Here is a 57,671-nt window from a genome sequence, read left to right as displayed (position 1 = left end):
GCAGAGTTTGGGAAAAATCTAATGAAGACGGAGCATTTAAAATGTACGATAAATATTTAACTATAATCTTGGATATTGTAGTTAACTATGAGTACAAAAAAATGTCCCCTAGACTATTTCAACTAACTGCAGAATCTTTGAATAAAGTTCTCCGATACGTAAATTTAGACAGCTCAGCTGTTCAGTATTACGGACAGAGCTGGTCAGCGACAAAATCATGGCATAAAAGGAAAAATGATATTCCTCAAGACATGATAGATGAATTGTATCACTATTCAAAGCAAAATATTCTTACTAGCTTAAAACATGGGCTAAGAAAACTTGTGACAGAGGATGATAGATAAATCTATTAAAAATTATAGTCTCAATTGTGTACAGTACTATAAACTGTACACAATTGAGATTTTTATCTGTGAGATTATTCCTCAGATTTATTTTGTAATATTATTAAAAATGAAAATAAGTAGCTTTATAAATCCTCATATAATTTACATTTACATATTACATATAACGAAGTTTTTTATATTAAGGAGTTGATTAAAAGCTATGAATCGGATTAGTGAGCTTACAAAACGTGATATTTTTGATTTATTTCAAAATGGAATTACTATATCTGAGTTTTTTGAAACGAAACAAATTGTTTATCCGTATTTTGGACGAATTGAAGAATTAGATTTTTTAAAAAGAATATACGATTTAAAAAGTTTACCAAGTTATGATGCTAGATTTTCAGACGCAGAAGGTGATATATGCCAACATACGATAAATAATGATGATTACCCATACGGATGGGTATTTGAAGATGAACGTTTTCAATTAGAGAACGGGGACGATGAAACGTATTTAAAGTTTATTTGTGAAATATTTCATCCAGTAGTAAGAGATGAAAAAGGATACTGGAAAGAGTTTCTTGACGAAGTAAATAAATTGTTGAAGCATGATGGATACGAACTTTATTGTATAAAAAAAATATCTAATCGTGATGTGTACGGATGGAAATTATACCAACCAAATGAAGCAGTATTTACACCTTTTTCTCAAAGAAATAAACAAAAAATACGACAAAAACAAATGCAAGTAAGTATTAAAAAAGAAGGAAGGTTGCAGATTTATACCTTATTTAAAAAGTATGATTATATCGAAAGTACGGTTAGTGAAACAGGCTGGCGATTTGAACAATGGATAAGTGACAACATTCTTCAAGAGTTAGGGAAATTTTATACCCCTAAATTTTTCAACGATAAAAAACAATATGTAGAAACAAATAATCTTAAAGATTTCATTTTATCTAATTTTCCGTATTACGTGTTAGATGCTATAGAAATTTTTTTGAGATATAGTACTGATAACTTTATAAATGAGATTAATACAATTTTCGATTTAAACAATATTTCTTTAAAGTTGGTTAACGGTAAAGTTGAAAATAGTGTGGAGCATTATATAAAAGGTGTCGAATTAACATCAATCGAAGAAACGGGTTTAAAAGAGTTACTTAAGGAAGCAAATAAGTATTATGAAAAAGAAAATTTTAATATTGCTGTTGAAAAAATTTGGGATGCTTTTGAGAGATTAAAAACGTATTATTCGCCAACTTTGGATAAGAAGAAATCCGTAAGTAAGATTATCGAAGATGTAAGTAGTAACAAAGAGCCATTCAAAGATTTATTTAATAAAGAATTTATTGAGCTTACGACTATTGGAAATAATTTTAGAATTCGTCATCATGAGATTACAAAAATAGATATTGATGATGAAAGACATTACGATTATTTTTATAAGCGGTGTCTTTCTTTAATTACTACTGTTTTAGAATACCTAAATTATGAAAGCAAAAATAATTAAAATTTATTCAAAAAACCTCATTTTAATTTATTGCGGAGAACCGTATCACAAGTAAACGTATAAATATCATTCTGAAGCGTCAAAACACATCCTAAATGTCTTTGATGCTTTTTTTATAAGTCAATATTTCGATTAATAAAAAGGACATGAAAATCATGGAGGCGGAGAATAGATGGGAGCTTGGGGAGTAGGGATATTGTCTGATGACATAGCAGAAGATATTAGCTTTAGATATAAGGATTTATTAGGCGACAACTTTACGAATGAAGAAGCAACGAAAGTTGTTATTGAAGAATACCTAGATGAGATAGACGATGAAGAAATTACAGCTTTTTGGTTATCTTTTGCATTAATACAATGGAAATTAGGAAGACTTCAAGATGAAGTGAAAATTGAGGCATTGCGTATCATTGATAGTGGTGTTGACCTTGATCGTTGGGAAGAAGATCCTAAATTGAAAAAGAAACGGGAAGTCATCCTTTATAAACTGAAGGAGAAACTTAACTCTCCGCAGCCACAAGCTAAAAAAGTACCAAAGAGATTTATAGCTGAAACAAATTTAAAGACCGGTGATGCGATTAGTTATCAATTACCATCAGGTGATTTCATGATTCTTAAGGTCATCGAAATCATTGAACAATGGACGAAGGATCGATATCCTCTTTTTGAAATATGTGATTGGATAGGGAAAGAAATTCCTTCAAAAGATCAAATCGATTTGTTAGATTTCAGGACAGAAATACAAGCAGATGGAGAATTATTATTTGATAAAGTAGCTGTTTATCCTGCAGGAAAAAGAGACGATCCAGCTAAACGTATAAAAGTGATAGCAGAAAATGTCTCTATAAAATTAGAGGCGGGAACTCCATATACGCTATTAACGTGGAAAGACTTAGATGAATATTTAACTTGGAATCGTTACATAGAATAAACATTAAAAATAAATGGAGGACATAATGATTATTCAGGTCATTGAAGAGGAAACACGTAGTCAGGTCAAAGCCTTTTTTACCAAGCACTGGGGCAGTTCACAAATGGTAACGTCTACAGGTGTTCATGATTGCAGTCTCTTAGACGGATTTTATGTCATTAACGATGATCATGAAATCATTGGACTTGTCACCTATCATATCTCTTCGCAGACGTGCGAAATCATTTCACTGGATAGTCTTGAAGAAGGCAAAGGAATCGGTTCACGATTGATGCAAGTGGTAGAGGAAAAGGCAACACAGCAACAATGCAACTTGCTGACACTCGTTACGACAAATGACAATGAGCATGCGATACGTTTCTATCAACATCGGGGATATACAATATCGCAGGTAATTCCGAATGCCGTGGACCTTGCACGCAAAATAAAACCGGAAATCCCGTTTTACAATGAAAAGGGAGTTCCGATTAAAGACGAAATCGTCTTGATAAAACATTTATGAGTCACTTATTCGTTGTTGATGTTAGAACTTCTAAATAATCTTTCTCACTCTTGAATTGATCATTCACAATCAAATCTGGTGAAATCAAATAGGTTCCGGCATATTCACCGTGCTTAATTTTGAAATAGCATGTCTTAGGTGCGAGTAGACTTTTCGATTGATGAATCTGCTCTCGTGATAGTGGCGTCCAATTTGTCTGATCTTGCTGATTAGCGAAAGAGACAACAATTGATTGATCAGCTTGAATCAATACCACGAGATTTTTCTCTTGTAAACGTGATGGATTGACGTGAGCGAGGATTGGGTCGGCAGACTTAGCGATAAACCCGCCAATAGTAGCGTGTGACTGCTGTTCCTTGATGAATTGTTGAATCATAGTTATCCCCCTGACTGTACCTATAGATTACTCCGACTTTTCTTTTGTGATGATACCAATACCGAAACCAAATAGCATGATGATACCCGTAACGAGTAACGCAGGCACGTGACTTTCTAGTGCCATATAGAGACCTGCACCACTTACGATGACGCCGGTTGGGATCAAAACGTTTCGCATGAAGTATTCCTCCCGAAAGGATAATGACGTTGTTTTCACTATACCGAATAGAACGTCAGATAAAACACATGCTTTAGTAAATAATGACAATCTGATTTTGAATATACAGAACGAAAACAGACGCCGTCCATTAACTTGGACAGCATCTGTTTTTCATTATGTTCGCTCTAGTACATTGACGAGCATCTGATGGATGACGTCATGATCCCGAACGTCATGGACACGGTAACTGCCGGGTAACGTATAGACGTCTATCGCCCCGACGTAAGCAATCTTCAGTTCCAACGTCCCGTTCTCCTGACAGGTCGTCCGGAGTTCGAGTTCACCGCTGATGACACTGACTTCTTGCGTCATGACACCATGTGTGGCGGTAAAAGTAGAGGTTTTCGTTTCCATCAAATCGACTCCTTTTTAGTATGTACATGTGTTCAACATCGTTTGTAAGGCGGTTTTTTCACTCGACTGTAAGCTGAGGTTCCAGCGGCTCTTCGTATTGATCCACATCTTCGAGTAGGCGCAGCTCGCACCTGCACGTGTCGGCTTCCATGTCGACGGATCCTGGTCCCCTTTTGAACGGTTCGAGCTTGCAGAGACAGCGATCAATTGTGGACCTGTCAAATCGTTTGCGAACGCTTGACGAGTCGTCGTCGTCCAGCTGCTTGCGCCTGAACGCCATGCTTCCGCAAGCGGTACGACGTGATCGATGTCGAGGTCAGACGGATTCGTGAATGTCAGTCCGTCATAGTAACTATACCAAGAACCGGATGTAACGGGGCACGATCCGACATATGAATCGGCGTCACGTTTTAAGACGACTTGTCGTGTATCACAGCCGCCTCCTTGACTGCTCCAGTGCGGGAACAAATCACGCGAATAACCAGTCATGCTGCCTTCTGTTTTAACCGTTAAGGTATCGAGTTGAGACTGGGCCGTCGCTTTCGATGAGATGCCCGATGGTAACGCGGAAACGGACGTCGTATCGAATTGGAAAGCGGTCAGGCAGACGAGCGTAGTGATGACGATGGACTTGATGGCTTTGAACACGTGTCAATCCTCCTATGTATGAGACGAGATGATGTGAAGACACCCTTCACAATTTTTAGTATGGCATCACTTATTTAGGAAAAAATGAATATCGTGTAAATGTTATTAAAATTAAACTTTTGTCATTATATAGAAGGGTCTGATGTTAGGATTTAGGTGGAGAAGAAAGGAGACTACATCATGAACGAACGAATTAGAGGATGGTTAATCGTGTTCGGCGTATTTTTAGTCGTAAGTGGCACGTTGACGGAAGCGCAACGTTATTTCAACACAAAAGAACTAGATAATTGCATCGCGCAAGCTCGCGCTGCTCACCAGGAATATGAATATGAGATCGTTAATCCTGTCACACGCGCGTATTCATTCCGTGCGCATTGATTTTCTAAAAGATGTCGGGTCATCTCGCATATGGTACGCTTTTCAGGAAGCAGGATTTTAATGATTTGAGGAGCTGGTATGCATGAATAAAAAAGACATCGCCGACATCCGTCGTCACTTCAAGATGGATGCTGATTTACTAAAAATCCATGAAATCTACAACGTCTATATCCGAAAAGAGACGAGCGAAATCTATCATGAGGAAGCCCGACCGTTTCCATTGCTTGATCCGGAGCAACAGGAACTGTTCCTCGCGAACTTCAAAAAAGTATTAGGTGGAAAACTCGACGTCAAGCTATTCGAGGTCAAGTTCACGCATCCGGAAGAAGGGGAGACGGGTCATACGCAACAGCTCCTTTACGAAGGACTGTATGCGGAAGAGCCGGAGGACTGGGTCGAACAGATGCAGACGATGGCGTTGAAGATGGTTCAGGACGTCCAGTACGAGAACGACCTTGTCGTCACATTTATTCGCGGACAATACTATAAAACGACGAAGCGCCAAGCAGATGAGACAGAGATCGATCCGAATGACGACGTCTATACGACACCGTTCATTCTCGGTAGTCTTAACTTAACGGAGTTACCGAAACAATCACTCGTCTTTGATTTCGTCGAACGCGAATTCAAGTCGAACTTATTCATCAATCCGGTCATCAAACTAGCGTCGCCGATCGGTGGATTCCTCTTCCCGACCTTCACCGACAATGCAGCAGACGTCAATCACGTCTTGTATGCGGCGGGCAAGCCGAATAAACCGGATTTTGGCTTCCTTGAAAACGTCTTGAACGGTCAACCGATCGTCACGGCAGATGAGGATAAAGCGATCTTCGAGGAAATCGTCAAATCAGTCGTCGGTGAATCGATGGATACGAAGACGTTAGCCGGTGTCTATGAAAACATTAACCAGTTGATCGTCGTCGAAGAGGATCAGGATGAGGAAGAAGTACCGATGCTTGACGTTCAGGAAGTCGAGCGTGTCCTCAAGGCAAGTGGTGTCGAAGATGTCAGCACGGAGCAGGTCGAACGGGCGTTCAAGACGGTTGTTGACGATCCGACATACGAGATGAAAGCGAGTAACATCGTCCCGAACTATGAAGCGAAATCGATTAAAATCAATACGAAGGTCGCGAACATCGCGATCAGTCCGCAAGACTTGAAGTACGTCAAACAAGTCAACTACCAAGGGAAACGATGCCTGTTGATCGAGGTCGAGGAAGACACGGTCATTGATGGTTTTACGATCGTTTCACAAGAACAATTACGATGAGGATCAGCGCAGGCGACTGCGCTGATTTTTTTAGGTGAAATATTTGCTTCTCCTGTCAAAGACAGGTATATTGTGATGTAAGCGGTCTCTTTTTTGAAAAAGAGGCATTCGAAATTTTTTTAACTGTTATCGAAAGCGCTTTCGATAACCATTTGATAAGAAAGGAAGCGATCCACTTGTCTACCGCATCGATGCAAGATTTACTGCGAACGTTACGAAATCGTTCATCCATCCATCAAGACGGTCTTGAGATCGTCGATAAGCCGATTCCTGACGTCTCGACTCCGGGAACACTCGATCCGCGTGTCCATGAGGTCGTCCTCACGCAGCGTCCATCGGTCTCGATTCCAGAAGGGGCGTCGCCCGTCGAACTGGCGCGTGCCGGCATGGGGTGGAACAACGAAGACGTGACGACCCGACAGATTTCAACGGACGTCTTTGCGATTCCAAGACCCGATACCACAATCGAAGCACGGTTGTATCGTCCGGAAGCGGCGCGTCCGCTCCCGCTTGTCGTCTATTTCCATGGCGGTGGTTTTTTCGGGGGCACGCTCGAGACGGTCGAGAATCCATGTAAGGCATTAGCCGATAAAGGGAACGTCGCTGTCTTGTCGGTCGGCTATCGATTGGCGCCAGAGCATCCGTTTCCGACAGGACTTGAGGATTGTCATGCATCGATCGATTGGGCAGTCGAACACGCTGATCGACTTGGGATTGATCCAGGCGCAATCGCTGTCGCCGGTGACAGTGCCGGTGGGAACTTAGCGACGGTCTGTTGTTTACTCGACCGCGAGCGTCCGACGCCGTATATCCGCTATCAAGTCTTGTATTATCCGGTCGTCAATGTCGGTGAACATCCGAATTCGGAATATGACTGGACGCTTGAAGCGTATGACCGACAAACGGAACCGCAGTTACTCGAACGGATCATTTTGTCGCTTCAAGATGAAGAGGGTGTCCTCGAGCAATGGTACGTTCAAGCAAGTGATTCGAAGGATCGACGGATCTCTCCGTTGTTCGCGACGCTCGACAATCTACCAGAGGCACTCGTCATTACAGGAGAGTTTGATTACTTACGTCTTGAAGGGGAAGCGTATGCGAAAAAACTGGCGCGCGCCGGCGTCAAGACTCGTTATCTCCAGTACCGCGGGATGGAACATGCCTTTCTTGATAAACTCGGTCTGTATCCGCAAGCCGAAGACAGCTTAGACGAAATCGCGAAAGACTTAAAACGACTCTTTTCTCAAACTAACTAACAAAGGTGGATGACGTATGACATACACACTCGATTGGCAAGCCTATACAAAACTCGCACGACAAACCGTCGCGGAAGGGGCGGTCCTCTTACAAAATGATGGTGTACTCCCGTTGCAACCCGCATCAACGGTCGCTGTCTTCGGACGTAATCAGTTCAACTACTATAAAAGTGGAACGGGATCAGGCGGGATGGTCAACGTTACGAACGTCGTCAGTCCGCTCGATATGCTACGCGAAGACGTGACGCTGAATGCAGACGTCCTCAAGGCGTACGAGAACTGGCTTGAAGACCATCCGTTTGACCAAGGTGAAGGCTGGGCGGCCGAGCCGTGGTCGCAAGAAGAGATGCCGCTTGACGCGACACTCGTTCAGCAAGCAGCGCTTGACTCCGATGTTGCCTTGATCATGATTGGTCGTACGGCTGGGGAAGACCGCGACAATACAGCGGATCCAGGGAGTTATTTTTTAACGGAGACGGAACAGGTGATGCTCCAACTCGTGACGACACACTTCAAACAGACCGTTGTCGTCTTGAACGTCGGTAACATTATCGATATGCGCTGGGTCGAAGAGACGGCGCCAAGTGCTGTCCTCTACGCGTGGCAAGGAGGAATGGAAGGGGGAACCGGACTGAGTGATCTCTTGCTCGGCCGCGTCTCGCCGTCTGGGAAACTACCGGATACGATCGTCCGTTCACTCGATGATTATCCGTCGACACCATACTTCGGTCATGCCGATCGCGCGTTGTATCAAGAAGACATCTATGTCGGGTACCGTTACTTCGAGACGTTCGCACCGGAAGCGGTCTTGTATCCGTTCGGGTATGGATTATCGTATACGTCGTTCGACCTGACGACAGACGTGACGACGTCAGCTGATGCTTGGACGGTTACAGCGACGGTGACGAATACCAGTCAGATGCGCGGGAAGGAAGTCGTACAAGGTTATCTAGAGAAACCACAAGGACAACTCGGGAACCCGACGCGTCAACTTGTTACGTTCGGCAAGACAAAAGAACTCGCACCAGGCGAGCAAGAATCTCTCACACTCGTCGTACCGTTCACCTCATTTGCGAGTTATGACGATAGTGGCGTCACCGGGCATAAATCGTCTTATGTCGTCGAACCTGGCACGTATCAGCTCTATCTCGGAACGGACGTCCGGTCAGCGGTTCCAGTCGCAAGCCATTCCGTCGAGACGCTTGACGTCACGGACGTCTTAACGGAGAACATGGCACCGGTGACGGCGTTTGAACGTATCAAACCACAAGCGACCGAAACGGGATATACGGTGACGTATGAAGCGACACCACTACGGACGATCGATCCGGAACAACGTCGTCAACAGGAGCGTCCTGTTGAACGGACGCAGACGGAAGATGCCGGTTGGAAGTTACGCGACGTCAAAGAAGGACGGGTCACGCTCGAGACGTTCCTCGATCAATTGACAGATGCGGATCTCGCAGCGATCGTCCGGGGGGAAGGGATGAACTCACCGCGCGTCACACCAGGAACAGCGGGCGCCTTCGGTGGCGTGACGACAGAACTCGAAGCACTCGGCATTCCAGCAGGCTGTTGCGCGGATGGTCCGTCCGGAATCCGGATGGACATCGGGACGAAAGCCTTCTCGTTACCGAACGGAACGTTGCTTGCCTCGACGTTTAACACAACATTGATTGCCGATCTATTTGAGATGACCGGTCTTGAGTTACGGAAGAACGAGATTGATACGTTGCTTGGACCCGGGATGAACCTTCACCGCCATCCACTCAATGGACGGAACTTCGAGTATTTCTCGGAAGATTCGTATCTGACTGGAAAAATGGCAGTGGCACAACTCGACGGCATGCACCGTGTTGGTGTGACGGGAACGTTGAAACACTTCAGTGCCAACAACCAAGAATTCCATCGGCATGATCTGGATTCGATCGTATCAGAACGGGCGTTACGTGAGTTGTACCTGAAAGGGTTTGAGATGGCCGTCAAAGACGGGAAAGCCTACTCGATCATGACGACGTATGGTGCCGTCAATGGGATCTGGACTGCCGGCTTATATGATCAGAACACACGCATCTTGCGCGATGAGTGGGGCTTTGACGGAATCGTCATGACGGACTGGTGGGCGAAAATCAACGCCGAAGGTTTGGAAGCAAACCGTCAACAAACGGCGACGATGGTCCGTTCGCAAAACGATCTCTACATGGTCGTCGGCGAACCGGGAACGAATCCGTTCGAGGATGATACGTTGATGGCTCTCGCTGACGGAACACTTCGACGTTCCGAGTTACTGCGGAGTGCCGCGAATATCTGTCAGTTCTTACTCCGGTCACCGGTCATGGACCGTGTGATGGGAACGGTGCCACCGGTCGAAGTTCTCGGGGCACCGGTCGAAGAGGAGACGCTCGAAGAGCAAGCGGTCTCGCACCAACGCCTCGTCAGTGGAGATGCCTTCCCGTTAACGGACGTCGTGACGACGACAGGTAGCAGTCATGTCTTCGCTGTCACGGCGGAAGAGACAGGGATGTATCAGGTCACGTTGACGGCACGTTCGAACGCTGGTGAACTGGCGCAAATGCCGGTGACGTTGTTTGCGAACAATATGCCGGTCGCGACCTTCACCTTCAATGGAACGAACGGCGAGTGGGTCAGTCAGACGAAGGACGTCTTCGTCTTCAACCCACACAACTATTTAAAACTCTACTTTGCACTCGGTGGTCTCGAGTTAAAAGAGTTGACGTTTACGCTGGCGGAATCGTTTCATATGAAGAACGGCTGATTAGATTAGCCGGACGGAAAGGACGGATTGCGTGCAGTTTTCCATCATCCAAAAACGGGTCGAGCCACTGCTCGCCCCGTCGTTACAGGGACGGATTGCTTTTCATGCAGCCGTCTACCGGATTCAAGACAGTCCTAGTCGCGTCTGGATGACGTTTGACGGAGAAGAGATTCTCGGAGCAGACGACTTTCGATTCGAACGGGAAGTGGAGCGGCGTTATGCGTTACAAGCTACACAGTTACCGGATAAACCAGAAGCATCCTTCCGAGAATTATGGCAGTCCGACTGGTTGAAACAGTCGCATGCGTTATCGACGGAGATCGAACGACAGGTCAAACAGGACGGATACGTAGCGAACTACGAAATCCAACAGGACTTGTTGCAGTACCCGAACCTCGCGTTCGAACAAGCGCTTGTTCATCCACATCCTTTCATCCGCGGCATCGCACGGCTCGATCGGCGACTCGGCAAACGACGTTTCTTATCGCTGACGCATCAGTCTGACTTTGAACAATGGTGTGCAGACACGCGGCAAACCGTCGAACGCTGGTGATACGAAAAAAGCACGCTTCCTCAAGTCGAGGAGGCGTGCTTTGTTCTAGGATCATGGTGTTTGTTTCGTGATCGCTAACGCAACTTCACGTACAGTGACGTCTTGCGGCATAGAGTAGATGAAGAAAACCGTATCCGCCACATGACGTGGATCAAGCGTGATACCACCAATCGTTGACTTCCAATCTTCAATTCCTGAGACAAGTGCTTCATTCGTGACATGGTGCAGTAATTCTGTTTCTGCATATCCAGGAGAGACGAGAGAAACCCGAACATTGTGTTCGGCGACTTCTTGGCGAATCGTTTCCGTTGCTCCATGGACACCAAACTTACTTGCAACGTAAGCAGCATGATTCACAAACGCTTTGAAGCCGGCAATGGAGGACATGTTGAGGATCGTCCCATGCTGACGATTTTTCATATCCTCAAGCACGATTTGCATCCCGTTCAACACACCTCGGACATTCGTGTCGAGCATCGTCTGCCATTCCTCAGGTTGTTGCGTCTCGATGTTACCGAGCAACATGACACCGGCATTATTGATGAGAAGATCGGTTTTTCCATAACGTTCTTCTGCTTCCCGAACAGCAGATTTAAAAGCAGTAAGATCTGTCACGTCGACTTGTTTAAGAAGGACATGCTCAAAATCGAGTGGAAGTTGCTCCATTTTCTCAAGACGTCTTCCAAGTAATAAGAGCGGAAACCCTTCCTTGTTAAAACGTTTGGCAATTTCAGCACCGAATCCCGAGCTTGCACCTGTAATGACGACTAATGGTTTATTCATGAGATAATCCCTTCTTTCTGTATGATTATCTCGACTTTATCGGTTAAACCTTAGTTTAAGTCAACCCCTTTGCTCATCAAGATGAGTCAGAGCATCGATGGACTGTCCTGCTGCCAAAAGACGCTCGAATTGTTCTTGAAGATCCGGTTGGAACAGAGTGGTGCCAGGTATGAAGTGAAGTGATTCGGTTCCAGCTTCGATGGCTGTTTTGTAGTACCACTTCTTGAAGCGAAGAAACGCTTGTTGCGCTTGTAATTCCTCGATTTTTGCTTGTAGATGTCGTTCTTCTTCATCCAAATAGTCATATCTCTGACAAAGAGAGGCATCGCCTTGCATACATAATTCAATAAACGTCGCAATCGTTTTAATCGGCACACCGCTCCGTTTCAGACAATCGATTGTTTCAATATAATTGAAATCATTTTCCTTGAACTGCCGTCGCCCGTGCTCATCACGATCGACGAACGGAAGTAACCCTTTGCGATCATAAAACCGAATCGCGGAAGTTGAAATTCCCATCCGTTCTGCTACTTCACCAATGCGCATACTCATTCGTTAGTCCTCCTGTCCAAAAAAGAGAAGTCGTATTCGACTTCTCTTTTACGTATCATGAAATTGAAAACGAGTTGACCTCGTGAATCCCTTCTTCTTCAACGAAGGCGTCGAGTAAAGCACGCACTTCATCCGTTGAGTTCGTCTCCATCAATTTGACCCGCAGTTCACTCGCACCGCGGAATCCGCGGACGTAAATCTTGAAGAACCGGCGTAATGGTTTGAAGAGACGTGGCTCGAATTGAGCCGAGTAATGATCGTGCAGATCGAGCTGCAGACGTAACAAATCGAGGAGTTCTTGGCTCGAATGTTCTTTTTTCTCGACTTCGAACGCAAACGGATTGTGGAAGATCCCGCGACCGATCATGACGCCGTCGACACCGTATTTCTCAACGAGTTCAAGACCGTGTTGGCGATCGTTGATATCCCCGTTGATCGTCAGTAACGTCTGTGGTGCGATCTCATCGCGTAACTTCTTGATTTCCGGAATCAATTCGAAGTGCGCTGGAACGGCGCTCATCTCTTTACGTGTCCGAAGGTGAATCGAGAGGTTCGCGATATCTTGCTCGAGGATGTGGCGCAACCAATCGTGCCACTCTTCGACTTTCGTATAGCCGAGACGCGTTTTGACGCTGACCGGGAGACCGCCTGCTTTTGCAGCTTGGATCAGTTCAGCTGCGACTTCCGGACGATTGATTAAACCGGAGCCTTTACCGTTCACAGCAACGTTATGGACGGGACAGCCCATGTTGATGTCGATTCCGCTAAAGCCCATCTCTGCCATGCCGATGCTCATTTCGCGGAAATATTCCGGTTTGTCGCCCCAGATGTGAGCAACCATTGGTTGTTCATCCTCCGTGAACTCGAGACGTCCGCGGACGCTCTGCTTGCCTTTCGGATGACAATAGCTTTCTGTATTCGTGAATTCCGTGAAGAAGACGTCCGGACGCGCCGCTTTCGCGACGACGTGGCGGAAGACGACGTCGGTGACGTCTTCCATCGGTGCTAAGACGAAAAATGGTCGTGGTAAGTCCTGCCAAAAGTTCTTTTTCATAGTATATTAAACCCTTTCCTTAAGGTAATGCACATGTGTGGTTAAAGAATTTCATCAACTATACACTTTAAGCGCTCTGGCTAAAAAGTGCAAGTGAGTGCTATTCGTTACCGTGAGGAAAGAGAGCGATCCATCATATGCCGTGCCATCCAGTCCGATCCCGGAATCAGGTGTCCGGCTTCATCCTTATAGATAACGTGTTCGGGTCGAAGTTCCGTCGGCGAGACGAGTCCTGCTGCCGCCGTCAGGTTATAAAGACCCTCTCGTAACGAGATGATGTAGTTCGTCACGCGGAAACTTTTTTCGTCGACAATCAGCGCTTTTTGCAGCTTCGGATCGGTCGTCGCGACACCGACCGGACAGTGATTCGTATGACAAACTTGCGCTTGGATACAGCCGACATTAAACATCAGCCCACGTGCGATATTGACGAAGTCGGCACCGAGGGCGAGAGCGATCGCAATCTTATCGGCACTGATCAGCTTACCGGACGCGAACACTTTTACCTTGTCGCGTAAACCGGCTTCCGTCAGGAGTTGATGGACGAACGGTAAGGCGGAAAAGAGTGGTAGACCGGCAGCATCCGCGAGTTCCTGGAACGTCGCACCTGTTCCCCCTTCGCCCCCATCGACCGTCATGAAGTCCGGATGACGTCCGGATTCTTTCATATAAGCAATCAACTGCCGCATGTCTTCAAGATTACCGACGACGACTTTGATCCCAACCGGTTTGCCGCCAACTTCGCGTAGACGTTCGACCCAGTCGAGCATCTTCTCAGGCGTTCCGAATTCATTGAAGCGGTTCGGACTATCAATCCCGACACCCGCTTTGACCTTCCGGACGGAGGCAATCTCTTCTGTTACCTTTGATCCTTCGAGATGACCACCGCGTGTCTTAGCTCCTTGAGCGAGCTTGAGTTCGAAGGCTTTGACTTGCGGCAACTCACTTTTTTTCTGGAACTCATCGAACGAAAAGTCACCGTCCTCCGTCCGGACACCGAACAGACCGGGACCAATCTGACAGATGATGTCGACGTCCCCCTTGAGATGAAAATCGGATAGCCCACCTTCACCGGTATTCATCCAGCTCCCTTTAGCGCGACCGAGCCCAATCGAGAGCGCAGTGATCGCCCGGTCACCGAGTGCGCCAAAACTCATCGCTGATTGACCGATCAATCCTTGGATTTGATAGGGATGTCGACACGTCGTCGCGCCAATGACCGGTGCATCCTCCATTTTCAAGAGATACGGTGAAATTTGCTTGGCAACGAGATGTTCCTTACGTGTAAATAGTTCGTCACGGTCGATTTGATAGATGTGCGTATCCACACGTTCGGATTGATCGATGCGTAGTTCATTTCGATTCGTTGGAAAGAGGGCGTTTTGTACATAAAACCCAGCTTCTTCAAAATCACGTTCCGATCCAAAACCGAGAATCCGACTTTGGTATTTGCCGGAAAGGACAGCCGTCTTGTATTCATTGCGGGAGAAGGGTTTTCCTTCGTTATTGTTGAGAAATAAGTATTGACGAAGTTCCGGTCCCATGTTTTCGAGGATGTAACGCATCTTTCCGAGGACAGGGAAGTTGCGCAGGACCGCGTGTTCTTGCTGACGACGATCAGCGCGCCAGACGTGCCAAAAGAGAAGCGGTGGGACAAGGATGATCAACAGGGCGATGGTGAGTAAAATGAAGAGAACAATCGTATCGATAGACATCAAAATTCCTTCTTTCCCGTAGATTCGTGGTATGTAAGTTGATACCACTGAAAGTTCGGAAACAAACGAGAATTTCCAGATATTGAATCTTTTCCATCGATGATCGCGTAAATGAGACTATACACTAAAGGAGGAGACCGGTATGCATACACTTTATATGAAAGAAAAAGCGTTCAGTTTACGTGGACGATTCTCGATTCAAGACGAGGCAGGGCACGACGCCTATCACATCGAGGGCAGTTTTATGAAATTACCGAAGACCTTTACCGTAACGAACCGAAACGGAGAAGTCGTCGCCGAAATCGAGAAGAAAACGTTTAGTTTCCGACCGGTCTTTTATGTCGAAGCAGCAGGGCAATCGTTTGAAATTATTAAAGAGTTCACGTTCTTCAAGGACCGCTATACGATCAACTCGGATCAATTCGAAGTGACGGGCGACTGGTGGGATGTTGATTTTGAGGTCTTACAACAAGGGCAACGGATAGGTCGCGTGCAGAAGAAGTGGATTTCTTGGACCGATCAGTACATGATTGAAGTCGACGATGAAGCGATGGAAGAATTGTTGATCGCCCTCGTCGTCGCGATTGATTGCGTCAAGGCGGAGGAAAGTTCGAACTCTACGTCTTTCATTGATTAAAAAGGGGAATGATTTAGGATGGAACAGTGGGACGTATACACAGCGGATCGTAAGAAAACAGGACGGCTCTGGACACGGGGAACGCCACATACAGCCGGCGATTATCACATGACGATTCACGTCTGTGTCTTTAACGCCAAAGGAGAGATGCTCGTCCAACAACGGCAACCGTTCAAATCCGGTTGGCCGAACATGTGGGATCTGACGGTCGGAGGCAGTGCGATCAGCGGGGATACGAGTCAGATGGCAGCGCAACGGGAACTGTCGGAAGAGCTTGGACTCGATATCGATTTCACAGGCATCCGTCCCCATCTGACGATTCCGTTTGAGATCGGTTTTGACGATTATTATCTCGTCGAGCAGGAAGTGGATTTGACGACGCTGACGCTGCAGGAAGAAGAAGTCCAACGCGTCGCTTGGATGACAGAAGAAGCCATCGTCAACGGGATCGAAGAAGGCTGGTTCATCGGCTACCATGAATCGTTGATTCGACTGTTGTTTGCCCTTCGCCATAGTTACGGCGCGCATAACGAAGCATAAAAATAAGCCCTTCCGTGATCCGGAAGGGCTTATTGGTGGATTAGGCAGATTTTCGAAGTGCATTCGTCCGTTTTGGTTTTGTTTCTGGTAAGAAGAACGTGAAGAACAGATACACGGAACAGCAGAGGAAGAAGACGATCATTGAGACCGTATATCCCGCATGTCCGAGTGCGTAACTCCAAATGATCGTAAAGATCGTCTGCGTCGCATAAGCGATCGCCCAGAAGAGACCAAACAAGACAGTGATCTTTTGCGGTGTCATCCCTTTTCGTTCGTGTGCCAAGTTCATGAAGATCGGATACTGGATGTACATCGCAAATCCGGAAATGAACGCAAAGACATATGAAACGAGCGGCGAGATGTTTCCGAACAAGACCGTGACGAGGAAACTCGCGATCATGACTGTCCCGCTGATCAACAAAATCGGTTTACGAGGTGTTCCTTTGTTACCGATCCGTAGACCGACGAACGTACCGACGATTCCAGCACCTGAGACCAACAGGTTGACGAGCGAACCGTTCAACTGCGTGTACGTATCGAACACAGGTTTCAAGCCAACGAGCGATAAGATATAGAGCGTCAAGAAACCGCCGAAGGCAACCGCATATTTCCAGAGGAATGGATCGCGGACAGCATCTCCGTAACCGTAAGGTGCTTCGTCCGCGTCCGTAGCATCGTTCAACTCGAACGACTCACTACCGATCCACCATGCGAAGAAGAGAATCGCTGTCAGACTCGCGAAGATCGTCAACGTCAATTTCCAATCACTGACGAATTGATCAGCGAACAAGGTGAACAAGAGTGACACGACGAATGCACCGACGTTATAGGAGACGGTATTGAAGGCGTTGATCCGTAATTTTTCAGCTGGGTCTTGAACGTAACGTGTCACGACCGGGTTCATGTAGACGATAACCATTGAACCACCGAGTCCCATGACCATGCGAGCGACCGTATACGCCCAGTAGTTCGGCAGATAGATGGCGACGATCGACATCATCAGGAACAAGAGTGCGAGCAACGGTGCTTTTTTCGGACCGAGCTTCATCAAGATGAGCGCGGCAAGAATATTCGCGAAGACACGCGCCGTCGTGATCGAATAGTTGACGAGTTGTGAGATGAGCGGGTCAACGGTCTGATTACCGAAGAAATGCGCCGTGATTTGTGGCGTCAATGATGAACCCGCAACCCAGTTCATGGCGAAGGTCGCATAGGCGAACCAGAGGACGATCATCATGAAATAGCCTTTTTTTGTGGTAGACATAAAAATCCCTTCTTTTCTGAAGTTCCGCTTCATACATGAATCGAAAACTACTTAACTTTATTATCAATTCATTCAATATAAAGCCGTTCCGAAGGGAAGTAAAATAGATAGTTCTTATGCTTTTCATAAGTAAAAAGAATAGATTATATCAAGTCATATGCCTAAAATGAATAGATTTTCAAAAAGCTTCCAAGTGTTCGATGACTGTTTGTTCTTGAACACGTGTCACCTTAAAAATATCCGGATTCTTCAGCTGTAAACTTTCTTCGAATCCGAACGTTGGATCGATCGAATGCAGATATAAAGATAACAGATTCCCGTGCGTCACGAGAATGGCTCCGTCATGCTGTTGCAAAGCTTTTTCAACGACACGCTTGATGCGCTTAGTTGCTATCCGGCTAGATTCACCACCAGGACACGTATAGTCGGGATCGATGAACGTTCGACGAAGGTGATCCTGCCAATCGTCAAGTGGAACGGCACTTAACCGTCGTTCTTTTAAGTCATCTTCTTGTGCAACGGGTAGTTTCAGCGCAGTCGCAAGTGGTTGAATCGAGTCGAGCGCTCGGCGATACGGACTCGAAATAAGATGTGTGATCGGAAGCTCAAATAACTGCGTACACAGTCGTTGCGCCTGTTCTTCTCCACGAGGTGTTAACGGGGCTTCCGGTGCTTGACCAGTCGTTTCACAGTGGCGAACCAAGTAAATCGTCGACATGAATATTCCATCCTTTCGTGATCAAGTGGTGCTGTATGATTTCTGGAAAAGATGGTAAAGTCCTTTTCATAGATTGAAAAATCATTTTGAAAAAGACGTTGACAAACGCTTTAGAGATTACTAGAATTAGAAACAATTCATCGATGCAGCGACGCATCGGATAATCAAATAAAGAGAAAGCTATGATTGTCATGGGTCACACTATGGCAGGAGCAGCTTCTGGAGAGACCGTGTCGACACGGCGCCGAAGGGTTCACAATCTCAGGCAAACGGACAGAAGAGTAATCACATGCAGCGACGGGCATTCATGGAATGTCGTAGTGGCGTGTATGGGTTATTCCTTTGATTTTGTTGAGATTGGACATTCGTCCAGTCTCTTTTTTTCTTTTTCAGGACCGACAGAACGGTCTGAAGCGTAGAGAAACCATCACAAGGAGGAGTTCAGGTTTGGAACAGCAAGGATTAAAACGGGATTTATCGAATCGTCATGTACAGTTGATTGCTATTGGTGGAACAATCGGAACGGGTTTGTTTTTAGGATCAGGTAAAGCGATCCAACTCGCCGGCCCATCGATCATTTTTGCCTACTTACTCGTCGGGATCGCGATCTTCTTCGTCATGCGCGCACTTGGGGAATTGTTATTGTCAAAAGCAGGTTATCAGTCACTCACGGATATCGCAGAAGATTATCTCGGACCACGTGCCGCATTCGTGACCGGTTGGACGTACTGGTTCTGTTGGATCATGACAGCGATGGCGGACATCATTGCCGTCGGTGTGTACGTCAAGTATTGGTTTGATATCCCGCAATGGATTCCAGCCGTTCTTGCTCTCTTGATTTTACTTGGTTTTAACTTATTAACGGTTAAATTGTTCGGTGAACTCGAGTTTTGGTTTGCCTTGATCAAGGTCGTGACGATCCTTGCCTTGATTGGTGTCGGAATCGTTCTGCTCGCGATCGGTTTTAAAACAGACGCTGGTCCCGTAACCGTGTCGAACCTCTGGTCACATGACGGATGGATGCCAAACGGGATTTCTGGATTCCTGCTATCGTTCCAAATGGTCGTCTTTGCCTATGTCGGCGTCGAGCTCGTTGGGGTATCGGCAGCAGAAACAGCGGATCCGAAAAAGAACATTCCGTCCGCGATCAATAAGATTCCGCTTCGGATCTTATTCTTCTATGTCGGTGCCTTACTCGTCCTCTTGATGATCAATCCATGGACAGGATTAAGTGCGACAGAAAGTCCGTTCGTCAAGACGTTTAGTCTGATCGGGATTCCGCTCGCAGCAGGAATCATCAACTTCGTCGTACTGACATCTGCTGCTTCTGCATGTAACAGCGGAATGTTCTCGACGAGCCGGATTCTGTATAACCTGGGAAATCAACAGCAAGCATCGAAAAAGTTCTCGAGGTTGAACAAAAACCATGTTCCGGCAAACGCCTTGTTCGTCTCGACGATCGTCGTCTCAGTCGGTGCCTTGCTCAGTAAACTGTTACCGGGGCAAGCATTCAGCATCGTCACGACAATCAGTGCGATCTGTTTCATCTGGGTCTGGGGTGTCATCCTCGTCTGTCATCTTCGGTACAAAAAACAAAATCCGGAATTACATGCGGCATCGACATTCAAGGCACCATTGACACCACTCGTCAATTACCTCGTGCTCGGATTGTTTGCGGTCATTCTCGTCGTCATGCTGTTTGCTGACGATACACGTCCTGCCTTGTTGCTGACACCAGTCTGGTTCCTCGGACTATTCGGACTGTACCACCTCCGGAAAAAGAAACAACAAGCCGCTGAACAAAAAAGTGCGTAAGCCAAAACAAGCCGGTCGGATCTAATCCGACCGGCTTGTTTTATGGTGTGTCAAAAGCACCGTCCTGTAACTGTTTCCGGAGTGCTTTCGCTTTCTTTCGAATGTCACGTTTGCTGTCCGCATCGCGCTTTCCCCATTGCCGGTACATCATCGACATCCGCTGATTATCAGCGAAGTGTTTTTCATGCCGGTCGATGAAATCCCAGTACAAGGCGTTAAACGGACAAGCGTCCTCTCCAAGCATGTCCTTTTGATGGAACGGACATCCCTTGCAATAATCACTCATCTTATGGATGTAATTCGCCGAAGCGATGTACGGTTTCGTCGATAACGTCCCTCCATCAGCATGAAGCGCCATCCCGAGGACGTTCGGTAAGACGACCCAGTCGTAGGCATCGATGTACATCTCGTTGAACCAATCTGCCGTCTGTTGCGGCGAGATCGCAAACAGATTAGCGAAGTTCCCGAGCACCATCAAGCGTTGAATATGGTGATTATGGGCATGTTCGACGACAGGACGTAGCGATTCAGCGACACAGTTCATGTTCGTCTTCCCGGTCCAGAAAAAGTCCGGTAGATCCGCTTCGTGACGTAGCGCATTGACGGAAGCATAGTCCGGCATCTCGGCTAGGTAGACGGCACGCATGTACTCGCGCCAGCCGAGGATTTGTCGAATAAAACCTTCGACCGCATTGAGCGGAGCATCTTGATCTTCGAGGGCGGCTTCAACTTGACGAATGACCTCTTCCGGTGTCAGCAAGCCGAGATTGATTGCTGCTGATAAGAGCGAATGCGATAACGTATCTTCGCCGGTCAGCATGGCGTCTTGATACGTTCCGAACGTCTCGAGTCGTTCTTCGATGAAACGATGAAGAGCCCGCGTCGCTTCCTTGCGCGTGACCGGCCAATGGAAGGAATCAAGTGCTCCCGGATGATCAGAAAAATCACGCTCGACCTTGTCGATGACATCCTTTGTGATGCGATCAGGACGAAACTGAATTGGATCCGGAAACGTCGTCCCGGACTTCGCCGGTTTCCGGTTCTCGGCGTCAAACGACCACTTTCCACCAATCGGTTTGGAGCCGTTCATGAGAACGTTTCGTTCCTTGCGCAGTTTGCGATAAAAACGGTCCATCTTGTAGGGCTTGTCGCCGATTGCTTCGATCGCTTCTTCCTGTGTCAGTAAAAACAATGGTACGTCAGAACAGACCTCGACTGTGATCTTCTTCGGTAAAGCGTCTTGCCACTTGTGCATCGCCTTTCGCATCGGTTCGTCCGTGATCGCCGTATAGAATACATGATCCGGATCATGATCTTTCCGGTGTGCCTTGAATGCCTGATCAAATGAATCGGCTTCCCGGTAATCGACAGTGAAGCCTTTTTCGCGCAGTTCTTCCGCAAAATGTCGCATCGCTGAGAAGACGAGGACAAGTTTTTGTCTATGGTACGTCTTCCACTTGGAGCGTGAGGTCGCTTCGACCATCAGGATGACGTCGTCTTGTTTGTTTGCTTCCTTCAATAAAGGGAGATCGTGATTCAATTGATTGCCGAATATCCAGCGTGTCGCCATGAGTGTTCCTCCTTTTACTTTCGTTATATGATTACCGTTTTTCGTCAAAGTCATGCCTGATTGTATGCTGGCTGACGAAAATCTTCTTACCTGAATCGTCGCTTTTACACATTTCTGAATGTAAAAGAAGTTCCTTTCTGTGCAAGCTATGATAGGGTTATAATGGAAAGGTAAGTTGTCGTCATGAGGGGGAAGTTTTTCATGACAGGTAGTCCATAATATCAACGGGGATAGGAAGGATATCATGAGCAGTATGCCTAAAAAAACAGATGTTATTTTAATTGGTGCCGGAGTCATGAGCGCGACGTTAGGGGTCTTATTAAAAGAACTCGCGCCTGAGATCAACATCAAGGTATTCGAGAAACTCGCGAGTGCTGGGGAAGAGAGCTCGAACGAGTGGAACAATGCAGGAACAGGTCACGCCGCACTATGCGAACTGAACTATACGACGGAAAATGCCGATGGTTCGATCGATATCAGTAAAGCGGTCAAAGTAAACGAACAGTTCCAACTGTCACGTCAATTCTGGTCGCATCTCGTCAAGGAAGGTGTCTTGCCGAATCCGAAAGAATTCATCATGCCGATTCCACATATGAGCATGGTTGAAGGAACGGAAAACGTCGAATTCCTGAAAAAACGATTGGAAGCGCTATCAGCGAATCCGTTGTTTGCAGGAATGGAATATTCAGAGGATCCAGCGAAATTAGCCGAGTGGATTCCACTCATCATGAACGGTCGGACGTCACCAGAGCCGATCGCTGCGACAAAAATCGATTCAGGAACGGACGTCAACTTTGGTGCGTTGACACGAATCCTGTTTGAATATCTCGCACAACACGATGTAGCAATCAACTATCAGCACGGTGTCGAGGATTTGAAGCGTGTTGACGGTGGTTGGGAAGTCAAAGTGAAGAATGAGCGCGATCACCGGATTGAGCATCATACGGCGCAGTTCGTCTTCATCGGGGGTGGCGGTGGTAGTCTACCGTTGCTCCAAAAAACAGGCATCGAGGAATCGAAGCAAATCGGTGGCTTTCCGGTCAGTGGTCTGTTCCTCGTCTGTAAAAATCCTGAGATCATCGAACAGCACCATGCGAAAGTCTACGGAAAAGCGAAAGTCGGAGCACCACCGATGTCAGTACCGCACTTGGATACACGATACATCGATGGGAAGAAATCACTCCTCTTCGGACCGTTTGCTGGCTTCTCACCGAAGTTCCTTAAGACAGGATCGAATCTTGATTTGATCGCGTCCGTCAAACCGAACAACGTCTTGACGATGCTTGCTGCGGGAGCAAAAGAGATGGGATTGACGAAGTATCTGATCGAACAAGTCCTCTTGTCGACGGAACAACGGATGAACGAATTACGTGAGTTCATCCCGAATGCGAAGACAGAAGACTGGGATGTCGTCGTCGCTGGTCAACGTGTCCAAGTCATCAAGGACACACCACAAGGAAAAGGGACACTCCAGTTCGGAACAGAGGTCGTCAGTGCAGCAGATGGGTCTGTCGCTGCCTTACTCGGTGCGTCTCCAGGTGCCTCAACAGCGGTACCGGTCATGCTCGAAGTACTCGCGAAATGTTTCCCGTCCGAACTACCGACGTGGGAAGCAAAAATCAAGGAGATGATTCCGTCTTACGGAATCTCACTCGTCGAACATCCGGAGCTGTTCGAACAGATCCATGCCGAAACAGCCAAAACGCTTGAGCTTGAACAAGGTCAACCGATTCGCTAAACGAAAACCGTCCGACTCCAAAAGGAGCCGGACGGTGTTTTGATTTAGCGGAAGTTACGGAAGAAACGTGTTTTCTTTAATGCAATCCCGACTGGAATCGCAACGAGGATTCCGACGACGTTTTGTGTGATGTTTCCTGGAATTGAAGCGACTGGTGCGACCCAGTTGCTGTAAAGGATACCTTCACAAACATAGTAAACAGCAAGCATGACGGGAGCAGAAACAATCATTGCGAAAATATTTAAGCCTGGATTGTCTCCTTTGTATCGCGAAGACCAGGCGATACGCCCGACAATATATCCTTGGAGTCCTCGAGCTACGATTGTAAATGGAGCCCAGAGTGTCCATCCACTGATAAGATCAAATAATCCCATGCCGATTGCTCCGGCAATCAGTGCTGTCCGTGGACCGAATAAAATCGCGATGAGAAAGAGCATCGCTGTTCCCATATGAACGAGACCACCGCTTGAAGCGATTGGCAGTTTGATATTGATGAATAGTGTCGCAACGAGAACTAGTGCGATCGACATCGCAGTGATGACGAGTTGGCGAGTACGAGTGCTAGAATACGGTGCTGCTTTTTGCATGTGGCTAACCTTCTTTATGATAGATTTTAAGATAGCTTTAATCTATCAGATGACTGGACTAGTCAAAAGTGTCAACTTTGAATTATTTATAGGGGTCAGTTTTAAATACAAATCTTTATCTGTTCTTAATTCCAGAAGAGTTTAATCTATTCATATAATCTTGAATGAAAAAATCTCCAAAACGGTTGTCGTTTTCGAATCTACTTTTTGTTTTTTCTGTACAATGAACAGCGAAAGGAAGGGGAAGTTAATGAAATATCAGATCGCGACAGTCGTTGTCATACTTGCTTCGTTGTCACCAGTCACATCGGAGGCAAAGGATCAGATGACACAACACGAACATTATTACGCGGCATATGAGAAAATCGTGCAGAAAATAAATCGATCACATGAAAATGCGGACGTCACGTTGCTTGCAGCAAATCAATTCGCAGACGAGGACTGGATTTCGCCAAAACGTTTTCAGGAACGAGTAGTCAAACGGTTGAAGCCGCTACGAGTTCAATTGAGTATTTATGGAGATGGTCAACGAGCACTTGAACGCACACAAGGTGGAAAAGAAGTTCGGATTACGGGAAATTTCGAAACCGAACTTTTGAAGCGAAGTGAGCGACAATGGTTCTCTGATGTCTTTTCGATGACGTCTCAAGGCATCAATGATGGCATTTGGACACAGAAAGGATTCGATGGTACCCGAATCGATGCAGGACAAACGATGGTCGTAACGGTCAGTGGTACATACGCGAAGCAAGGCATCTTAACAAAGCACCACATCACAAAAGAATTTCATTGTTCATCCGTTGGTGAAATCTACTATTGAAATAGAAAAAGAGCGAAACTCGTCTGAGTTCCGCTCTTTTCGTTTAATTTCGGATCAAGTGATCGAAAGCACCGAGTGCAGCTGTTGCACCAGATCCCATCGAGATGATGATCTGTTTATACGCGCTATCTGTGCAGTCTCCTGCTGCGAAAACGCCTGGTACGTTCGTTGCGCCGTGGCGATCGACTTGGACTTCACCGAACTTGTTACGACTCACCGTTTCACCGAGCCAGTCCGTGTTCGGTACGAGACCGATTTGGACGAAGACACCCTCGAGCTCGACGTGACGTTCAACGTTCGTTTCGCGCTCGATGTACGTGATCCCGTTCACTTTGTCCGTTCCCGTGATTTCCTTCGTCTGTGCGTTGACGACGACCGTGACGTTCGGAAGAGAAGCGAGGCGTTCTTGAAGAACAGCGTCTGCTTTTAATTCCGGTGCGAACTCAAGGACCGTGACATGCTTGACGATTCCAGCGAGATCGATGGCTGCTTCGATCCCTGAGTTTCCGCCACCGATGACTGCGACACGTTTTCCTTCGAACAATGGACCGTCACAGTGTGGGCAGTACGCGACGCCTTTGTTCTTGAATTCGAGTTCACCTGGGACACCAACGTTACGCCAGCGTGCACCTGTTGAAAGGATCAAACTCTTCGTCTTCAAGACAGCACCATTCTCAAGCTCGAGCTCAAGGAGGTCCTTCTTCTCAAGACGAGTTGCCCGCTGCAGGTTCATGACATCAATGCCATACTCCTTGACGTGCTCCTCAAGACTTGCGACGAGTTTTGGTCCTTCCGTGTACTTCATGCTGATGAAGTTTTCGATGCTCATCGTATCCATGACTTGTCCACCGAAGCGTTCTGCGACGATTCCTGTCCGGATGCCTTTACGGGCTGCATAGATGGCAGCACTCGATCCAGCTGGACCACCACCGACGACGAGGACATCGTATGGATCTTTATCAGCGAAATCAGAAGCATCGGCACCTGTACCAAGCTTCGCCAAGATTTCTTCAAGTGACATCCGTCCGTTCCCAAACGCTTCGCCGTTGACGAAGACCGTCGGAACAGCCATGATCTCTTTTTGTTCGACTTCTGCTTTAAATGCCGCCCCATCAATCATCGTGTGACTGATGTTCGGGTTGAGGACGCTCATGACGTTCAATGCTTGTACGACATCCGGGCAGTTGTGGCAGCTCAGGCTGATGTACGACTCGAAGTGGTACGTTTCTTGAATGCCTTGAATCTGCTTGATGACGTCCGCATCGACCTTCGGTGCTCGACCGCTGACTTGTAGCAGAGCGAGAACGAGGGACGTGAACTCATGACCGAGTGGGATTCCCGCGAACGTGATGCCGCTTGTCTCACCGACACGGTTGACTGTGAAACTTGGTGTCCGGGGAAGGCTTGCCTGCTCGACGGAGATGCGTGGTGTCATGCTTGCGATCTCTTCGACGAGTGCGCTCATCTCAAGCGAGACGGCGTCTGTCCCAGCGCTAACCGCTAGGACGAGATCGCCTTCGAGAAGCTCGAGGTATTGCGCGAGTTGTGCTTTAATGTCTGGTGCTAAAGCCATCGCGAATCCGCTCCTTAAATTTTTCCGACGAGGTCAAGGCTTGGTGTGAGTGTTGCAGAGCCTTCTTCCCATTTCGCTGGGCAGACTTCGCCTGGATTGTTACGTACGTATTGTGCTGCTTTGATTTTGTTGACGAGCGTGCTTGCATCGCGACCGATACCACCTGCATTGATTTCAACCGTTTGGATGACGCCGTCTGGGTCGATGATGAACGTACCGCGGTCAGCAAGACCATCTTGTTCGTTCAAGACTTCGAAGTTACGTGAGATGACGTGTGATGGGTCACCGATCATAACGTACTCGATTTTACCGATTGTTTCTGATGTTTCGTGCCATGCTTTATGTGTGAAATGCGTATCTGTTGAAACAGAGTAAACTTCAACGTCAAGCGCTTTGAGTGTTTCGTATTGGTTTTGGAGATCTTCGAGTTCTGTCGGGCAAACGAATGTAAAGTCTGCAGGGTAGAAACATACGACACTCCATTTACCGCGAAGGTTAGCATCCGTTAGGTCAACGAATTCTCCGTTGTGGAATGCTGATGCACTGAATGGTTTTACTTCACTTCCGATTAAAGACATGATAAAAATCCTCCTCAAGGGTTCTATTTTTAGAATCTGTTCTAGTGCATACAGGTAATCTGTATTTATCACACTAGAATAATTCTAATCTAATACTAATTTCATATAGACCAACACTTTTGTCAAGGTATAATCAGTAATTTCTTATTTCAGGAAAGATTGTGTGAACAAAAAAAGAAATCCCGACTCCTAAATGAAACAGGAGTCGGGAGCTGTATTCTTTATTGCCAGTCCGTGTGGAAGATCCCTTCGCGGTCTGTCCGAGCATACGTATGAGCACCGAAATAATCGCGTTGCGCTTGCAACATGTTGGCATTCGAATTCGCTGTCCGGTAGCTATCGTAATACGTCAGTGACGTCGATAGAGATGGGAGTGCAAAACCAGATAACGCACCCTCGGCAACGACGTGACGTAACGATTCTTGATACGCCTGTACTTTCTCAGCGAAGAACGGGGCGAGCATCAAGTTCGAGAGGTTCGCATCATTTTTGAACGCTTCACTGATGACGTTCAAGAAGTCGGCCCGGATGATACATCCACCACGGAAGATCAAGGCGATCTCCTCAAGGCGTAAGTTCCAGTCATACAACTCAGACGACGTTCGGTACTGGGTGAAGCCTTGCGCGTATGCAGCGACTTTCCCCATATAAAGCGCTTGGCGAATCCGTTCGACCCACGCGTCTCGCTCAAGCGTTGATAGGTCTTCTGGACCCTTTAGGACAGCAGACGCTGCGACGCGTTCTTCTTTAATAGCTGAAAGGTAACGCGCGAACAGGGCTTCTGTAATGATCGAAGAGGCGATCCCATTATCAATGGCTTGCAGGCTCGTCCATTTTCCAGTTCCTTTTTGACCGGCTTGATCGAGAATGACATCAATCAACGGTTGCCCTGTCTCGTCATCCGTTTTTCGGAGGATGTCCGCTGTGATCTCAATCAGGTAACTTTTCAGTTCACCTTCGTTCCACTCGGCGAAGATGTCCGCGACTTCCGTGACATCGAGTCCGAGACGGAAACGGAGGAAGCTATACGCTTCAGCAATCAGTTGCATGTCCGCATACTCAATCCCGTTATGGACCATCTTGACGAAGTGACCAGCGCCTTTTGGACCAATATAGACACAACATGGATCTCCTTCGACGTGAGCAGCAATCTTCGTCAAGATCGGTGCGACATGTTCGTAAGCTTCTTTCGATCCACCCGGCATGATCGCAGGACCGGTCCGCGCACCGACTTCACCACCCGATACACCGACGCCGATGTATTCGATCCCATGGCGTTGTAACTCGTCGAAACGACGCTCTGTATCGAGGAAGTGAGAGTTCCCACCATCCATGATGATATCGCCTGTTTCGAGATGCGGAAGCAACGATTCGATGACTGAATCAATCGCGTTACCAGCCGTAACCATCATGAAGATTTTCCGTGGGCGAGCGAGTGATTGAACGAATGCTTCAATGTCATAGTACGGATGAAGAGGTAGTCCCTCATCATGTGCGACGAGATCGTCCGTTAAATCACGTGTGTAGTTATAGATGGCGACTTCTTCTTGATGACTCGCCATATTCAGTGCCAGGTTGCGTCCCATGACGCCAAGCCCGATGACTCCGATAGAATGTTGCATAAGTAGAACGACTCCTTTTCTTAGACGACGAGGCTGAGGAGAAGAACGAACCCAAGTCCACAAACGGAAATGATCGTCTCAAGCACAGTCCATGTCGCAAACGTTTCTTTTAATGATAATCCGAAATACTCTTTAAACATCCAGAAGCCTGCATCATTGACGTGTGAAGCGATCAGACTACCTGCACCAGTCGCGAGAACGACGAGCGCTAAGTTGACGTCGGATTGCTCGAGTAACGGAATGACGAGACCTGCTGTTGATAGGGCAGCGACTGTCGCGGAACCGAGTGAGATCCGGAGAATCGCAGCAATCAACCAAGCGAGCAGAATCGGAGATAACGCTGATCCTTCAAATAATTGGGCGACATATTTCCCGACACCACCGTCAATCAAGACTTGCTTGAAGGCACCGCCACCGCCGATGATTAACAGCATCATCCCGATTTGGGCGATCGCCGTCGTACAGGAATCCATGACAGATTGCATCGGAATCTTACGCGCGATCCCCATCGTGTAGACCGCGACGAGCAGTGAAATCAACATCGCTGTCGAAGCGTTTCCGATGAACTCGATTGCCGAGATGACACTGTTTTCACCCCAGCCGAGTGTTTCTTGTAAGAGCGTGAAGATTGTTGCGACCGACATTAAGAGGACCGGTAGCATCGCCGTGAAAACACTGATGCCGAAGCCTGGTGTCTCATCTAAATCAAATTCTTTTTGTTCCCCGAGTGACGCGATGTTTCCTGTCCGTGTAAACGATTCAGGAACGAGTCGTTTGGCGATCTTCGTAAAGACGGGACCGGCAATGATGACTGTCGGAACAGCGACGATGAAACCATACAATAAGACTTCCCCGATATTGGCATTGTACTCACCGGCGATGACCGTCGGACCCGGGTGAGGTGGTAAAAAACCGTGCGTGACGGATAGGGCTGCGACCATCGGGATCCCAAGATATAGGATCGAGACACGAAGCTGACGTGAAATCGCAAAGACGATTGGAATCAACAGGACGAGTCCGACTTCGAAGAAGAGGGCGATCCCGATGATGAATGAAGCGACGACGACAGCCCACTGGATGTTCTTTTCCCCGAATCGGGCAACAAGCGTCATCGCGATTCGCTGCGCCCCCCCGGCGTCAGCGATCAGCTTCCCAAGCATCGCACCAAGACCGAAGATCAGTGCGAGGTGACCAAGTGTTCCGCCGATACCGGCTTCGATCGTCTTGACGATCTGATCGAGCGGCATGCCGAGCAAGAGTGCGACGCCAAAGGAAACGATGATGAGTGAGACGAACGTATTTAATTTCAACCCCATGATGAGAACGAGCAACGCGACGATCCCAATTCCTACGATGACTAAAGGCATGATGACTTCCCCCAAAAGATTAAGTTAGTTTTCTTCTTGAATCAAGCTCCGTTGATACGTAGCGATTCGTTTATGATCCTCGGACAATGTCCGCGCCAGGCTAATGAAAATCGGTAAAAGCTGACGATATTCATGCATCGCTTCTTCATTTGGTACATGGCGATGCGTTTCCCCGATCATCTCGGAGACGACTTCGAACGAATCGATTTCCCCTGTCGCATACAGTCCGAGAATACACGCACCGAGACATGAACTTTCAAAGCTTTCCGGAATGACGACTTCCGATTCAAAGATGTCCGCCATCATTTGGCGCCAGACCTCGGACCGGGCAAAGCCACCGGTCGCCTGAATCCGCGTCACAGGACCGTCCATACACTCGACGAGTGCAAGGAAGACGGTATAGAGATTGTAGATGACGCCTTCTAGTGCCGCTCGGATCATGTGCTCTTTTTTATGCGAAAGCGTCAAACCAAAGAACGAACCGCTGACGTCCGGATTCCAGAGCGGCGCTCGTTCGCCGGACAGGTAAGGATGGAACAACAGTCCGTCAGATCCCGGGCGGACGCGTTCGGCAATCTTCGTCAGGACGGCGTACGGATCGATGCCGAGACGTTTTGCTGTCTCGACTTCGGCTGACGCGAGTTCGTCTCGGATCCACCGTAAGACCATTCCGCCATTGTTGACAGGTCCGCCGATGACCCAGTGGTCCTCGGTCAGTGCGTAACAGAACGTCCGTCCTTTTTCATCCGTCTGCGGACGATCAATAATTGTTCGGATGGCGCCGCTCGTTCCGATCGTGATCGCAATTTCCCCTTTGCGTATCGCGTTGACGCCTAAATTCGAGAGGACACCGTCACTGGCACCGACTAAGAACGGCGTATCGACGGATAGTCCCATTTGTCGTGCGTAATCGACATTCAGTCCGGTACATGATGTCGTTGTCGGTACCGGCTCCGATAAATAACTCGCATCGATCCCTGCGACGTGTAACGCGCCCGTATCCCAGCCTAATTCATGAATGTTGAAGAGACCGGTTGCTGAAGCGAGAGAATGGTCGATGACATATCTGCCGAACAATCTTTGAAACACGAACTCCTTGATCCCGACATATTTTTTCGTTTGAGCATGGAGCTCCGGACGATCTTCGACGAGCCAACTGATTTTGCTGAGCGGTGACATCGGATGAATCGGTGTTCCGGTCCGGTGATAGATCGATAGACCATATTGTTCCTTGATCTTGTTCGACCATGCTTCACTCCGACTGTCCGCCCACGTGATGCAGGCAGTCAATGGTTGATGCTGTGCGTCCATTGCGATCAAGCTGTGCATGGCACTACTGAACGCGACGAACTTTGGTGGCATGCTCGGATGACGCTTCGTGATCAAACGGATCGATTCGAGTACCGCATCGAAAATTTCTTCCGGATCCTGCTCCGCCGTCGAGCGATTCGGTGTGTGGAGCGGGTAACCGACGTTTGTTTGTCCGATGACTTCTCCTTTTGTCGTAAATAGGACTGCTTTCGTACTCGTCGTTCCGATATCGACGCCTAACATGTATTCAGTCATGTGAATCGACTCCTTTCGACATCATTTGTTGCGTTTTCCAGAGATCTTCGACTTCCTGGACGTCATCAAAGTTCTGATGTAAGGAAGCAACCATCCGTTCACGGTCACCTGTCTCAATCGCTTCGATGTACAAGGCGTGGTTCGCGAGGATGCGTTCGAAGTCTTCGATGTCTTCCTCGAATCGTACCCGCATCGATAGGAGGATGAAACTTTCCATGACCGGTTTGAGATTTTGCCAAATCATGCTGACATATCCATGATCAATCGAGCGGATGATCGTTTCATGAAACAGTACATCCTGGAAGGAGAATTCATCGGCATCCTTGTATTTGATGGCAACCTTCATCATTTCGAGAATCTTACTGAGTTCCCGGACGAGTTCTGCCCGTTCGATTTTGACAAGTCGTTCGAAGACGAATGTTTCGATGAGTAGCCGGACATCATAGATTTCCTGAATGTCGCGCTCAGACAAACCGACGACGACCGCTCCCATCCGCTCGAGACGAATCAATTGTTCGGATGCAAGGACCTTTAACGCATCACGGACAGGCGAGCGACTGACTGAAAAGTCAGAGGCTAATTTGTTCTCAGATAAGATGGTACCGCTTTCAATCCTTCCTGAAATGATGCGCATCCGTAGCTCGTGTGCAACACGATCTCCGGCGGAAGCTTTTGATAACCACTTCAAGGGGTATAACATTTCTGACATGGAATCACCTGATTTCTAAAGTGAGTATACTTGTATACAAGTTAGTATATACGTTTTTTTCTAAAATGCAAACGCTTAACTTAAAACAAATCGATCCACACAGAAATCAGGAAATCGGTTCCAAATATGTTAGGGTGAAGGAGTAAGCAACGCACAGAACGGGTAAGGAGGAGATAGTACATATGAACATGTTAGTTGTAGGTGCAGGGGCAGTTGGAGGATATTTCGGAGGTCGTCTTGCTGAGCAAGGGGAACAGGTGACATTCCTTGTCCGTTCGAATCGATATGAACAACTACAAAAAACAGGACTGCACATCACTAGTCCTCATGGTGATATGACGATTACGCCTCAGTTGATAACACGAGACATGCGACCGGATCGTGCATTTGATGTCATCTTGCTTTCGACGAAAGCCTATCACTTAGATGACGTCCTACAGGATCTTGCGCCATTCGTTTCGAGCGAGACGTACATCATTCCTTTGTTGAACGGCATGCAGCATATTCGACGGTTAACAGAAGTCTTTGGAGAAGATCGAGTACTGGGCGGTCTTTGCTTCATTGAGTCGACGCTTGATGCAGAAGGGCGCATTGTACAGACAAGCCCGTCGCATCGGCTGTTGTTTGGTTCACGAACCGGTAAACCAACAGCGCGTCTAGAGAAAATCGCAGCGTGTTTTGCGAAAGCGAAGGCACCAATGAAGTACTCGATGCATATCATGGATGACATGTGGCAAAAGTATCTCTTCATTTCGACATTTGCGGGCGTGACGACGCTATTTCGCTCAGCAATCGGTCCGATTCGGGAAGAAGCTGTCGGACGTCAAATGATTTTAGACGTCATGTCGGAAGCGAAACAGGCGATGGAAAAACAAGGGGCAGTCTTTAATGACGATGTAGAAGCGGTCTTGCTGAAGCAGATGCATGCAATGGAAGATACGATGAAATCATCGATGTTACGGGACATGGAAAAGGGTCAGCCCGTCGAAGTGGAACATTTTTTCAGTGCGTTATTGAAGCCTTCTATGACTGATCAGATGCATGCCTTAAAATTAGTCGAAGCAAATCTACGCATGTATCTCGAAACGATTAAATAGTCACATTTTTCTATTTTAGAAAAATGATGGTGTGGTGCAAATGTTTCGTTTTGATGACGAAAGACCTGTTTCCCTTAGGAATCGTTGACTTCCGAAATAAAGTTCATCTATTCTTAATGAGAATGAAAAAAACTGATAATATATTTTTCCGTATTTTTTTCTTGCAAGGACGAATGAAGCAGACGAGAGGGGAAGTTTATCCATTATGAAACGTATTATTATTCGTGCAGGTATGACACCATTCGAACAGTTCGATGCTCCTTATTTGATGAAACATAATTCCATTGGAGGAAACGTTGGAAATCTTATCTATCAATACAGTATCTTTCGGACGTTGATGACAGAAGGTACGACGATTACACCTGACTATTACTATTACGACGAAGAACGGGCAGACGAAATCAATGCCAACTTTGATCTTTATGTCATTCCGTTAGCGGATGCATTCCGAAAAGAATTCGTACCGACGTTACGGAAATATACACGTCTCATCAAAAAATTAAAAATTCCAGTCGTCGTCATCGGTGTAGGGTTACGTGCACCGTTTGAACCAGACTTAGATGGTGGATTCCCATTCGATGAAGATGTCAAAGCATTCGTCAGTGCCGTTCTCGAGCGCTCGAGCATGCTTGGTCTTCGCGGGGAGATCACGTCGAAATACTTAACACGTCTTGGTTTCCGCGAAGGGATCGATCATCGCGTCATCGGATGTCCTTCGATGTACGCGTTCGGTCGCGACTTGCACATCCGTGAAACAAATATCACACCTGAATCGATGATTACGGTCAACTCGTCACGTTTGGCTCCACAAAACGTCCTTGATTTCATTACACGCGGAATGGAAGAGTACCCGAATCATTACTTCATTCCCCAGTGGATGAAGGAACTGAAGTTGACGTATACAGGAACGCACCCGATCGCAGATCTTTCAGTGACGAACTATCCGGTGAAGATGTCGGATCCTGCTTACATGAATGATCGGGTCCGCTTCTTCTTGAACGCACAGACATGGTTCGATTTCATCGGACAAGCAGACCTTAGTTTTGGTGCGCGCTTGCACGGAAATATCACAGCAACGCTTGCAGGTACGCCGAGTATCCTCATTCCAAAAGATGCACGGATGCGCGAATTGACGGATTACCATCAGTTGACGCATATTTGGGCGAACGACATTACAGCGGATACACAATTATCCGACGTCGTAGCAAGCGCTGACTTCCAAAGTCCGGCACGTGTTCAAGCGCGTAACTTCGACAACTTCGTTGACTTCTTGAACGTGAACGATCTTGAACATATCTATCAAGAGACGAACTATCCTGAGAATGTACCGTTTGACCGTCAAATGGCGCAAACCGAGTTGCTCCCACCAGTCCAGCCGATTTCTGGCGTGAGTCTTGAAGAAGCAGTCGCTCGTTTTGAACGGTTCTTCCCGGAACAAGAGAAGAAGATTGCGGATGCGCAAAAACAAACAAAAGCACAATTAGCTGAAAAAGATAAGAAAATCAAAGCATTGCAGAAACAAACAGGAATGGCTCAAAAGGATCAAGAGATTGCGGCACTCAAAGCGCAACTGGCTGCCCAAACGAAGAAAATGAAGCACCAGCAAGGAACATTGAATCGGAAAGCGGTTCGTGCAGCCTTGAAAACAGCGGATTTATTCGCTAAAAAGTAACCCTTCAAACATTCCGGATCGATACGATGCGGAATGTTTTTTTGATAGAAGTATTCTGAATTGTGTTGACAATTCGGAAAAGACTTGATAGGGTTAGGAACAATTACATACTTATCCAGAGAGGTGGAGGGACTGGCCCTATGAAACCTCAGCAACAGGTCGAAAGATACTGTGCTAATTCCTGCGGGTGCTGCACCCGATCGATAAGATTTCCGAATTGTCGACCGACGCATCCGTGAGGATGCGTTTTTTGTTTGAAGTAGGTGGAATGAGGAGGAAATGGATTCATGAAAACGAGCGGAGCATTTCGACGCAAGATGGAATCACGCCATCTGATCATGCTGTCGTTAGGTGGTGTCATTGGAACCGGATTATTTTTAAGTACAGGTTATACGTTGGAACAAGCAGGACGTGTCGGAACGATTTTATCGTATTTGATCGGGACCGTCGTCGTTTACTTAGTCATGTTAAGTCTCGGTGAACTCGCCGTGCATATGCCGGAAACCGGATCATTCCATAAGTACGCAACGAAGTACATCGGACCCGGTACCGGTTATACAGTGGCCTGGCTCTACTGGCTGACGTGGACGGTCGCCCTTGGTTCAGAATTCACGGCAGCAGGCATTTTGATGCAACGTTGGTTCCCGTCGATTCCGGTATGGGTGTTCAGCGCATTGTTCGCTGCGATGATCCTTGGTATCAACGTCTTGAAGGTTCGTGTGTTCGCTGAAGTCGAGTTTTGGTTCTCCGCTATTAAGGTCGTGACGATCATTGCGTTCATTTTACTCGGTGCGGGAGCAATCGTCGGCTTCATTCCACTGCAAGATGGTAGCCCGGCTCCATTCTTTTCTTCGTTAACCGAAGGCGGGTTGTTTCCAAATGGCGCTTTCGTCATCTTCATGACGATGCTTGCCGTGAACTTTGCTTACTCGGGAACGGAACTAATCGGTGTCGCAGCGGGTGAAGCAGTCGATCCGAAACGAACGATTCCGCTTGCAATCCGGACGACGATCTTGCGACTCGTCCTCTTTTTCGTCGGTACGATCATCGTGTTAGCCGTCTTATTACCAACGGATGGGAAAGGTGTACTCGAAAGTCCGTTCGTCGCCGTGTTTGAACGAATCGGAATTCCCTACGCGGCAGACGTGATGAACTTCGTCATTTTGACAGCGATCTTGTCGGCAGCGAACTCTGGACTTTACGCCGCCTCTCGGATGCTCTGGTCGCTTGCGAACGAACGCATGATTCCACGCTTCTTCGCCCAGGTGACACCAATTGGGGTTCCACTTCGAGCGGTATTGTTCAGCATGCTTGGTGGAGGACTTGCCTTGCTGTCTAGCATCTATGCAGCAGGAAGTGTCTATATCGCGCTCGTCTCGATTTCCGGTCTCGCTGTTGTCGTTGTTTGGATGAGTATCAGTGTTGCCCAGTATCGTTTCCGGAAACAATTCCTCCGCGAAGGGCATACGGTCGACGAATTGGTCTATCGCACACCACTCTTTCCATTTGTACCGATCGCCGCTTTCGTCGTTTGTTTGATTTCTCTGATTGGTATCGGATTTGATCCGACACAACGAATCGCCTTGTACTGTGGTATTCCATTCATCGTGATCTGTTATATCGTTCATGCGTTCACGAATTCTGCTCAGAAACGGAGTGTTGAAGATGTCCCGAATCAAAAATCCAGTTGATCAACGATTACAGGAAGTTCCCTTTCTTATTTTAGATGGTGCCCTTGCAACCGAACTTGAACAGAAGGGATTCGACCTGAACGACCCGCTTTGGTCAGCACGTCTCTTGATCGAAGCACCGGAACAGATCGAACACGTCCATCGTGACTACTTTGAAGTAGGTGCCGATGTCGCGATCACTTCAAGCTATCAAGCAAGTATCGAAGGATTCAAGCAACGTCATATCACGACAGCGGAAGCACAGGCGCTGATTCGACAAACGGTCACCTTGGCGCAAAAAGCACGCACGCGTAGCGGGAAGAGTGACGCATTGATCGCGGGATCAGTGGGTCCTTATGGTGCCTACTTAGCAGATGGTTCTGAGTATCGCGGTCATTATGGGGTGTCAGCAGATGTGCTAGAAGCCTTCCACAGACCACGGATCGAAGCATTGATTGAAGCGGGGGCTGATCTACTGGCATTTGAGACGATACCGTCGCTCGAGGAAGCTGTCGTGTTGTTCCGGATTCTCGAAGCGTATCCGGAAGTGTCCGCTTGGCTGACGTTCTCGCTTCAAGATGCGACACACATTAGTGAAGGAACGGCACTTGCGACGTGTATTGAGACAATTGGACAACATCCACAGCTCGCAGCAATCGGTGCAAATTGTTTTCCGGCATCTTACGCGACCGATTTCATCCGTCACGTCAAGGCGTTGACGGATGTGCCAATCATCGTCTATCCGAACTCTGGTGAAGTCTATGATCCGGTCGCAAAAACGTGGTCAGGTACGAATCAGTGTACGTCGTTCCAAACCGTCGCGAAGACATGGTATGAGGCAGGGGCACGATTGATCGGCGGTTGTTGCCGAACGTCACCTGAACACATCGCACAAATTCGTTCGGTTTGTCAGGTTGCTCATACATCATGAAGAATGACGAAAAAACGGACGCGAAATCGATTGATTTTGCGTCCGTTCCTTTAAATGGTGTGATTTTGTTAACGCTCGCGCAAGGCACGGTTGAATTGTTGCAACAGACGTCCAAAATCTTCAGCATCGTCCGATGGCCAATCCGTCAGGAGACGTTCGATGCTCGCGAGACGTGCTGTCCGGTAAATCGTGAGCTCTTCTTGTCCTTTATCCGTAATATGATAGAAGAAGGCACGACCATCTGTCGGATCTTTTACTTTTTCCACAAGTTGCTTCTGATCGAGCGCTGCAGCTTGGCGACTGACGGTCGAGACATCAAGCTGGAGTTCACGGGCAAGTGTTTTGACACCGACGTTGCCGGAATCCGCTAATTGTCGTAGTAAGAGGTAGGAAGCACGATCTAAATTACGATTGTCTGCCGTCGCTGTCGTCAAGCGCCGGATCAGGATCGCTAACTCCAATTCAATGGTTTCGAGTGCTTGTTGAGACATCGGGTATCTCCCCTTTCAAAAAAGTCTCTCTGTCCCTCATGATTACCCAATGTGGATAAGCTGTCAATGCGAAAAGCAGGAGGCTTGACAGAGTTGTAGTTGTATTATACAATCATTTTTGTTCTTTTAATTGTATCATACAACTTTTTTCATATGAGAAACGAACGACAAAGGAGAATTCAGATGAAAGCTTATGAGTCGATGAAACAAGAGGTCATCACGGTAAACGATACAGATCTGATTCGGACGGTCATCGAACGATTCATTCAATCTGGTATTAGCGGCGTTCCTGTCATCAATGCTGAGCAGGAGGTCGTCGGGTATATCAGTGATGGAGATATCATGCGCGCGATCGGAAAACACAAGGACATCATCGTCGATACATTCTTATATGTAGATGTCATCAAAGGAGACGAAGAAGATTATGAAGATCGGATTCGTCATATCTTGAATCGACCTGTCATGGAACTGGCACGCCGGAAAGTCGTAACTGCGGACGCTGACACAGAAATGGAAGAGATTGCAGCAACGCTCGGCGCAAAACGGATTAAAAAGCTTCCGATTCTGAAAGCAGGACGGCTTGTTGGGATCATTAGTCGAGGCGACGTCATCCGCCATTCGTTTAAACAGTTCATGTAACACATCCAATAGAAAGAAGGGACACTATGGCACTTGCTGAAAAAACAACGACGCTTGAGCCGGAAACGGTATTAGCAGAAAGCAAACATGGATTATTCCATCAACCAGTTGCTGTCTGGGCAGTCTTTTTCGCCAGTATCACAGCATTCATGGGAATGGGGCTCGTCAATCCGGTCTTACCGACGATTGCCGAGAATTTAGAAGCGTCAAAAAGTGAAGTAACGCTCTTATTTACAAGTTATAACGCCGTCATGGCATTCGCGATGTTGATTACAGGCGCGATCTCATCACGGATTGGTCAAAAAGGAACATTGATGCTCGGGATCGCCGTCATCGCAACCGTTGCTGGTTTTGCTTCACAAGCAGACAGCATTTGGACGCTCGTCGCGTTACGCGGTGGTTGGGGACTAGGGAATGCCTTATTCGTCGCAACAGCACTCGCTGCGATCGTTTCTCTGTCGTCAGGCGGAACAGCCAAAGCGATCATTTTATACGAAGCAGCCGTTGGTCTTGGGATTTCGATTGGACCATTATTAGGCGGAACGCTCGGTTCAATCACATGGCGCGCCCCGTTCATGGGTGTTGCGACAATCATGGTCATCGCGTTCCTCGTCTTGCTCTTCTTAATGCCAAAACCAGCAGCATCTGCCGCACCGAAACAGAAGCTATCATTAAAAGCACCGTTCCAAGCGATGAAGCATCGTTCGCTCTTGACGCTCGGGATCGTTGCAGCACTTTATAACGTTGGGTTCTTTACGATCATGGCCTATGCACCATTCGTCATGAAACTACCAGCGCAAGGACTCGGATTCGTCTTCCTCGGCTGGGGAATGTTGCTTGCGATCACATCGGTCTTAACGGCTCCGAAACTGAAACAATGGTTCGGAACGATCAAAGCGATGATCATGATGTTGATCACATTCGCAATCTTGCTTCTATTAATGGGGATCTTCACGGAAACACCTGCCGTTGTCATCGTCTGTGTCATCTTGGCGGGAGCCGTGCTTGGGAATAACAACACGCTCATCACGACCGCTGTCATGGATGCAGCACCTGTCGAACGTTCGACAGCATCTGCAGCATACAGTTTCCTACGTTTTCTCGGGGCAGCCATCGCGCCATTCATGGCCGGTAAATTGGCTGAAATCTTCAACGCAAACCTACCGTTTTATGTCGGAAGTGGCTTCGTCCTCTTATCCGTCATCATCATCGGGGTCAATCTCAAACACATTCGCCATATCGATCGGACGGAAGGCGGACATTAATTTCAAAAAAACAGCCGAAGCGAATCCGCTTCGGCTGTTTTTGATTGAAATCAAGACGGGTACATGTCTTTTAACGTGCGGATCGAGTGCTCAATCATTTCCCGAAGAACGTTTAAATCGATGTCAGTCAGTCGTTTTACGTAGAGGCAGGACTTACCGCGTCGATACGTACCGAGAGTGGCAAACAGTCGTTCCGATACATCGTCTTCATCAAGCGCGAGATAAAGGACGAGGTTCGTCTTGCGCGGAGAAAAACCGACATAAAAGCTGTCGCCCTCGCGACCGGAGGCATAGCGGTAATGATAGGAACCAAAGCCAATCAAGGAAGACCCCCAAAGGACGGCTTCGTATCCCGTGACCTCTTCGAAGAACTGACGTAATGTGATACCATCTGCTTGACGTAATGGCGGTTCGACTTGTGCCAAAAAGGCATCAACGGACTGTTCGATAGGACCTGTTTTTGGCGTATCGGACATAAGCAGACTCCTTTCGGATGAAGAAGATATCGGTTACTTTCGAGAAAGGCTAGTAAATATCCTGTAACTCAGAGGTGGAAATCGAATGAATCATCGCATCGTGTTTCGAGGAGAAGAAGACAGTCTATCGTGGAACATCTTACACGTATACCCAAAACAAGAAGAACTAACGATTCAGATGACGGGACAAGATAGTGCACACGAGTTTTCAGTTACATTTAATCAATATGATGTGTTCATCCGTAACTTTGCTCACGTCCATGAGTCGTTACACGGTGAAGTCGTATTCGAACAGGGCATGATACGTCTCCGTTTACGATATGACCGGCTTGGTCGTGTCTTCATCAGTTGGTCTGACGGACAAACGAGTCATCAGTTTCGCAGTGATCAAAGTTATTTAAGTGAGGCATTGGCACAGCTTGGTGTGTACTAAACTAAACACAGTAAAAGTAGAAGGGACGACTTTGGGTATTGCACCCGAAAGTCGCCCCTTCTTTTATTTAGTGTGATGGAAGAGGTTGATGTAATGGTGTGTTGATCAAGTTGAAGCAAAACGCAATCGTTTGTTCATATTCGGATAACGGAATCGACTCATCGACTTGATGCGCGAGACGGAAATCATGGAAGGAAGCAATCGCGATCGGGAATGCTTTTTTTGCTTGGCTGAACATTGCACCATCTGTTCCGCCTGGGATGGCGATTTTTCGTGGTGTCACGCCGCTGACTTGCTCCATCGTATCTGCGACCTGTTGCAAGAAAGGCGCTTGTTCATCGGTTTCACAGGAAGGAATATCCTTGATGACGGTCACGCTCATGTCAAAGTCAGGATCTTCGGAAACAAGTCGATGTTCGATATCCGTAAAGGTAGCAAGTACATCCGCTCGACCGAATCCCGGAATCGTTCGAATATCCATATAGAACGAAGCCTGGCTCGGAACGACGTTTGGTCCTTCGCCTCCTGTTATGGATGTGATCGACGCAACGACCGGACCGAGTGCCGAGTGATGATTCACCGTGATCGAGAAGCGTTCCGACTTCACTTCCTGGATGACGCGATATACGTCATCAATCGCATTACGTCCAAGTTGCGGGGCAGAGCTGTGTGCACTTTTCCCACGGCATGTCACTTCTATCCCGACAACCCCTTTTTGTGCATAACCGATCATCCCACTCGTCGGTTCTGTGATCAGTAGAGCATCTAAATCATCCACATGCCCTTGTTCGGTCAAATGACGAGCACCCGTCATGCCATTCTCTTCATCGGATGTAATCAGAAGTTTGATGGTGTTCGGACGGTCTTGACGTTCCTTGTATTGAATGAGCGCTTGTACCATCGCCATGACACCTGATTTCATATCTGAAGCCCCACGACCATAAATGCGGCCATCTTCAATTTCACCACCGTATGGATTTTTCGTCCAGCCGTCTCCTTGAACCGGAACCGTATCGAGGTGACCAGATAATCCGAGGACAGCAGGACGTGAAACCTCCTCGCTCGCAGGAACGGTCGCGACGAGACAGATTCGTTTTGGTGAGACCTCAATCCATTCTGTCGAAATCTGATGGTCGACCAGTACATCGTACACGTAACGTGCGACGGCTTCTTCTCCATCCGTCGGGTTGACGCTTGGAATTTGAAGACACCGTTGTAAGTAAGTAATCGCTGTTTGCATAAGTATTTCCCCCTTTACACATCCTATACCCTGCTAAAAATACTTCAGGGAGGTAAACGAATTCTGAAAATAATTTACGGGGATGAACGTCTTGAAATAAAAGAAAAACGGTGCAACCAGAGGGTTACACCGTACCTTGCTCATTCACTTTTTTCTGCTTCGTCTTTCCACTTCGAATCAATCAACATCTCTCCCGGCCATGTATAAGCCATGATGCCACCGTCTGCTGTGATATCCTCACCTGTGACATATGAGCTGTCGTCAGAAGCAAGGAAGAGGGCGACCGTTGCCATCTCGCGTGGTTTACCGAGTCGTCCGAGTGGTGTGATCCAAGCGTTCGCATCGCGGAACTGTTTGCCTTGCTCTTTTTCTTTTTCACCGACAAGTGTATCGATGAGTGGTGTTTCGATTGTTCCTGGTGATAACGAATTGACGCGAATGCCATGACGCGCATAATCGATTGCCATCGCGCGCGTGAAGTTCGCGATCCCACCTTTCGCTGCGTTATAACCGGATCGGTTCAAGTCAGCTGCGCGACCAGACATCGATGACGTATTGATGATTGAACCACCGTTATCAAGCATGAGTGGAATCAAGAATTTACTGACGAGGAATGTACCGCGCAAGTCGACCGCGATGATCCGGTCGAAGAGATCGATTGGATACTCGTGGACTTTCCCGCCTTGTTCATCGATTCCGGCATTGTTGAAGAGGACGTCGATTGTACCGTATGTCTCTTTGACGTGCTTCGCAAGTTGCTCGACACTCTCGACGTCTGAGACATCGACATGGACGGCTTCCGCTTTCCCACCTTGTTGTGTAATCTGTTCTACTGTTTGTTGTGCTTTTTCAAGTGAGACATCGGCACAGACGACCGTTGCTCCCTGTTCTGCGAAGACAAGTGCAGTCGCTTGTCCAATTCCTGTTGCCGAGCCGGTAATGACAGCTACTTTTTGATCGAGTCTACCCATTATTAAATCCCTCCTAAGTCGTATCGTTCACCTTATGAAACATTCCCGGAGAAATGGAGATTAAACCCATCGATGCGTCTAGTAATAGAGGATAGGGGGTACATCTACAACAGCACAATCGCTGTATAGAGGGAGATGAGAACGCTGACATCCGATCAATGGCAACTTGCCAAAAAATTATTACACGAAGCCGTCCAGTACCAAATGACACTCGAGAAGAGTGCATTCGCAAGTGAATTGATCGACCAAACGACACCGGTCCTCTGGTTTGGTGATGCGACACGTAGCAGTTGGGTGACGATCGCGACGAACCCATCTCGATCGCAGTTTTTAGACCGAACAGGTAGATTACGATTTGACGAGCATGGTCCGCTTTTCATACGTCCACAATCTATGACATGGAATACGTATTTACAAGAAGAGACATTGACGGAATCGATCCGACGCTTCAATCGTTACTTCAAACAACCAAATGTGTATCGGACCTGGTTCGGTCGACCAGGTGGCGGTAAGCTCGAAGGATTCTTGAACGGACTCGGTGCGTCGTTTTACGAGAAGACGCTTGATCCGGTCATTCACTTGGATTTTTTCCCGTTTCCGACACACCACTACATGGGAGCGATCAAAGAACGCAGCGTGTTGGAAGATAGTCCGTTCGGTCAGACATTTTTGTTACGCCTGCTTGAACTGTTTTCGATAAAAGGAATCATCCTGCTCGGTAAGGAACACACGGAACGATTTGCGAAGCTCGAACCAGACATCGATTGGACGACCTATCGACCAACGGATTATCCGGACGCGATTTTTCAAGTCGGCTTCTCGTCACGATTTCAGGTACCCGTCGTCGGACTCCACTTCAAACCGAGTGAGCAGTTCATCGGTCTCGGTAATCGAAAGGATGAAAACGGCGTCAGCCATGGCACCTACGGGTCAGCAGAACACTTACGTCAAATCGGAATGATTGTCCTTGAAAAAGTCACGACATACAGTGAAAAAGGAGATTGACAGATATTTCGAACTCCCTAATAATAGGAGATGAATTAGCACTCTATGCGATTGAGTGCTAAAAAAGGGGAGGCAGAATGAGCATGGAAACGAAACAATTTAAGGCGGAATCAAAACGATTGCTGGAGATGATGATTCATTCTATCTATACGCATAAGGAGATTTTCCTGCGCGAATTGATCTCGAATGCAAGTGACGCCATGGATAAGATGTACTACAAAGCATTGACGGACGAGACGATTTCGTTCGAAAAGGAACACTACAAAATTACGATCGAACCAAATAAAGAAGCGCGTCAACTCATCATTCGTGATACGGGAATCGGAATGACGAAGGAAGAACTAGAAGAAAATCTCGGTACGATCGCAAAAAGTGGATCGCTTGCCTTCAAAGCAGAAAATGAAGCACAAGATGGTCATGATATCATCGGTCAATTCGGTGTTGGATTCTATTCCGCCTTCATGGTCGCAGACGTCGTCACTGTCGTTACGAAACCGTTCGGCAGTGCAGTCGCTTATAAATGGGAATCGCGTGGTGTCGAAGGTTATACGATCGAGGAAGTCGACAAGGAAACCGTCGGAACGGAGATTACGCTCCACATCAAGGCGAACGAGGAAGAAGAATCGTATGACGAATACCTCGAGACGTATCGTCTGCGTAGCATCATCAAAAAATACTCAGATTTCATTCGTTATCCGATCGAGATGAAGGAACTCGAACGTCAGCTGATCGAAGGCAGTGACGAGACGGAAGAGGTCGAAGTCGTCAAGACGATCAATAGCATGGTGCCAATCTGGCGGAAGAACAAACGGGAATTGACAGACGAGGACTATACGAACTTCTACCAAGAGAAGCGTTATGGTTTCGACACACCAGCGAAACACATTCATATCAGTGTCGACGGCGCTGTTCGTTATCAATCGATCTTATTCATTCCAGAGCAGGCACCGTACGATTATTATTCGAAGGAATTTGAAAAGGGTCTTGAACTCTATGCCAACGGTGTCCTGATCATGGAAAAATGCAGCGACTTGTTGCCGGATCACTTCAGTTTCGTCAAAGGGATGGTCGATTCGGAAGACTTATCGCTCAACATCTCGCGTGAGTTACTTCAGCACGATCGTCAATTGAAATTGATCGCGAAAAACATCCAAAGTAAGATCAAGACACAACTCGAAGCACTTCTGCGCGAGGATCGCACGAAGTACGAAACGTTCTATCAAGCGTTCGGACGTCAGCTGAAGTTCGGTATGTATAATGATTATGGCATGCATAAAGAACAAGTGCAGGACCTCGTCCTCTTCTACTCGGCGAAGGAGAAGAAGTTGATCACACTCGCAGAATACGTCGCAGCGATGCCGGAAGATCAGGCACATATTTATTACGCCGCTGGTGAGAGTACGAATCGTCTGGATAAATTACCACAATCCGAGCTCGTCCGTGATAAAGGGTACGATATCTTGTACTTCACGGAAGAGATCGATGAGTTCGCGATCCAGATGCTCGTGACGTACAACGAGAAGACGTTCAAGTCGGTCACGAGTAGCGATTTAGGGATTGAAGCAGCAGAAGCGGAGACGACGGACGCACAAGCAGAGATGTTCCAAGCTATGCAGGAAGTGCTAAGTGGACAAGTCAAGGAAGTCAAAGCCTCAACGCGTCTCAAATCGCATCCCGTCTGTTTTGCGACGGACGGCGCCGTCTCAATCGAGATGGAGAAAATCCTGAAGGCGATGCCGAATAACGAAGGGGTAGAAGCGGTCAAGATTCTTGAATTGAATCCGTCACACGCAGTGTTCCACTCTCTTGAAACGGCATATCAAAACGATCGTTCGAAATTCGAGCGCTATACGAAACTGATGTATCAACAAGCATTGCTTGTCGAAGGACTCCCACTCGAGGATCCGGTAGCGTTCGCGAATGATGTGTGTGAACTTATGGTATAAGACATGATATGAAGTCGAAAAAGGGGCTGACTCAAAATCAGTCTCTACAAAGATAAGGGTGGCAGAATGATGATCTGCCACCCTTATCTCGTAACAAAAAAGAATGGTGCGTCACACGCCACTCCTACAGGAAAAGCGCATTTATGCGCTGTTAGAGACGAACAAGACCCATTTTCCTGCTTCAATGAAGCAGGAAAACTGGCTTGTGTCTCGCCTGAGGAAAGGGCGTGAAAAGACGCATCATTCTTTTTTGAGTCAGTCCCTTTTTCATTTCATCAATCCGTTTGTAAATCCGAAGCGGTTTCGCCTTTTTTCGAGAGAACGTTCAAGACGACGACGAAGAGTACGAATGTGACAAGAGCTCCGATGAAACCGAATACCGAAGACTCCGTGAAACCGATGACTAAATAACCGACTGCCGCAGTGACGGCACCGACTAGCGCATACGGTAATTGTGTCGTAACGTGATCGATATGATGGGATCCAGCCCCTGTCGAACTTAGGATTGTCGTATCGGAAATCGGTGAACAATGGTCACCGAAGACAGATCCAGCAAGAACAGCAGCAAGCGTCGGTAACAAGAGTGAGGTATCAACAGCCATGACGAGATCCGCACCGATTGGCAACATGATTCCGAATGTGCCCCAACTTGTTCCTGTTGAGAATGCCATCAAGCCGGCAATCAAGAATAATAAGAATGGCAAGTACGAAGCAGAAATCGAGTTGCTGACGAAGCTCGCGAGATAGTCACCGGTTTTCATATCACCGATAACAGCGATGATCGTCCAAGCGAATAACAAAATCACGACTGCTGGCCACATGGAACGCATACCAGCAACGATGCTTGCACGGTAATCGCGGCCCGGAATTTTTCGTCCGATCAGCATCAGGAAAGCGACGATTAAACTGATGACGACACCTGCGACGAGGGAACGGGTGACGTCTGTTGCCTCAAATGCTCCAATTAAAGTAAACGGGCGATTGTCGGCTGCAAGTGCCTGAGCACCTGTCCCGAGTAACGCACTGATCGTAGCGATGACGAGCACGATGATTGGAACGACGAGATCACGTACTTTTCCGTTCGTATGTTCGTTCACCTCTTTAGCCATCCCCATCGGTGTTCCTTTCGAAGCATCGAAGAGTTCGCCTTTGGCAGCACGCAGTTCATGTTGTCGCATCGGTCCGACAGAGATGCCAGAGTAAGCGATGTAAAGTGTTAAAAGTAACGCGAAAATCGCATAGAAGTTCATCGGAACAATCATCATAAAGGCACTAAACGCTGAGTAATCCGTAATCGAGTGCGTCGTTAAGATACCGGCGATGATGGAGATGATGAATGCGCCCCAACTCGAAAGCGGACTGATGACACAAACAGGCGCAGCTGTTGAGTCAATCAAATAGGCAAGCTTCGCACGTGAGACACCACGGCGATCTGTTAACGGACGACTGACGTTGCCGACAGCGAGACTATTGAAGTAATCATCGATGAAAATTAGGATACCGAGTCCGAAGGCAACTAAGCGTGCACCACGCGCTGTCTTGACGTGCGTAGAAGCCCATTCACCGAAAGCGCGAGCGCCACCTGATGTCTGAATCAATGTGGAAAGGACGCCGAGCAATAACAAGAAAACAAGTAATAAGACGTTCCACTCGTTCAAGGCACCGTCCGCCCAAAAGAGGCTGAAGATGTTCTTGCCGAGATAGGTTACCGTATCGATCGGGTTAAAACGATGAAGTAACAGGGTACCGACTAGAATGCCGACACCTAACGAAAGAACGACCTTTCGGGTAAAGATGGCTAATAAGATAGCTAGTAAAGCAGGTACAAGGGCAATGATGGAATCTGAATAGTTGACCATGAAAAATATCCTCCTCTTTAATAAATGGCTTAAAGATGAGACCCCGCGGCACAAAAAAAGCAAGGGCACCGGCAACAAAGCCGACACCCTCGCTGGATGCGTCTTTCTTAGCCGAATTGGAGCGCTCCATACAATTGTTATGTATGGCAATCGATCGGGTGTTTCCCGAATCGACCAACGACGATATGCTCGACACATACTGTCATTTCGGCGATGTCACCTTTCCTGTAGTCGTCTTCGTTGTCATCCTCGGACTAAGTACTGATTGAAATCGCGCCTCTACCTCATCGATAGAATAGTCATATTCTGTTCTTATGGACACTTTATCATGTATTTCAGAAACGATTCAACCATATATTCTGATAATTTAAGATAAAGTTGTTTATTCAGCAAAATGTTGAATGAGCTGTTTCGTCAAATAGGCTTGGTTTTCCTCGAATTGTTTTTTTCGATGACCGTTTGCGCCAGATGGGTGGGGGAAGCCGGAAAGAAGCTGATGCTGTTCGATTCGTCCATCATGAATCAATCCACGGACTTGCGTCTCGACGACCCGACCGAGTGGAATCAATAACGCTGGTTTTTGTAACTGATTGATCTCAGCGACGAAGTGTTCTTCCGCGTAGTGCCTTAATAAAGGGCTACGATTGATCTTCGGTTGATGACCCGAGTAATTCTTTTCGCGATAAAAGACGGGTTGCTTTAACAGTGACGTTGGATGCAATAATTTCTGATGTTGATGAAATAAGCTAGCCGTCGTCTCGATGCCGAGCAATGCTGGAAGTTCAAGTGTATCGAGCATCTGGACGAGGTTACGTCGCATCGTTCCGGCAAAGCTTGCTGTATATTTGACGAGGCGTGCCGTCTCTTCTAATGAAACACTATGGTGAAGGGCATCCGTCGCTTCTTCGAAAGCGATTCGCATCTGTTCAAAACCTGGTGTGATCCCGATAATGACGACTTTTGCTTCAGTATTGACGTATTCGCCAATCGGAGAGTAATAGACGGTCAGCTCGTTCTCCTGTTGCAATAAAAAATCGTCCGTCCATAATTCATCACGTCGTAACGTACGATCGTCAGGTAAGCTACGAATGGCTTGTTCAAATATAATTAATGAATTCATGAAGGACCCTCTCTCTCTGTAATGGCACTATGATAACAAATAATACCATTTGAGACAATTCGACCCTTTCACTATTTTTATACCGGTATCTAAAAAAGGACTCGAGACGAGTCCTTTTCGTGCATCATGCGCGTTCTTTGACCGAAGCGACTTCATATGTCAGAATCTCGCTACCGAGCATTGGCGATTCTCCTGCTTCACTACTCGCAGGTCGACTATGCGACGCTTTAAAATCGTCACTCTCCCGCCACGCTTGAAAACTCTTCATATCTTCCCAGTACATGTTGACGTTCATTTCATCGTGTTCTTCGATATTTTGCGTCAATAAGACCTCGACGCGGATGAATCCGTCCATCGTATCGAGTCCACTTGGACGCGTAAAACGAGGAGCGAGAGCTGCAGCCATCCCTTTTTTGACTTTAATCCGGTTCGTAACGACGATCATCATAAAATCCCCTTTCAAAAAACGAGTAACGTACTTCTTCAGTATAGTACGATGAGGGAAAGAATGCCGGAAAGAAGGAACAAAAGACGATGAATGAACAGGAATATGATCAACGATTACGAATTGAGACCATTGAGATGCAACACCTCTATGGTGTGTTTAGTCACTACAATCGCTATGAACCGACGCCTTATGCGGCACTCGGCGAATTATGCGAAACCTATCCGTTTCAAAAAGAGGATACTGTCATCGATTTCGGGTGTGGGAAAGGGCGTTTGAACTTTTACTTACACGACCGATTCGACTGTTCCGTCATCGGAATCGAGATGAACGGACAATTTTACGAGGACGCACTTCGGAATATGGCGAACTACCAAAGTCGACGGAAGCGGCGTTCTGGAAGTTTGCGATTTGAACAGACGTATGCCGAGCAGTATACCATTCCGGATGAGGCGAATAAGTTTTATTTCTTCAATCCATTCTCTTCACAAATTTTCATGAAAGTGATCGATCACATTTTAAGTTCGGTCGAACGTTCCCCGCGTTCAGTGGACCTTATCTTGTATTACCCGACCGATGAATACCGGGAGTACTTGGAGCGACATACCGTATTCGAGCAAATCGATGAGATTCGATTGCGAGACCTCTATGAAAAAAATCATGACGAACGGTTCGTCATCTATCGTTTTGATCCGAACAAACTGCTTCAAAACGGGTATCAATACAGTGAGGAAAGAAATAAAAGATAGGGAGGTCGGATGATGATCCGTTTGGAGCATGTGACGAAGGAATTTGCGCCGGGGCGTGGGATATTCGATGTCAGTTTTACGGTCGATCCGGGTACGATATTCGGTTTCATTGGACCAAACGGATCCGGAAAATCAACGACACTCCGACATTTGATGGGACTACTGGCTGCGGACGAAGGAAGGGCGACGATCGGTGGCTTTGATTGCTGGAAACAAAGTAAAGAAGTGAAGCAGTTGGTCGGTTATTTGCCGGGGGAGATTAGTTTACCTGGAGACATGACAGGAGCAGAGATGCTCGATTTGATGCAACGACTACATGGTAGCGATCCGACACGGCGGCAACTGTTATTGAAACGATTTCCGTTTGAGACGAAGACGAAAATCCGCAAGATGTCAAAAGGGATGAAACAAAAACTGGCACTTGTCGGTTGCTTCATGAAGGATGCACCCGTCTACCTACTCGATGAGCCAACCAGTGGGCTTGATCCTTTGATGCAAGAGCGTTTTTTAGAGTGGATCGAACAGGAGAAGCATGCTGGAAAAGCGATTCTAATGAGTTCACACCACTTTCCGGAGATGGAAAAATCGTGCGATCGAGCGGCTTTAATCAAAGCAGGGCGCATTATCGTCGAATCGGATATTCATGAGTTAGTTCGATCGAGTCGAAAGACGTATACGATCGTCTTCCGAACAGAGGTGGAGGCGGCACAGTTCGCGATGCAAGTCGGTGTTGAACCGAAGCGGACAGAAGTCAGTTTTCAAACGGATGAGACACTGAGCTTAAATCAGGCGATCGCTTATTTAACCCAGTACGATGTACGGCTGATTCGTCCGTCAGCAGATGATTTAGAACAGGTCTTCTTGCATTATTATGGAGAGGAGGAATCGTCGTGATATTGCTGATCCGCTCTTTATTCAAGCAGGTCAGAAAGCCCGTGCTTGCTTATGCGATTGGAACGAGTCTTTACTTATTGATGCTTGCGTTGCTATATCCATCGATGATGAAGACCGGTTTACTAGAAGCAAAACTAGAAGCATTACCTCCGGAAGTCTTAAAAGCCTTTCAATACGATAAGGTGACAGGGTTCGATAATGTACTGGATCTGCTCGGGGGAAACTATTACGGACTGATCTTTCAAGTCATTGCGAGTCTATTCTTGCTCTCATTAGCAGCGCGACTCGTTGCGCGACCAATCGACAACGGAGAGCTGATTGTCTATCTCGCAGCCCCGATCACCCGGAATGCGTATACGTTTGCTGTCGCGATCGTCATGGGTATCGCAAGTATGGTTCTCGTAGGACTGAATGGACTCGTCTTGATGGTATCCGACTGGTGGATGACAGATATTTCGATCAATGACGTCATCTTATGGCGGATTCAACTCAATGCGCTATTGTTACTCTTCGCGATCGGTGCCTTTACGTTATTCGTTGCGACGTTATTTGACGAAGAACGTCGTGCTTTTTCGCTTGCCGGTAGTGTACTGGTTCTATCGATCGTCTTGACGATTCTGTCGGAACTAAGTGACAAGACGGAGTGGCTTCGTTATCTATCCGTCTTCTCCTTATTCAATACGACGCAATTACTAGAAGGAACAGATCATTTTCTTCTTCATTCCATTCTTTTACTCGTCCTCTGTCTTGTGTTCTTGACCGGAGCAGTCGTTCAATTCGGACGTCGGAGTCTGTCGATTTGATCGAAAGTGGCGCAAAAACTTTACAGAAAGTGAACATTTAGGATTTGAACGTTGCGTCACGCGCTGATTTTTACTAAGATAAAGGAATGTTGTAGTTCTGGAAAAAGAAATGAGGTCTTTCGAAATGAATAAACCATCCATTTATGGATTAACGCTTGAGCAGATGACAGAATGGTTATCGAATCAAGGGCACAAACCATTCCGTGCCAAACAAGTATGGGATTGGCTCTACCGTAAACGTGTCACGACTTTCGCGGAAATGACGAATGTCAACAAGGATTGCCTTGAGTTGTTAGATCAGAGTTTTACGATTGACTCGATGACAGAAGCGGTCAAGCAAGAATCAGCAGACGGAACAATCAAGTTCCTTTTCAAATTATATGATGGCAACTTGATTGAAACGGTTCTAATGCGTCATAAGTACGGTCTTTCTGTCTGTGTTACGACACAGGTCGGCTGTAACATCGGCTGTAGCTTCTGTGCAAGTGGTCTGATCAAGAAGAGCCGCGACTTGTCAGCAGGCGAAATCGTTGAGCAGATCATGAACGTCCAACATCACCTCGATGCAGTCGGAAACGAAGAACGTGTCAGTCACGTCGTCGTCATGGGTATCGGTGAACCGTTCGATAACTTCGACAACATGGTCGACTTCTTGAACGTCATCAAGGACCACAATGGTCTTGCAATCGGTGCGCGTCACATTACGGTTTCAACAAGTGGTTTGGCAGACAAGATCTACAAGTTTGCTGACTTGAAACTCCAAGTCAACTTAGCCATCTCGCTTCACGCACCAAACAATGAATTGCGTACGCAAATCATGAAAATCAACCGGGCGATTCCGCTTGAGAAATTGATGCCAGCGATCGATTATTACGTTCAAACGACGAACCGTAAAATCACGATCGAGTACATCTTGCTTCGTGGCGTCAACGACCAAAAAGAACACGCAGTCGAACTCGCAAAACTGTTCGAAGACAAACGTCACCTGACGTATGTCAACTTGATTCCGTACAACCCAGTCGATGAGCACGGTCAATATCAGCGCAGTACGTCTGAAGATATCACGACGTTCTACGATACGTTGAAAAAGAACGGCTTGAACTGTGGTGTTCGTCTCGAGCACGGAACAGACATCGATGCGGCGTGTGGTCAATTACGTAGTAAGCAAATCAAAAAAGATAAAGTAGCATCCAAATAATTCGTTGGGCTTCTCATCGTTTCGGTGGGAAGCTTTTTTTACGATAAGAAATGAGGACATTCTATGACACGTACACGATTCAATGATTTTAACTTAAGCACACCAATTCTCGATTCAATCGAGCAACTCGGTTACACGACACCAACCGAAGTCCAGCAATCCGTCATTCCGGTCGTATTATCTGGAAAAGATGTCATCGTCAAATCACGGACGGGGAGCGGAAAGACGGCATCGTTTGCGATCCCACTGTGTGAACTCGTCGAGTGGGAAGAAAACAAACCACAAGTCTTAGTCTTGACGCCAACACGTGAGCTGGCCTTGCAGGTCAAAGAAGATATCATGAACATCGGACGTTATAAGCGGATCAAAGCGACAGCTGTCTTCGGCAAGCAACCGTTCCGTGGGCAAGTCACGGAGCTCAAGCAAAAGACACACGTCGTCGTCGGAACACCGGGACGCGTACGCGATCATATCGAGCGGGGCACGTTATCGCTTGAGAAAGTCCGTTACGTCGTTTTAGATGAAGCGGACGAAATGCTGAACATGGGCTTCCTCGATCAAGTCGATGCCATCTTGTCTGAGTTACCGAAGGAGCGGATGACACTATTGTTCTCTGCGACCTTCCCAGAAGACATCGAACAGTTGAGTGACCGTTACATGGAGGCACCAAAACGAATCGAAGCGGGCGAGACCGTCGTCTCAACGATTACGCATAGTTATATTCCGGTGACGGACAAGACGAAGTTCGCCATTTTGAAAGATGTCCTGGTCGCTGAAAACCCGGATCGCTGCATGATTTTCTGTCGGACGAAAGAACACGTTGATTTCGTCGCGAATGGTCTACGCGCACATGACTATCCGGTTGAAGCAATCCATGGTGGGATGGAACAAGACGATCGACTCGATGCGATGAAAGCCTTCCGTGCCGGGAAGTTCCGGATTCTCGTTGCAACAGATGTCGCGGCACGCGGCATCGATATCGAGAACATCACGCATGTCATCCAGTATGATCTCCCTGTCGAACGAGAAAGCTATGTTCACCGGACCGGTCGAACGGGGCGGGCAGGAGCAGCAGGACAAGCAATCAGTCTCGTCACACCGGCAGACGAACGTCGCCTCAAGGAAATCGAGCAGTATCACGGGAAACTGACACGTCGCCAAGCACCGACGGAAAAGGATTTGATGCGAACAGCGGATGCGTTTGAAGAGAAAATGGCGACGGAAGATACACGTTCTTCGAAAACGGAACAGCTTGATGCGGACATCATGAAATTGTTCTTTAACGGTGGGAAGAAAAAGAAACTCCGTGCCGTCGACTTTGTTGGAACGATTGCGAAGATTGAAGGCGTCACAGCAGACGACATCGGCATCATCTCGATTCAGGATACGTTGACGTATGTCGATATCCTCAACGGGAAAGGTCCACTTGTCCTCCGGGCGATGAAGACGACGAAGGTCAAAGGTAAACAATTGAAAGTGTACGAAGCATTCAAGAAATAAGACAAGCCGGTCATTCTCCGCTTAAGCGAAGAGCGACCGGCTGTTTTGCGTCAAGGCATGTCCAAGATGGAGTCCGCTAGCGGCTGCCTGGGCAAGCGAGTGTGTCGCACCGGAACAATCCCCGATTGCATAGATACCGGGACATGTCGTCTCAAACGTCTCTGACGTCTCAAGCATCGGTGCGTAAAACTTACCATCTAATCCGTAAAGCAACGTATCTCCCGGAAGTTCCACTTCAAGGAGTTGTTCAAGGCGCTCTAAAAACCCTTCTAAGACGAGCAGGTCTTCTGCAGGCACTTCTGCATGCAAATTACCGGGAGACGCAGTTAGGGAAGGAACGATGGTGTTACGACTCAATTGATCGTGTGCCGTCGCTCGCAATGCTCGGAAATCACTGAGTCGCTGAACGAGAATGCGATCACCACCTTGGTTGATTCCACCGATGATGCGCGCGGCATACGCATTCGCTTTCGCTAGCGTCGAAAAATAACGCGGGAGAAACAGCGTAAAGTTCAGATTCGTCGAGCCGTCTGCTGTCTCGTGGACATTTTGACCGTCCGGCATGACGAGTCCTTCTTGATATTTGCGGATGATCCGTCCGCGCGGATTCATGCAATAGGTGACGGCTTGACCGTAAGGCGAGTCGTAACCGAGCTTCGTCTCGAACGTCTCCTGTAACAAAGTCCGAAATAGTGCCTCATCCGTCTCAATTCGCACCCCGAGATCAAGTCGAGTCCGCTGTGGGGTGACACCAAGCGTCGCTAACTGGTGCAACGTAAAGTCCGCGCCAGAACGACCCGTCGCGAACACAATTCGTTGACTGACGAAAATCTCGTCCGCTGTTTTGATCGTAAACGGCTCCGCTTTCGTGATTTGCTCGATCGTCGTTTCGAACCGGGCATCGAGACGTGGTAATAAGGCGTCCTCAAACGCTGTGAAGACAGCAGCGGTCCGTGCCGTACCTAAATGACGGACGGTCGTCTCGACCGTATGCAGACCGGCGCGACGGGCACGAGACGCTACAGTAGGGGAGTGCGTCGAGTAGGTCTCGACTGTGCCTCCACCATATGTACATAAGAGATCATCGACTTCTTGGAACAGTCGTCGTGTCGTCTCTTCACCGATTTTTGAGACGAGTTCGCCGCCGAATCCCGTCGCATAATTGAACTTTCCTTCTGATTTGCCAAGCCCTGCGAATCCAAGATACGCATCTTCTGCTGTTCGTTCACGGATTGGTTTTCCGGCATCGAGCAGTAAGACGCGTTGCCCGTGTTCAACAAGCTGATGGGCGAGGAAAATTCCTGCTACACCAGCTCCGATAATCGTCACATCATACATCGCTGACACCTCCTTTTCATTGAGTATACAAAAAAGCCGGATTCCTATGAAAGGAATCCGGACTAGGTGAGATCGCTTATTTCCACTCTGCGATGTCAGCGATTGGTAGACGAACCGATGGGTATCCTGCGTCAACCGCTTTACCAATCGATAGCAACATGACTGGGAGGTAACGCTCTTTTTCAAGACCGAATGCTTCTGCGATTTGATCTTTTTCGTAACCACCGATTGGGTTTGTATCGTAACCGTGTGCACGAGCAACGAGCATCAATTGCATCGAAACGAGACCTGAGTCGATCAAGATGCTATCACGTAATGTTTCAACGTCTTCTGGACGGTAGAAACCTTTGATGGCTGGTACTTGGCGATCACGTACTTCTTGCGGCATAAGCCCTTTTTCAACAGCCATGTCGTAGATTGTCTCGATGCTGTCGACCGCGTTCATGTCACCGAAGACGGCGATGACAGCAGAAGATGTCTCGACTTGAACTTGGTTGAATTTCGCGAGTGGTGCGAGTGTCGCTTTTCCTTCTTCGCTATCGATGACGAGGAAACGCCATGGTTGCATGTTAACTGAAGATGGAGCAAGTGTTGCTTCTTCAAGGATTTGTGTCATTTCTTCTTTTGAAATTTTTACGTTCGTGTCGTAGTTGCGAATCGAGCGGCGTCCTTTGACGATTTCCATGAAGTCCGTTGTTGTTTGAGTAGTCATAATTATTCAATCTCCCTTGTGTGTTTTCTCTTTTTTATAGTGTGAAAAAACTTATTTCCAGTCTGCGATGTCGTTGATTGGTAGGCGAACCGATGGATATCCTGCGTCAACCGCTTTACCGATCGATAGCAACATGACCGGTACATAACGATCTTTTTCAAGACCGAATGCTTCCGCGATTTGATCTTTCTCGTAACCACCGATTGGGTTTGTATCATAACCGTGTGCACGAGCGACGAGCATCAATTGCATCGAGACAAGACCTGAATCGATCAAGATGCTGTCCTTTAAATCGTTTGCTGAGATACTGCTGTACATCCCTTGAATCGCTGGTACTTGGCGATCGCGTACTTCTTGTGGCATAAGCCCTTTTGCGACAGCTGTATCGTAGATGTTCTCGAGTTGATCAACAGCGTTCATGTCACCGAAGACGGCGATGACGGCAGAAGATGTCTCGACTTGGACTTGGTTGAATTTAGCGAGTGGTGCAAGTGTTGCTTTGCCTTCTTCGCTATCGATGACGAGGAAACGCCATGGTTGCATGTTGACGGAAGAAGGTGCGAGTGTTGCTTCTTCAAGGATTTGTGTCATTTCTTCTTTTGAGATCTTCACGTCTGTATCGTAGTTACGGATCGAACGGCGTCCTTTGACGATTTCCATGAAGTCTGTTTGAGTTTGCGTTGCCATATTAAATCGACTCCTCTTTTAATTTAGGTAATGTGTCGGCGTTCGCTTCGATGCGTTGAATCATCTCAGCTAACGTCCGTTGTTCTTCAGCAGAGAATCCTTCGAGTAAGTTCTCGAGGAACTCATCTTTTTGTTCGCGTAATCGTGCAATGCGCGTCGCGCCTTGTTCCGTTAAGGAAACAAGAATCACCCGATTGTCAGTAGCTGAACGCTC

57 protein-coding genes and 3 riboswitches (2 of these 60 running past the window's edge) are annotated in these 57,671 nt (G+C 47.4%); of the genes, 28 read left to right on the top strand and 29 right to left on the bottom strand.

The genetic code is table 11. The annotated features are described in order from the left end of the window. The 4 genes from ITJ88_RS14335 to ITJ88_RS14320 all read left to right on the top strand — a co-directional run. Positions 1-344: the 3' portion of an SIR2 family NAD-dependent protein deacylase gene (locus ITJ88_RS14335; RefSeq protein ID WP_370567839.1), read on the top strand. The gene continues 1,036 nt to the left of window position 1, outside the view; only the last 344 of its 1,380 coding nucleotides appear in the window; the start codon falls outside the window, past its left edge; its stop codon occupies positions 342-344. 202 nt (positions 345-546) lie between these two features. Beyond that, positions 547-1,842 (top strand): AbiJ-related protein, encoded by a 1,296-nt coding sequence (locus tag ITJ88_RS14330; RefSeq protein WP_195866091.1) that lies wholly within the window; start codon positions 547-549, stop codon positions 1,840-1,842. Between the two features lie 172 nt (positions 1,843-2,014). Then, positions 2,015-2,773, top strand: coding sequence for a hypothetical protein (locus tag ITJ88_RS14325; protein WP_195866090.1), 759 nt, complete (start codon positions 2,015-2,017; stop codon positions 2,771-2,773). Between the two features lie 25 nt (positions 2,774-2,798). Continuing rightward, on the top strand, positions 2,799-3,275 hold the full coding sequence (locus tag ITJ88_RS14320) for a GNAT family N-acetyltransferase (protein ID WP_195866089.1): 477 nt from the start codon (positions 2,799-2,801) through the stop codon (positions 3,273-3,275). 1 nt (position 3,276) lies between these two features. On the opposite strand, the gene ITJ88_RS14315 is transcribed toward ITJ88_RS14320, so the two are convergent. The 4 genes from ITJ88_RS14315 to ITJ88_RS14300 all read right to left on the bottom strand — a co-directional run bounded on the left by ITJ88_RS14315 (position 3,277) and on the right by ITJ88_RS14300 (position 4,863). Beyond that, positions 3,277-3,651, bottom strand: coding sequence for a hypothetical protein (locus ITJ88_RS14315; protein WP_058713706.1), 375 nt, complete (start codon positions 3,649-3,651; stop codon positions 3,277-3,279). 27 nt (positions 3,652-3,678) lie between these two features. Further along, entirely contained in the window at positions 3,679-3,831 is a 153-nt protein-coding gene (locus ITJ88_RS14310; RefSeq protein ID WP_195866088.1) for a hypothetical protein, read from the bottom strand. Positions 3,832-3,987: 156 nt separating this feature from the next. Beyond that, positions 3,988-4,227, bottom strand: a complete 240-nt coding sequence (locus ITJ88_RS14305; RefSeq protein ID WP_195866087.1) for a hypothetical protein — start codon at positions 4,225-4,227, stop codon at positions 3,988-3,990. A gap of 15 nt (positions 4,228-4,242) precedes the next feature. Further along, on the bottom strand, positions 4,243-4,863 hold the full coding sequence (locus ITJ88_RS14300; protein ID WP_370567840.1) for an HNH endonuclease family protein: 621 nt from the start codon (positions 4,861-4,863) through the stop codon (positions 4,243-4,245). A gap of 192 nt (positions 4,864-5,055) precedes the next feature. Between ITJ88_RS14300 and ITJ88_RS14295 the strand changes: the two genes are divergently transcribed. The 5 genes from ITJ88_RS14295 to ITJ88_RS14275 all read left to right on the top strand — a co-directional run bounded on the left by ITJ88_RS14295 (position 5,056) and on the right by ITJ88_RS14275 (position 11,108). Beyond that, on the top strand, positions 5,056-5,253 hold the full coding sequence (locus tag ITJ88_RS14295) for a hypothetical protein (RefSeq protein WP_023469832.1): 198 nt from the start codon (positions 5,056-5,058) through the stop codon (positions 5,251-5,253). An 82-nt stretch (positions 5,254-5,335) separates the two neighbouring features. After that, positions 5,336-6,523 (top strand): DUF4317 domain-containing protein, encoded by a 1,188-nt coding sequence (locus ITJ88_RS14290; protein WP_035395462.1) that lies wholly within the window; start codon positions 5,336-5,338, stop codon positions 6,521-6,523. Positions 6,524-6,714: 191 nt separating this feature from the next. Continuing rightward, complete coding sequence (locus ITJ88_RS14285) at positions 6,715-7,779, top strand: alpha/beta hydrolase (protein ID WP_195866085.1); 1,065 nt, start codon at positions 6,715-6,717, stop codon at positions 7,777-7,779. A gap of 16 nt (positions 7,780-7,795) precedes the next feature. Further along, positions 7,796-10,555 carry a glycoside hydrolase family 3 protein gene (locus tag ITJ88_RS14280; protein WP_195866084.1) on the top strand — a complete coding sequence of 920 codons (2,760 nt, stop codon included), beginning with the start codon at positions 7,796-7,798 and terminating at the stop codon, positions 10,553-10,555. A gap of 31 nt (positions 10,556-10,586) precedes the next feature. Then, positions 10,587-11,108, top strand: coding sequence for an SF0329 family protein (locus ITJ88_RS14275; RefSeq protein ID WP_195866083.1), 522 nt, complete (start codon positions 10,587-10,589; stop codon positions 11,106-11,108). A gap of 51 nt (positions 11,109-11,159) precedes the next feature. Here the strand turns inward: ITJ88_RS14275 and ITJ88_RS14270 are convergent, their stop codons facing one another. The 4 genes from ITJ88_RS14270 to ITJ88_RS14255 form a co-directional block, all read right to left on the bottom strand. Next, positions 11,160-11,891, bottom strand: a complete 732-nt coding sequence (locus tag ITJ88_RS14270) for an SDR family oxidoreductase (RefSeq protein WP_195866082.1) — start codon at positions 11,889-11,891, stop codon at positions 11,160-11,162. A gap of 60 nt (positions 11,892-11,951) precedes the next feature. Next, positions 11,952-12,443: a MerR family transcriptional regulator gene (locus ITJ88_RS14265; protein ID WP_195866081.1), complete on the bottom strand. Its 492-nt coding sequence runs from the start codon at positions 12,441-12,443 to the stop codon at positions 11,952-11,954. A gap of 55 nt (positions 12,444-12,498) precedes the next feature. Continuing rightward, positions 12,499-13,497, bottom strand: coding sequence for a tRNA dihydrouridine synthase (locus ITJ88_RS14260; RefSeq protein ID WP_195866080.1), 999 nt, complete (start codon positions 13,495-13,497; stop codon positions 12,499-12,501). Between the two features lie 107 nt (positions 13,498-13,604). Further along, a complete protein-coding gene (locus tag ITJ88_RS14255; RefSeq protein ID WP_195866079.1) occupies positions 13,605-15,212 on the bottom strand; it encodes an FMN-binding glutamate synthase family protein in 1,608 nt (535 codons plus the stop codon). A gap of 142 nt (positions 15,213-15,354) precedes the next feature. Between ITJ88_RS14255 and ITJ88_RS14250 the strand changes: the two genes are divergently transcribed. After that, positions 15,355-15,849: an LURP-one-related/scramblase family protein gene (locus ITJ88_RS14250; RefSeq protein WP_195866078.1), complete on the top strand. Its 495-nt coding sequence runs from the start codon at positions 15,355-15,357 to the stop codon at positions 15,847-15,849. Positions 15,850-15,867: 18 nt separating this feature from the next. Beyond that, complete coding sequence (locus ITJ88_RS14245; RefSeq protein WP_195866077.1) at positions 15,868-16,389, top strand: NUDIX hydrolase; 522 nt, start codon at positions 15,868-15,870, stop codon at positions 16,387-16,389. 40 nt (positions 16,390-16,429) lie between these two features. Here ITJ88_RS14245 and ITJ88_RS14240 read toward each other — a convergent pair whose 3' ends face one another. Continuing rightward, on the bottom strand, positions 16,430-17,653 hold the full coding sequence (locus ITJ88_RS14240; protein WP_195866076.1) for an MFS transporter: 1,224 nt from the start codon (positions 17,651-17,653) through the stop codon (positions 16,430-16,432). A gap of 178 nt (positions 17,654-17,831) precedes the next feature. Continuing rightward, positions 17,832-18,371, bottom strand: coding sequence for a histidine phosphatase family protein (locus tag ITJ88_RS14235; RefSeq protein WP_195866075.1), 540 nt, complete (start codon positions 18,369-18,371; stop codon positions 17,832-17,834). 209 nt (positions 18,372-18,580) lie between these two features. Then, positions 18,581-18,658: riboswitch (glycine riboswitch) on the top strand. Positions 18,659-18,818: 160 nt separating this feature from the next. Here ITJ88_RS14235 and ITJ88_RS14230 point away from each other — a divergent pair. Then, positions 18,819-20,186 (top strand): amino acid permease, encoded by a 1,368-nt coding sequence (locus tag ITJ88_RS14230; protein WP_195866074.1) that lies wholly within the window; start codon positions 18,819-18,821, stop codon positions 20,184-20,186. Between the two features lie 40 nt (positions 20,187-20,226). On the opposite strand, the gene ITJ88_RS14225 is transcribed toward ITJ88_RS14230, so the two are convergent. Then, positions 20,227-21,756: a cryptochrome/photolyase family protein gene (locus ITJ88_RS14225; RefSeq protein ID WP_195866073.1), complete on the bottom strand. Its 1,530-nt coding sequence runs from the start codon at positions 21,754-21,756 to the stop codon at positions 20,227-20,229. A 244-nt stretch (positions 21,757-22,000) separates the two neighbouring features. Between ITJ88_RS14225 and ITJ88_RS14220 the strand changes: the two genes are divergently transcribed. After that, complete coding sequence (locus ITJ88_RS14220) at positions 22,001-23,494, top strand: malate:quinone oxidoreductase (protein ID WP_195866072.1); 1,494 nt, start codon at positions 22,001-22,003, stop codon at positions 23,492-23,494. A 44-nt stretch (positions 23,495-23,538) separates the two neighbouring features. Here the strand turns inward: ITJ88_RS14220 and ITJ88_RS14215 are convergent, their stop codons facing one another. After that, entirely contained in the window at positions 23,539-24,081 is a 543-nt protein-coding gene (locus ITJ88_RS14215; RefSeq protein WP_069940113.1) for an ECF transporter S component, read from the bottom strand. A gap of 250 nt (positions 24,082-24,331) precedes the next feature. Here ITJ88_RS14215 and ITJ88_RS14210 point away from each other — a divergent pair, with 250 nt between their 5' ends. Then, a complete protein-coding gene (locus ITJ88_RS14210; protein ID WP_195866071.1) occupies positions 24,332-24,901 on the top strand; it encodes a hypothetical protein in 570 nt (189 codons plus the stop codon). Positions 24,902-24,944: 43 nt separating this feature from the next. On the opposite strand, the gene ahpF is transcribed toward ITJ88_RS14210, so the two are convergent. The 6 genes from ahpF to ITJ88_RS14180 form a co-directional block, all read right to left on the bottom strand. Continuing rightward, complete coding sequence (gene ahpF, locus ITJ88_RS14205; protein ID WP_195866070.1) at positions 24,945-26,474, bottom strand: alkyl hydroperoxide reductase subunit F; 1,530 nt, start codon at positions 26,472-26,474, stop codon at positions 24,945-24,947. A gap of 14 nt (positions 26,475-26,488) precedes the next feature. Then, positions 26,489-27,052: an alkyl hydroperoxide reductase subunit C gene (gene ahpC, locus ITJ88_RS14200; RefSeq protein ID WP_023469815.1), complete on the bottom strand. Its 564-nt coding sequence runs from the start codon at positions 27,050-27,052 to the stop codon at positions 26,489-26,491. Between the two features lie 221 nt (positions 27,053-27,273). Further along, on the bottom strand, positions 27,274-28,674 hold the full coding sequence (gene gnd / locus ITJ88_RS14195; RefSeq protein ID WP_195866069.1) for a decarboxylating NADP(+)-dependent phosphogluconate dehydrogenase: 1,401 nt from the start codon (positions 28,672-28,674) through the stop codon (positions 27,274-27,276). A gap of 20 nt (positions 28,675-28,694) precedes the next feature. Beyond that, on the bottom strand, positions 28,695-30,041 hold the full coding sequence (locus tag ITJ88_RS14190; protein WP_195866068.1) for a GntP family permease: 1,347 nt from the start codon (positions 30,039-30,041) through the stop codon (positions 28,695-28,697). A gap of 24 nt (positions 30,042-30,065) precedes the next feature. Beyond that, a complete protein-coding gene (gntK, locus tag ITJ88_RS14185; RefSeq protein WP_195866067.1) occupies positions 30,066-31,607 on the bottom strand; it encodes a gluconokinase in 1,542 nt (513 codons plus the stop codon). Next, entirely contained in the window at positions 31,600-32,316 is a 717-nt protein-coding gene (locus ITJ88_RS14180) for a GntR family transcriptional regulator (protein ID WP_064300753.1), read from the bottom strand. The genes gntK and ITJ88_RS14180 overlap by 8 nt, the downstream gene beginning before the upstream one ends. 182 nt (positions 32,317-32,498) lie before the next feature. On the opposite strand from ITJ88_RS14180, the gene ITJ88_RS14175 reads away from it, so the two are divergent. From ITJ88_RS14175 to mmuM, 4 genes are all read left to right on the top strand, one after another. Beyond that, the gene (locus ITJ88_RS14175; RefSeq protein ID WP_195866066.1) at positions 32,499-33,413 is read left to right on the top strand and encodes a ketopantoate reductase family protein; all 915 of its coding nucleotides are present in this window, start codon (positions 32,499-32,501) and stop codon (positions 33,411-33,413) included. A gap of 205 nt (positions 33,414-33,618) precedes the next feature. Next, on the top strand, positions 33,619-35,085 hold the full coding sequence (locus ITJ88_RS14170; RefSeq protein ID WP_195866065.1) for a polysaccharide pyruvyl transferase family protein: 1,467 nt from the start codon (positions 33,619-33,621) through the stop codon (positions 35,083-35,085). 108 nt (positions 35,086-35,193) lie between these two features. Further along, positions 35,194-35,295: riboswitch (SAM riboswitch) on the top strand. 77 nt (positions 35,296-35,372) lie between these two features. Continuing rightward, positions 35,373-36,776, top strand: coding sequence for an amino acid permease (locus ITJ88_RS14165; protein ID WP_195866064.1), 1,404 nt, complete (start codon positions 35,373-35,375; stop codon positions 36,774-36,776). Further along, positions 36,751-37,686 carry a homocysteine S-methyltransferase gene (gene mmuM, locus ITJ88_RS14160; RefSeq protein ID WP_195866063.1) on the top strand — a complete coding sequence of 312 codons (936 nt, stop codon included), beginning with the start codon at positions 36,751-36,753 and terminating at the stop codon, positions 37,684-37,686. The genes ITJ88_RS14165 and mmuM overlap by 26 nt, the downstream gene beginning before the upstream one ends. Positions 37,687-37,754: 68 nt before the next feature. On the opposite strand, the gene ITJ88_RS14155 is transcribed toward mmuM, so the two are convergent. After that, positions 37,755-38,177, bottom strand: coding sequence for a MarR family winged helix-turn-helix transcriptional regulator (locus ITJ88_RS14155; protein ID WP_035395500.1), 423 nt, complete (start codon positions 38,175-38,177; stop codon positions 37,755-37,757). Between the two features lie 183 nt (positions 38,178-38,360). On the opposite strand from ITJ88_RS14155, the gene ITJ88_RS14150 reads away from it, so the two are divergent. Together ITJ88_RS14150 and ITJ88_RS14145 are read left to right on the top strand one after the other, a co-directional pair. After that, positions 38,361-38,816: a CBS domain-containing protein gene (locus ITJ88_RS14150; protein ID WP_035395501.1), complete on the top strand. Its 456-nt coding sequence runs from the start codon at positions 38,361-38,363 to the stop codon at positions 38,814-38,816. A 26-nt stretch (positions 38,817-38,842) separates the two neighbouring features. Beyond that, complete coding sequence (locus ITJ88_RS14145) at positions 38,843-40,081, top strand: MFS transporter (protein ID WP_195866062.1); 1,239 nt, start codon at positions 38,843-38,845, stop codon at positions 40,079-40,081. Between the two features lie 50 nt (positions 40,082-40,131). Here the strand turns inward: ITJ88_RS14145 and ITJ88_RS14140 are convergent, their stop codons facing one another. Then, positions 40,132-40,557: a DUF1801 domain-containing protein gene (locus ITJ88_RS14140; protein WP_195866061.1), complete on the bottom strand. Its 426-nt coding sequence runs from the start codon at positions 40,555-40,557 to the stop codon at positions 40,132-40,134. An 85-nt stretch (positions 40,558-40,642) separates the two neighbouring features. On the opposite strand from ITJ88_RS14140, the gene ITJ88_RS14135 reads away from it, so the two are divergent. Then, positions 40,643-40,990 carry a hypothetical protein gene (locus ITJ88_RS14135; RefSeq protein WP_195866060.1) on the top strand — a complete coding sequence of 116 codons (348 nt, stop codon included), beginning with the start codon at positions 40,643-40,645 and terminating at the stop codon, positions 40,988-40,990. Positions 40,991-41,057: 67 nt separating this feature from the next. Here ITJ88_RS14135 and ITJ88_RS14130 read toward each other — a convergent pair whose 3' ends face one another. Further along, a complete protein-coding gene (locus tag ITJ88_RS14130) occupies positions 41,058-42,230 on the bottom strand; it encodes a M20 family metallopeptidase (RefSeq protein ID WP_195866059.1) in 1,173 nt (390 codons plus the stop codon). A 140-nt stretch (positions 42,231-42,370) separates the two neighbouring features. Beyond that, entirely contained in the window at positions 42,371-43,201 is an 831-nt protein-coding gene (locus ITJ88_RS14125; RefSeq protein ID WP_023469801.1) for an SDR family oxidoreductase, read from the bottom strand. A 135-nt stretch (positions 43,202-43,336) separates the two neighbouring features. Here ITJ88_RS14125 and ITJ88_RS14120 point away from each other — a divergent pair, with 135 nt between their 5' ends. Further along, positions 43,337-44,206 (top strand): PDZ domain-containing protein, encoded by an 870-nt coding sequence (locus tag ITJ88_RS14120; RefSeq protein ID WP_195866058.1) that lies wholly within the window; start codon positions 43,337-43,339, stop codon positions 44,204-44,206. A gap of 83 nt (positions 44,207-44,289) precedes the next feature. Continuing rightward, positions 44,290-46,152 (top strand): molecular chaperone HtpG, encoded by a 1,863-nt coding sequence (htpG, locus tag ITJ88_RS14115; RefSeq protein ID WP_195866057.1) that lies wholly within the window; start codon positions 44,290-44,292, stop codon positions 46,150-46,152. Positions 46,153-46,427: 275 nt separating this feature from the next. Here the strand turns inward: htpG and ITJ88_RS14110 are convergent, their stop codons facing one another. The 3 genes from ITJ88_RS14110 to ITJ88_RS14100 all read right to left on the bottom strand — a co-directional run bounded on the left by ITJ88_RS14110 (position 46,428) and on the right by ITJ88_RS14100 (position 49,576). Continuing rightward, positions 46,428-48,011 (bottom strand): Na+/H+ antiporter NhaC family protein, encoded by a 1,584-nt coding sequence (locus tag ITJ88_RS14110; RefSeq protein WP_195866056.1) that lies wholly within the window; start codon positions 48,009-48,011, stop codon positions 46,428-46,430. Between the two features lie 111 nt (positions 48,012-48,122). Further along, positions 48,123-48,301: riboswitch (Lysine riboswitch) on the bottom strand. 92 nt (positions 48,302-48,393) lie between these two features. Then, on the bottom strand, positions 48,394-49,131 hold the full coding sequence (locus ITJ88_RS14105; RefSeq protein WP_195866055.1) for a uracil-DNA glycosylase family protein: 738 nt from the start codon (positions 49,129-49,131) through the stop codon (positions 48,394-48,396). 124 nt (positions 49,132-49,255) lie between these two features. Continuing rightward, complete coding sequence (locus tag ITJ88_RS14100; protein WP_023469797.1) at positions 49,256-49,576, bottom strand: heme oxygenase; 321 nt, start codon at positions 49,574-49,576, stop codon at positions 49,256-49,258. An 89-nt stretch (positions 49,577-49,665) separates the two neighbouring features. On the opposite strand from ITJ88_RS14100, the gene ITJ88_RS14095 reads away from it, so the two are divergent. The 5 genes from ITJ88_RS14095 (at position 49,666) to ITJ88_RS14075 (ending at position 54,720) form a co-directional block, all read left to right on the top strand. Beyond that, positions 49,666-50,325, top strand: a complete 660-nt coding sequence (locus tag ITJ88_RS14095) for a methyltransferase (RefSeq protein ID WP_195866054.1) — start codon at positions 49,666-49,668, stop codon at positions 50,323-50,325. A 12-nt stretch (positions 50,326-50,337) separates the two neighbouring features. Next, a complete protein-coding gene (locus ITJ88_RS14090) occupies positions 50,338-51,219 on the top strand; it encodes an ABC transporter ATP-binding protein (protein ID WP_195866053.1) in 882 nt (293 codons plus the stop codon). Next, positions 51,216-52,022 (top strand): ABC transporter permease subunit, encoded by an 807-nt coding sequence (locus tag ITJ88_RS14085; protein WP_370567837.1) that lies wholly within the window; start codon positions 51,216-51,218, stop codon positions 52,020-52,022. The genes ITJ88_RS14090 and ITJ88_RS14085 overlap by 4 nt, the downstream gene beginning before the upstream one ends. Before the next feature lie 124 nt (positions 52,023-52,146). Further along, positions 52,147-53,220: a dual-specificity RNA methyltransferase RlmN gene (rlmN, locus tag ITJ88_RS14080; protein WP_023469793.1), complete on the top strand. Its 1,074-nt coding sequence runs from the start codon at positions 52,147-52,149 to the stop codon at positions 53,218-53,220. Between the two features lie 63 nt (positions 53,221-53,283). After that, positions 53,284-54,720, top strand: coding sequence for a DEAD/DEAH box helicase (locus ITJ88_RS14075; RefSeq protein WP_195866052.1), 1,437 nt, complete (start codon positions 53,284-53,286; stop codon positions 54,718-54,720). Positions 54,721-54,741: 21 nt separating this feature from the next. Here the strand turns inward: ITJ88_RS14075 and ITJ88_RS14070 are convergent, their stop codons facing one another. The 4 genes from ITJ88_RS14070 to ITJ88_RS14055 form a co-directional block, all read right to left on the bottom strand. After that, on the bottom strand, positions 54,742-56,058 hold the full coding sequence (locus tag ITJ88_RS14070) for an NAD(P)/FAD-dependent oxidoreductase (protein WP_195866051.1): 1,317 nt from the start codon (positions 56,056-56,058) through the stop codon (positions 54,742-54,744). Positions 56,059-56,134: 76 nt separating this feature from the next. After that, the gene (locus ITJ88_RS14065; RefSeq protein WP_023469790.1) at positions 56,135-56,770 is read right to left on the bottom strand and encodes a nitroreductase family protein; all 636 of its coding nucleotides are present in this window, start codon (positions 56,768-56,770) and stop codon (positions 56,135-56,137) included. Between the two features lie 51 nt (positions 56,771-56,821). Continuing rightward, positions 56,822-57,457, bottom strand: coding sequence for a nitroreductase family protein (locus ITJ88_RS14060; protein ID WP_195866050.1), 636 nt, complete (start codon positions 57,455-57,457; stop codon positions 56,822-56,824). A 1-nt stretch (position 57,458) separates the two neighbouring features. Beyond that, positions 57,459-57,671, bottom strand: partial view of a MarR family winged helix-turn-helix transcriptional regulator gene (locus ITJ88_RS14055; RefSeq protein ID WP_195866049.1) — the 3' end only. 243 nt of this gene lie beyond the right edge of the window; only the last 213 of its 456 coding nucleotides appear in the window; its start codon lies off the right edge, out of view — the gene reads right to left on this strand; the stop codon is at positions 57,459-57,461.

The sequence above is a fragment of the Exiguobacterium abrahamii genome (assembly GCF_015645365.1).
Taxonomy (GTDB): Bacteria; Bacillota; Bacilli; order Exiguobacteriales; family Exiguobacteriaceae; genus Exiguobacterium_A; species Exiguobacterium_A abrahamii.
The sequence above is the reverse complement of the archived record's forward strand: the minus strand, read 5'-3'. Positions and strand labels throughout refer to the sequence as shown.

Bases quoted from the DNA above. Each gene is read 5' to 3' on its own strand.
- ITJ88_RS14235 (WP_195866075.1), bottom strand. From the start codon at position 18,371: ATGTCGACGATTTACTTGGTTCGCCACTGTGAAACGACTGGTCAAGCA.
- ITJ88_RS14325 (WP_195866090.1), top strand. From the start codon at position 2,015: ATGGGAGCTTGGGGAGTAGGGATATTGTCTGATGACATAGCAGAAGAT.
- ITJ88_RS14120 (WP_195866058.1), top strand. From the start codon at position 43,337: ATGAGAACGCTGACATCCGATCAATGGCAACTTGCCAAAAAATTATTA.
- ITJ88_RS14180 (WP_064300753.1), bottom strand. From the start codon at position 32,316: ATGTCAGAAATGTTATACCCCTTGAAGTGGTTATCAAAAGCTTCCGCC.
- ITJ88_RS14320 (WP_195866089.1), top strand. From the start codon at position 2,799: ATGATTATTCAGGTCATTGAAGAGGAAACACGTAGTCAGGTCAAAGCC.
- ITJ88_RS14210 (WP_195866071.1), top strand. From the start codon at position 24,332: ATGAAATATCAGATCGCGACAGTCGTTGTCATACTTGCTTCGTTGTCA.
- ITJ88_RS14265 (WP_195866081.1), bottom strand. From the start codon at position 12,443: ATGAGTATGCGCATTGGTGAAGTAGCAGAACGGATGGGAATTTCAACT.
- ITJ88_RS14105 (WP_195866055.1), bottom strand. From the start codon at position 49,131: ATGAATTCATTAATTATATTTGAACAAGCCATTCGTAGCTTACCTGAC.
- ITJ88_RS14065 (WP_023469790.1), bottom strand. From the start codon at position 56,770: ATGACTACTCAAACAACAACGGACTTCATGGAAATCGTCAAAGGACGC.
- ITJ88_RS14060 (WP_195866050.1), bottom strand. From the start codon at position 57,457: ATGGCAACGCAAACTCAAACAGACTTCATGGAAATCGTCAAAGGACGC.
- ITJ88_RS14100 (WP_023469797.1), bottom strand. From the start codon at position 49,576: ATGATCGTCGTTACGAACCGGATTAAAGTCAAAAAAGGGATGGCTGCA.
- rlmN (WP_023469793.1), top strand. From the start codon at position 52,147: ATGAATAAACCATCCATTTATGGATTAACGCTTGAGCAGATGACAGAA.
- ITJ88_RS14075 (WP_195866052.1), top strand. From the start codon at position 53,284: ATGACACGTACACGATTCAATGATTTTAACTTAAGCACACCAATTCTC.
- htpG (WP_195866057.1), top strand. From the start codon at position 44,290: ATGGAAACGAAACAATTTAAGGCGGAATCAAAACGATTGCTGGAGATG.
- ITJ88_RS14175 (WP_195866066.1), top strand. From the start codon at position 32,499: ATGAACATGTTAGTTGTAGGTGCAGGGGCAGTTGGAGGATATTTCGGA.
- ITJ88_RS14150 (WP_035395501.1), top strand. From the start codon at position 38,361: ATGAAAGCTTATGAGTCGATGAAACAAGAGGTCATCACGGTAAACGAT.
- ITJ88_RS14135 (WP_195866060.1), top strand. From the start codon at position 40,643: ATGAATCATCGCATCGTGTTTCGAGGAGAAGAAGACAGTCTATCGTGG.
- ITJ88_RS14145 (WP_195866062.1), top strand. From the start codon at position 38,843: ATGGCACTTGCTGAAAAAACAACGACGCTTGAGCCGGAAACGGTATTA.
- ITJ88_RS14215 (WP_069940113.1), bottom strand. From the start codon at position 24,081: ATGCAAAAAGCAGCACCGTATTCTAGCACTCGTACTCGCCAACTCGTC.
- ITJ88_RS14315 (WP_058713706.1), bottom strand. From the start codon at position 3,651: ATGATTCAACAATTCATCAAGGAACAGCAGTCACACGCTACTATTGGC.
- ITJ88_RS14305 (WP_195866087.1), bottom strand. From the start codon at position 4,227: ATGGAAACGAAAACCTCTACTTTTACCGCCACACATGGTGTCATGACG.
- ITJ88_RS14225 (WP_195866073.1), bottom strand. From the start codon at position 21,756: ATGGCGACACGCTGGATATTCGGCAATCAATTGAATCACGATCTCCCT.
- ITJ88_RS14095 (WP_195866054.1), top strand. From the start codon at position 49,666: ATGAATGAACAGGAATATGATCAACGATTACGAATTGAGACCATTGAG.
- ITJ88_RS14280 (WP_195866084.1), top strand. From the start codon at position 7,796: ATGACATACACACTCGATTGGCAAGCCTATACAAAACTCGCACGACAA.
- ITJ88_RS14270 (WP_195866082.1), bottom strand. From the start codon at position 11,891: ATGAATAAACCATTAGTCGTCATTACAGGTGCAAGCTCGGGATTCGGT.
- ITJ88_RS14330 (WP_195866091.1), top strand. From the start codon at position 547: ATGAATCGGATTAGTGAGCTTACAAAACGTGATATTTTTGATTTATTT.
- ITJ88_RS14110 (WP_195866056.1), bottom strand. From the start codon at position 48,011: ATGGTCAACTATTCAGATTCCATCATTGCCCTTGTACCTGCTTTACTA.
- ITJ88_RS14165 (WP_195866064.1), top strand. From the start codon at position 35,373: ATGAAAACGAGCGGAGCATTTCGACGCAAGATGGAATCACGCCATCTG.
- ITJ88_RS14125 (WP_023469801.1), bottom strand. From the start codon at position 43,201: ATGGGTAGACTCGATCAAAAAGTAGCTGTCATTACCGGCTCGGCAACA.
- ITJ88_RS14290 (WP_035395462.1), top strand. From the start codon at position 5,336: ATGAATAAAAAAGACATCGCCGACATCCGTCGTCACTTCAAGATGGAT.
- ITJ88_RS14140 (WP_195866061.1), bottom strand. From the start codon at position 40,557: ATGTCCGATACGCCAAAAACAGGTCCTATCGAACAGTCCGTTGATGCC.
- ITJ88_RS14070 (WP_195866051.1), bottom strand. From the start codon at position 56,058: ATGTATGATGTGACGATTATCGGAGCTGGTGTAGCAGGAATTTTCCTC.
- ahpF (WP_195866070.1), bottom strand. From the start codon at position 26,474: ATGGCTTTAGCACCAGACATTAAAGCACAACTCGCGCAATACCTCGAG.
- ITJ88_RS14155 (WP_035395500.1), bottom strand. From the start codon at position 38,177: ATGTCTCAACAAGCACTCGAAACCATTGAATTGGAGTTAGCGATCCTG.
- ITJ88_RS14130 (WP_195866059.1), bottom strand. From the start codon at position 42,230: ATGCAAACAGCGATTACTTACTTACAACGGTGTCTTCAAATTCCAAGC.
- ITJ88_RS14260 (WP_195866080.1), bottom strand. From the start codon at position 13,497: ATGAAAAAGAACTTTTGGCAGGACTTACCACGACCATTTTTCGTCTTA.
- ahpC (WP_023469815.1), bottom strand. From the start codon at position 27,052: ATGTCTTTAATCGGAAGTGAAGTAAAACCATTCAGTGCATCAGCATTC.
- ITJ88_RS14240 (WP_195866076.1), bottom strand. From the start codon at position 17,653: ATGTCTACCACAAAAAAAGGCTATTTCATGATGATCGTCCTCTGGTTC.
- ITJ88_RS14170 (WP_195866065.1), top strand. From the start codon at position 33,619: ATGAAACGTATTATTATTCGTGCAGGTATGACACCATTCGAACAGTTC.
- ITJ88_RS14245 (WP_195866077.1), top strand. From the start codon at position 15,868: ATGGAACAGTGGGACGTATACACAGCGGATCGTAAGAAAACAGGACGG.
- ITJ88_RS14190 (WP_195866068.1), bottom strand. From the start codon at position 30,041: ATGCCTTTAGTCATCGTAGGAATTGGGATCGTCGCGTTGCTCGTTCTC.
- ITJ88_RS14295 (WP_023469832.1), top strand. From the start codon at position 5,056: ATGAACGAACGAATTAGAGGATGGTTAATCGTGTTCGGCGTATTTTTA.
- gnd (WP_195866069.1), bottom strand. From the start codon at position 28,674: ATGCAACATTCTATCGGAGTCATCGGGCTTGGCGTCATGGGACGCAAC.
- ITJ88_RS14285 (WP_195866085.1), top strand. From the start codon at position 6,715: ATGCAAGATTTACTGCGAACGTTACGAAATCGTTCATCCATCCATCAA.
- ITJ88_RS14310 (WP_195866088.1), bottom strand. From the start codon at position 3,831: ATGCGAAACGTTTTGATCCCAACCGGCGTCATCGTAAGTGGTGCAGGT.
- gntK (WP_195866067.1), bottom strand. From the start codon at position 31,607: ATGACTGAATACATGTTAGGCGTCGATATCGGAACGACGAGTACGAAA.
- ITJ88_RS14220 (WP_195866072.1), top strand. From the start codon at position 22,001: ATGAGCAGTATGCCTAAAAAAACAGATGTTATTTTAATTGGTGCCGGA.
- ITJ88_RS14090 (WP_195866053.1), top strand. From the start codon at position 50,338: ATGATCCGTTTGGAGCATGTGACGAAGGAATTTGCGCCGGGGCGTGGG.
- ITJ88_RS14255 (WP_195866079.1), bottom strand. From the start codon at position 15,212: ATGTCTATCGATACGATTGTTCTCTTCATTTTACTCACCATCGCCCTG.
- mmuM (WP_195866063.1), top strand. From the start codon at position 36,751: ATGTCCCGAATCAAAAATCCAGTTGATCAACGATTACAGGAAGTTCCC.
- ITJ88_RS14250 (WP_195866078.1), top strand. From the start codon at position 15,355: ATGCATACACTTTATATGAAAGAAAAAGCGTTCAGTTTACGTGGACGA.